At 34.1% G+C, this 57,671-nt stretch carries 48 protein-coding genes and 2 tRNA genes (1 of these 50 running past the window's edge); 31 read left to right on the forward strand and 19 right to left on the reverse strand.

Annotation, left to right across the window (positions count from 1 at the left end; all coding sequences use genetic code 11):
- Window positions 1-33 carry the 3' end of an HIT family protein gene (locus tag AC2DGP_RS09000; RefSeq protein ID WP_484489728.1) on the forward strand. Its footprint begins 366 nt before the window's first position, so only the last 33 of its 399 coding nucleotides appear in the window; its start codon lies beyond the left edge, outside the window; the stop codon is at window positions 31-33.
- Here the strand turns inward: AC2DGP_RS09000 and AC2DGP_RS09005 are convergent.
- On the reverse strand, window positions 30-1,163 hold the full coding sequence (locus AC2DGP_RS09005; protein ID WP_484489729.1) for a sensor histidine kinase: 1,134 nt from the start codon (window positions 1,161-1,163) through the stop codon (window positions 30-32). The genes AC2DGP_RS09000 and AC2DGP_RS09005 overlap by 4 nt on opposite strands.
- Before the next feature lie 217 nt (window positions 1,164-1,380).
- Here AC2DGP_RS09005 and AC2DGP_RS09010 point away from each other — a divergent pair, with 217 nt between their 5' ends.
- The 3 genes from AC2DGP_RS09010 (at window position 1,381) to frr (ending at window position 3,172) form a co-directional block, all read left to right on the forward strand.
- Entirely contained in the window at window positions 1,381-1,746 is a 366-nt protein-coding gene (locus tag AC2DGP_RS09010; RefSeq protein ID WP_484489730.1) for a DUF3127 domain-containing protein, read from the forward strand.
- A gap of 134 nt (window positions 1,747-1,880) precedes the next feature.
- Window positions 1,881-2,594, forward strand: a complete 714-nt coding sequence (gene pyrH, locus AC2DGP_RS09015) for a UMP kinase (RefSeq protein WP_484489731.1) — start codon at window positions 1,881-1,883, stop codon at window positions 2,592-2,594.
- 23 nt (window positions 2,595-2,617) lie between these two features.
- Window positions 2,618-3,172 (forward strand): ribosome recycling factor, encoded by a 555-nt coding sequence (frr, locus tag AC2DGP_RS09020; protein WP_484489732.1) that lies wholly within the window; start codon window positions 2,618-2,620, stop codon window positions 3,170-3,172.
- A 58-nt stretch (window positions 3,173-3,230) separates the two neighbouring features.
- Here the strand turns inward: frr and AC2DGP_RS09025 are convergent, their stop codons facing one another.
- The 6 genes from AC2DGP_RS09025 to AC2DGP_RS09050 form a co-directional block, all read right to left on the reverse strand.
- Window positions 3,231-3,986, reverse strand: a complete 756-nt coding sequence (locus tag AC2DGP_RS09025) for a LytR/AlgR family response regulator transcription factor (RefSeq protein ID WP_484489733.1) — start codon at window positions 3,984-3,986, stop codon at window positions 3,231-3,233.
- Window positions 3,987-3,998: 12 nt separating this feature from the next.
- Window positions 3,999-4,280, reverse strand: coding sequence for a 2TM domain-containing protein (locus AC2DGP_RS09030; RefSeq protein ID WP_484489734.1), 282 nt, complete (start codon window positions 4,278-4,280; stop codon window positions 3,999-4,001).
- 2 nt (window positions 4,281-4,282) lie between these two features.
- Complete coding sequence (locus AC2DGP_RS09035; protein WP_484489735.1) at window positions 4,283-5,596, reverse strand: histidine kinase; 1,314 nt, start codon at window positions 5,594-5,596, stop codon at window positions 4,283-4,285.
- A 2-nt stretch (window positions 5,597-5,598) separates the two neighbouring features.
- Complete coding sequence (locus AC2DGP_RS09040) at window positions 5,599-6,222, reverse strand: hypothetical protein (RefSeq protein WP_484489736.1); 624 nt, start codon at window positions 6,220-6,222, stop codon at window positions 5,599-5,601.
- A 100-nt stretch (window positions 6,223-6,322) separates the two neighbouring features.
- Window positions 6,323-8,479: a TonB-dependent receptor gene (locus AC2DGP_RS09045; protein WP_484489737.1), complete on the reverse strand. Its 2,157-nt coding sequence runs from the start codon at window positions 8,477-8,479 to the stop codon at window positions 6,323-6,325.
- Window positions 8,480-8,567: 88 nt separating this feature from the next.
- Window positions 8,568-9,275: a hypothetical protein gene (locus AC2DGP_RS09050; protein ID WP_484489738.1), complete on the reverse strand. Its 708-nt coding sequence runs from the start codon at window positions 9,273-9,275 to the stop codon at window positions 8,568-8,570.
- A 332-nt stretch (window positions 9,276-9,607) separates the two neighbouring features.
- Between AC2DGP_RS09050 and AC2DGP_RS09055 the strand changes: the two genes are divergently transcribed.
- Both AC2DGP_RS09055 and AC2DGP_RS09060 read left to right on the forward strand, forming a co-directional pair.
- Window positions 9,608-13,729 (forward strand): GEVED domain-containing protein, encoded by a 4,122-nt coding sequence (locus tag AC2DGP_RS09055; protein ID WP_484489739.1) that lies wholly within the window; start codon window positions 9,608-9,610, stop codon window positions 13,727-13,729.
- 12 nt (window positions 13,730-13,741) lie between these two features.
- A complete protein-coding gene (locus AC2DGP_RS09060; RefSeq protein ID WP_484489740.1) occupies window positions 13,742-14,242 on the forward strand; it encodes a cupin domain-containing protein in 501 nt (166 codons plus the stop codon).
- A 4-nt stretch (window positions 14,243-14,246) separates the two neighbouring features.
- Here AC2DGP_RS09060 and rsmG read toward each other — a convergent pair whose 3' ends face one another.
- The gene (gene rsmG, locus AC2DGP_RS09065) at window positions 14,247-14,876 is read right to left on the reverse strand and encodes a 16S rRNA (guanine(527)-N(7))-methyltransferase RsmG (protein WP_484489741.1); all 630 of its coding nucleotides are present in this window, start codon (window positions 14,874-14,876) and stop codon (window positions 14,247-14,249) included.
- A 120-nt stretch (window positions 14,877-14,996) separates the two neighbouring features.
- On the opposite strand from rsmG, the gene AC2DGP_RS09070 reads away from it, so the two are divergent.
- From AC2DGP_RS09070 to AC2DGP_RS09105, 8 genes are all read left to right on the forward strand, one after another.
- Window positions 14,997-16,088, forward strand: a complete 1,092-nt coding sequence (locus tag AC2DGP_RS09070) for a fatty acid desaturase family protein (RefSeq protein WP_484489742.1) — start codon at window positions 14,997-14,999, stop codon at window positions 16,086-16,088.
- Window positions 16,089-16,148: 60 nt separating this feature from the next.
- Window positions 16,149-17,333, forward strand: coding sequence for a pyridoxal phosphate-dependent aminotransferase (locus AC2DGP_RS09075; protein ID WP_484489743.1), 1,185 nt, complete (start codon window positions 16,149-16,151; stop codon window positions 17,331-17,333).
- A gap of 197 nt (window positions 17,334-17,530) precedes the next feature.
- Window positions 17,531-18,103: a phage tail protein gene (locus AC2DGP_RS09080; protein WP_484489744.1), complete on the forward strand. Its 573-nt coding sequence runs from the start codon at window positions 17,531-17,533 to the stop codon at window positions 18,101-18,103.
- Window positions 18,104-18,813: 710 nt separating this feature from the next.
- The gene (locus AC2DGP_RS09085) at window positions 18,814-19,161 is read left to right on the forward strand and encodes a hypothetical protein (protein WP_484489745.1); all 348 of its coding nucleotides are present in this window, start codon (window positions 18,814-18,816) and stop codon (window positions 19,159-19,161) included.
- Window positions 19,162-19,266: 105 nt separating this feature from the next.
- The gene (locus AC2DGP_RS09090; RefSeq protein ID WP_484489746.1) at window positions 19,267-19,623 is read left to right on the forward strand and encodes a T9SS type A sorting domain-containing protein; all 357 of its coding nucleotides are present in this window, start codon (window positions 19,267-19,269) and stop codon (window positions 19,621-19,623) included.
- Between the two features lie 101 nt (window positions 19,624-19,724).
- Window positions 19,725-20,141, forward strand: coding sequence for a tail fiber protein (locus AC2DGP_RS09095; protein ID WP_484489747.1), 417 nt, complete (start codon window positions 19,725-19,727; stop codon window positions 20,139-20,141).
- 77 nt (window positions 20,142-20,218) lie between these two features.
- Complete coding sequence (locus tag AC2DGP_RS09100; protein ID WP_484489748.1) at window positions 20,219-27,418, forward strand: MBG domain-containing protein; 7,200 nt, start codon at window positions 20,219-20,221, stop codon at window positions 27,416-27,418.
- A 38-nt stretch (window positions 27,419-27,456) separates the two neighbouring features.
- The gene (locus AC2DGP_RS09105) at window positions 27,457-28,341 is read left to right on the forward strand and encodes a PorP/SprF family type IX secretion system membrane protein (RefSeq protein ID WP_484489749.1); all 885 of its coding nucleotides are present in this window, start codon (window positions 27,457-27,459) and stop codon (window positions 28,339-28,341) included.
- 64 nt (window positions 28,342-28,405) lie between these two features.
- Here AC2DGP_RS09105 and AC2DGP_RS09110 read toward each other — a convergent pair whose 3' ends face one another.
- Window positions 28,406-31,009, reverse strand: a complete 2,604-nt coding sequence (locus AC2DGP_RS09110) for a DUF6923 family protein (protein ID WP_484489750.1) — start codon at window positions 31,007-31,009, stop codon at window positions 28,406-28,408.
- 166 nt (window positions 31,010-31,175) lie between these two features.
- Here AC2DGP_RS09110 and AC2DGP_RS09115 point away from each other — a divergent pair, with 166 nt between their 5' ends.
- The 3 genes from AC2DGP_RS09115 to AC2DGP_RS09125 are packed head-to-tail and all read left to right on the forward strand — an operon-like array spanning window position 31,176 to window position 34,499.
- Window positions 31,176-33,293: a thioredoxin domain-containing protein gene (locus tag AC2DGP_RS09115; protein ID WP_484489751.1), complete on the forward strand. Its 2,118-nt coding sequence runs from the start codon at window positions 31,176-31,178 to the stop codon at window positions 33,291-33,293.
- Window positions 33,293-33,652 (forward strand): DUF1304 domain-containing protein, encoded by a 360-nt coding sequence (locus AC2DGP_RS09120; protein ID WP_484489752.1) that lies wholly within the window; start codon window positions 33,293-33,295, stop codon window positions 33,650-33,652. Before AC2DGP_RS09115 ends, AC2DGP_RS09120 begins: the two co-directional genes overlap by 1 nt.
- A 10-nt stretch (window positions 33,653-33,662) precedes the next feature.
- A complete protein-coding gene (locus tag AC2DGP_RS09125; protein ID WP_484489753.1) occupies window positions 33,663-34,499 on the forward strand; it encodes a mechanosensitive ion channel family protein in 837 nt (278 codons plus the stop codon).
- Between the two features lie 47 nt (window positions 34,500-34,546).
- On the opposite strand, the gene der is transcribed toward AC2DGP_RS09125, so the two are convergent.
- On the reverse strand, window positions 34,547-35,863 hold the full coding sequence (der, locus tag AC2DGP_RS09130; RefSeq protein WP_484489754.1) for a ribosome biogenesis GTPase Der: 1,317 nt from the start codon (window positions 35,861-35,863) through the stop codon (window positions 34,547-34,549).
- Between the two features lie 184 nt (window positions 35,864-36,047).
- Entirely contained in the window at window positions 36,048-37,607 is a 1,560-nt protein-coding gene (locus AC2DGP_RS09135; protein WP_484489755.1) for a choice-of-anchor I family protein, read from the reverse strand.
- 187 nt (window positions 37,608-37,794) lie between these two features.
- Here AC2DGP_RS09135 and AC2DGP_RS09140 point away from each other — a divergent pair, with 187 nt between their 5' ends.
- Entirely contained in the window at window positions 37,795-38,298 is a 504-nt protein-coding gene (locus tag AC2DGP_RS09140) for a GTP-binding protein (RefSeq protein WP_484489756.1), read from the forward strand.
- Between the two features lie 5 nt (window positions 38,299-38,303).
- On the opposite strand, the gene era is transcribed toward AC2DGP_RS09140, so the two are convergent.
- The gene (gene era / locus AC2DGP_RS09145) at window positions 38,304-39,185 is read right to left on the reverse strand and encodes a GTPase Era (protein ID WP_484489757.1); all 882 of its coding nucleotides are present in this window, start codon (window positions 39,183-39,185) and stop codon (window positions 38,304-38,306) included.
- A gap of 184 nt (window positions 39,186-39,369) precedes the next feature.
- On the opposite strand from era, the gene AC2DGP_RS09150 reads away from it, so the two are divergent.
- Window positions 39,370-39,442 (forward strand) — tRNA-Met (locus AC2DGP_RS09150).
- Window positions 39,443-39,565: 123 nt separating this feature from the next.
- Window positions 39,566-40,213 (forward strand): SOS response-associated peptidase, encoded by a 648-nt coding sequence (locus AC2DGP_RS09155; protein WP_484489758.1) that lies wholly within the window; start codon window positions 39,566-39,568, stop codon window positions 40,211-40,213.
- Here the strand turns inward: AC2DGP_RS09155 and AC2DGP_RS09160 are convergent.
- On the reverse strand, window positions 40,210-41,292 hold the full coding sequence (locus tag AC2DGP_RS09160) for an SGNH/GDSL hydrolase family protein (RefSeq protein WP_484489759.1): 1,083 nt from the start codon (window positions 41,290-41,292) through the stop codon (window positions 40,210-40,212). The two genes, AC2DGP_RS09155 and AC2DGP_RS09160, sit on opposite strands and share 4 nt — an antisense overlap.
- A gap of 50 nt (window positions 41,293-41,342) precedes the next feature.
- Entirely contained in the window at window positions 41,343-41,717 is a 375-nt protein-coding gene (locus AC2DGP_RS09165) for a VOC family protein (protein ID WP_484492493.1), read from the reverse strand.
- Between the two features lie 157 nt (window positions 41,718-41,874).
- On the opposite strand from AC2DGP_RS09165, the gene AC2DGP_RS09170 reads away from it, so the two are divergent.
- Window positions 41,875-43,023 (forward strand): hypothetical protein, encoded by a 1,149-nt coding sequence (locus tag AC2DGP_RS09170; protein ID WP_484489760.1) that lies wholly within the window; start codon window positions 41,875-41,877, stop codon window positions 43,021-43,023.
- Between the two features lie 3 nt (window positions 43,024-43,026).
- On the opposite strand, the gene AC2DGP_RS09175 is transcribed toward AC2DGP_RS09170, so the two are convergent.
- Window positions 43,027-43,257, reverse strand: coding sequence for a DUF1059 domain-containing protein (locus AC2DGP_RS09175; protein WP_484489761.1), 231 nt, complete (start codon window positions 43,255-43,257; stop codon window positions 43,027-43,029).
- Between the two features lie 412 nt (window positions 43,258-43,669).
- Here AC2DGP_RS09175 and AC2DGP_RS09180 point away from each other — a divergent pair, with 412 nt between their 5' ends.
- The gene (locus AC2DGP_RS09180; protein ID WP_484489762.1) at window positions 43,670-44,569 is read left to right on the forward strand and encodes an SEL1-like repeat protein; all 900 of its coding nucleotides are present in this window, start codon (window positions 43,670-43,672) and stop codon (window positions 44,567-44,569) included.
- Window positions 44,570-44,814: 245 nt separating this feature from the next.
- On the opposite strand, the gene AC2DGP_RS09185 is transcribed toward AC2DGP_RS09180, so the two are convergent.
- From AC2DGP_RS09185 to AC2DGP_RS09195, 3 genes are all read right to left on the reverse strand, one after another.
- Window positions 44,815-44,985 carry a terminase gpP N-terminus-related DNA-binding protein gene (locus tag AC2DGP_RS09185; protein WP_484489763.1) on the reverse strand — a complete coding sequence of 57 codons (171 nt, stop codon included), beginning with the start codon at window positions 44,983-44,985 and terminating at the stop codon, window positions 44,815-44,817.
- 62 nt (window positions 44,986-45,047) lie between these two features.
- On the reverse strand, window positions 45,048-45,704 hold the full coding sequence (locus AC2DGP_RS09190) for a hypothetical protein (RefSeq protein WP_484489764.1): 657 nt from the start codon (window positions 45,702-45,704) through the stop codon (window positions 45,048-45,050).
- A 159-nt stretch (window positions 45,705-45,863) separates the two neighbouring features.
- Window positions 45,864-45,934: transfer RNA gene (locus AC2DGP_RS09195), tRNA-Gln, on the reverse strand.
- A gap of 221 nt (window positions 45,935-46,155) precedes the next feature.
- Between AC2DGP_RS09195 and AC2DGP_RS09200 the strand changes: the two genes are divergently transcribed.
- Window positions 46,156-49,230 carry a glycosyltransferase family 117 protein gene (locus tag AC2DGP_RS09200; RefSeq protein WP_484489765.1) on the forward strand — a complete coding sequence of 1,025 codons (3,075 nt, stop codon included), beginning with the start codon at window positions 46,156-46,158 and terminating at the stop codon, window positions 49,228-49,230.
- Window positions 49,231-49,246: 16 nt separating this feature from the next.
- Window positions 49,247-49,888, forward strand: coding sequence for a polysaccharide deacetylase family protein (locus AC2DGP_RS09205; RefSeq protein ID WP_484489766.1), 642 nt, complete (start codon window positions 49,247-49,249; stop codon window positions 49,886-49,888).
- Here the strand turns inward: AC2DGP_RS09205 and AC2DGP_RS09210 are convergent.
- Window positions 49,885-50,181 carry a thioredoxin family protein gene (locus AC2DGP_RS09210; RefSeq protein ID WP_300326175.1) on the reverse strand — a complete coding sequence of 99 codons (297 nt, stop codon included), beginning with the start codon at window positions 50,179-50,181 and terminating at the stop codon, window positions 49,885-49,887. The genes AC2DGP_RS09205 and AC2DGP_RS09210 overlap by 4 nt on opposite strands.
- A 204-nt stretch (window positions 50,182-50,385) precedes the next feature.
- On the opposite strand from AC2DGP_RS09210, the gene AC2DGP_RS09215 reads away from it, so the two are divergent.
- From AC2DGP_RS09215 to aat, 7 genes are all read left to right on the forward strand, one after another.
- Window positions 50,386-50,904, forward strand: coding sequence for a shikimate kinase (locus AC2DGP_RS09215; protein WP_484489767.1), 519 nt, complete (start codon window positions 50,386-50,388; stop codon window positions 50,902-50,904).
- Between the two features lie 135 nt (window positions 50,905-51,039).
- Window positions 51,040-53,853: a DNA polymerase I gene (polA, locus tag AC2DGP_RS09220; protein WP_484489768.1), complete on the forward strand. Its 2,814-nt coding sequence runs from the start codon at window positions 51,040-51,042 to the stop codon at window positions 53,851-53,853.
- A 208-nt stretch (window positions 53,854-54,061) separates the two neighbouring features.
- Window positions 54,062-54,517 (forward strand): 50S ribosomal protein L13, encoded by a 456-nt coding sequence (gene rplM, locus AC2DGP_RS09225; protein WP_484489769.1) that lies wholly within the window; start codon window positions 54,062-54,064, stop codon window positions 54,515-54,517.
- Between the two features lie 2 nt (window positions 54,518-54,519).
- A complete protein-coding gene (gene rpsI, locus AC2DGP_RS09230; protein WP_484489770.1) occupies window positions 54,520-54,906 on the forward strand; it encodes a 30S ribosomal protein S9 in 387 nt (128 codons plus the stop codon).
- A gap of 177 nt (window positions 54,907-55,083) precedes the next feature.
- A complete protein-coding gene (gene rpsB / locus AC2DGP_RS09235; protein WP_484489771.1) occupies window positions 55,084-55,857 on the forward strand; it encodes a 30S ribosomal protein S2 in 774 nt (257 codons plus the stop codon).
- Between the two features lie 48 nt (window positions 55,858-55,905).
- The gene (gene tsf / locus AC2DGP_RS09240) at window positions 55,906-56,874 is read left to right on the forward strand and encodes a translation elongation factor Ts (RefSeq protein WP_484489772.1); all 969 of its coding nucleotides are present in this window, start codon (window positions 55,906-55,908) and stop codon (window positions 56,872-56,874) included.
- Between the two features lie 81 nt (window positions 56,875-56,955).
- Complete coding sequence (gene aat, locus AC2DGP_RS09245) at window positions 56,956-57,609, forward strand: leucyl/phenylalanyl-tRNA--protein transferase (protein ID WP_484489773.1); 654 nt, start codon at window positions 56,956-56,958, stop codon at window positions 57,607-57,609.
- The last annotated feature ends 62 nt before the right edge of the window (window positions 57,610-57,671 follow it).

Below are 57,671 nucleotides of genomic sequence, written 5' to 3' on the forward strand. Positions count from 1 at the left end.
GCCAAAGAAATTGCAGCTCATATAAAAAACTAAAGAGGTATTTGAACTTCAAAAGTAGTTCCTACTTTTGGTTCAGATTTTTTTACAAATATTTTTCCTGAATGGTAATCTTCTACAATTCTTTTTGATAAAGAAAGACCAAGTCCCCATCCTCTTTTCTTAGTTGTAAAACCAGGTGTGAATATTTTTTTAAATTGATTTTTTGCAATTCCCTTTCCGGTATCTTGTACCGTGATCACCATTTTATTCGACACGCTTTTTAAATGTATCGACAAAGAACCTTTTCCAGCCATTGCATCGATAGCATTTTTAATTAGGTTTTCTAAGACCCATGTAAATAGTTGCTCACTGATATCAACAATTACTTGTGGCTCTTCCGTTTCAAAAGTGAAAGAAATATTTTTTGAACTTCTCGATTCAAAATACGAAAGTGTTTTTTTCAGAATTGGCAATACATCCAAAGCTTCTTTCTCTGGAATCGACCCAATCTTAGAAAAACGATCTGCAATAATACTTAATCTAAATACGTCTTTTTCGATTTCTGGTACGATTTGCGGAACAGAATTATCTAGCTTCATTAATTCTACCCACCCCATTAAGGACGACAATGGTGTTCCTATTTGATGGGCAGTCTCCTTAGCCATACCAGTCCATAATTTATTCTGTTCTGCAATTTTATTCGATTTAAAAACCAAATAAATAATCCCTGAAAACAATGTCAAAATCAAAACCAACATTAAAGGATAGTACTGCAATCTAGTCAACAAATCAGAATCTCTATAATAGATATGATATTTTTTATTTTCTAAATAATTAATGATAATAGGCGTATTCTCTACCTTCATAATCCTCAACTGATCATAGAGATATTCTTTATCAAGAGCTTTGATAGAATCTAAATTTCTATTCATTATGATAGAATCTAATTCATTAGTAACAATCATTGGAATATTGTGATTGCTCTCAATTATTTTTGCTTCTAAAGAAAAATCTTGATCCAAATCATCAGATCCGAATCGATCATAAGCTTTCGCTAAAATTTCCATTTTCGAACGCTCATTCGTTTTAAATTTTTTAGAAAAATCATACGTATTCCAAAGAATCGCACTTACGATACCAAAAGAAACAACGACAATAATATATTTGTAATATTTTTTAACCATATGAAAATCTCAATTTGAGAAGCCTACAACAAGAACGCAAAAAAAAACCAATATTGTACAAGAATTAAGCTTTGGTTTATATTTTAAGATTTATGTTGATAAGTTCTAACAATACAATGTTCAAAAAAAGCATTTAAAACGATAAAATATTATAAATTTGTATTGCTCCTTTTAAAAGGAACCTCATCGAAAAAAAACTAATTTAATTTATAAAGAAATGCAAGTAACAGGAAAGGTTAAATTGATCAATGCAGAGCAAACATTCGGAAGTAATGGATTCAGAAAACGTGAATTAGTTGTTACAACGGAAGAACAGTACCCTCAGTCTATTTTAATAGAATTTGTTCAAGACAAATGTGATTTATTAAATAATTACAGTACTGGACAAGATGTAACTGTATCAATCAACTTAAGAGGAAGAGAGTGGGTTAATCCACAAGGAGAGACAAAGTATTTCAACTCTATCCAAGGATGGAGAATTGAGGCAGCTCAATCAACTGGAGCACCTGCAGGAGGAAACTCTTTTGAAACTACAAGCGCACCTGCTGCAAGTAGTAACGAACCAGATGATTTACCATTCTAAATTTATCTCACAACATATATAGAGGTTATCGTTTTAGATAACCTCTTTTTTTTGACCTAAATACTAGAAGAATTAAAAAAATCTTTTAGCCAAGAAAACCAAAAAACTTATATTTGCCAAAAATTTAGCACATCATGCAATACAAAAGAATATTACTAAAACTGAGTGGAGAATCGTTAATGGGGGAAAACCAATATGGTATTGACCCAAAAAGATTATCGGAGTATGCTCAAGAAATTAAAGCCATTGTAGATAAAGGAATCGAAGTGGCTATTGTTATTGGTGGTGGAAATATTTTTAGAGGAGTTGCAGGTGCTAGTAACGGTATGGACCGTGTACAAGGAGATTATATGGGAATGTTAGCTACTTGTATCAACGGATTGGCATTACAAAGTGCTATTGAATCTGCTGGTGTTAGTACTCGTTTGCAAACTGCTATTAAAATGGAACAAGTTGCTGAGCCTTTTATCAAAAGAAAAGCAGTGCGTCACCTTGAGAAAGGTAGAGTTGTTATTTTTGGTGCTGGAACTGGAAACCCTTATTTCACAACAGATACTGCCGCAGTACTAAGAGCCATTGAAGTTTCTGCTGATGTTATTTTAAAAGGAACACGTGTGGATGGTATTTATTCTGCAGATCCTGAAAAAGACCCTAATGCAACAAAATTTGATACTATTACTTATCAAAATGTTCTTGACAAAGGTTTAAAAATTATGGACTTGACGGCATTTACATTGAGTCAAGAAAATAATTTGCCTATTATTGTATTTGATATGGATACTGAAGGAAATTTACAAAAATTACTTTCAGGTGATAAAATTGGAACTGTAGTTTCAGATAAAGAATAAGCTGAACAATATAAATACTCATTATGAACGAAGAAATTGAATTTATCATTGATAGTGCTAAAGAACAAATGAACAATGCTATTGATCATTTGCATAAAGAATTTAGCAACATTAGAGCAGGAAAAGCAACTCCTGGTATGCTAGGAAGTGTAATGGTGGACTACTATGGATCTCAAACAAAACTGAGTCAAGTTGCCAACGTTAACACTCCAGATGGTAGAACAATCACTGTTCAACCCTGGGAAAAACAATTAATTCCTGAAATTGAAAAAGGAATATTAGTGGCAAACTTAGGCTTTAATCCTATGAACAATGGAGAAAGCATTATCATTAATGTACCTGCCTTAACGGAAGAACGTAGACGTGAATTATCTAAAATTGCCAAAGCTGCTGCTGAGCACGCTAAAGTAAGTGTTAGAAATGCGCGTAAAGATGCTAATAACGATATTAAGAAAACGGATACTTCAGATGACGAAAAGAAAAACTCTGAAGCAGATGTACAAACTTTAACAGATTCTTACATCAAAAAAATTGATGAAGTTTACGCTGTTAAAGATGCTGAAATAATGAAAGTCTAATTTTTCATTTTAACTCATAAAAAAAGTCGCTATACAGCGACTTTTTTTTGATTATACCCTAACTAATCCAGTTTTTAAAATCTTTTACTTTTTCTCTACTTACAATTATTTCTGACTCAGAAAAAGAATGCAACACCAACTGTAATCTACTATTTGTATAAGATACAATATCTTTAATAGCACCGATATTGATATAAAATTTACGACTTACTCTAAAAAATTTTTCAGGATCAACATCACTTGCAACATCCTCTAAAGTTCCGTCCATTAAAAATATACGATTGCTTTTTGTAGCAATATAAGTCCCCTTATTTTCACTATAAAAACACTCAATATCTTCAACTGGAATCATCTTAATATGCTGCCCTAGCTTTACAGTAAATCTTTCCTTAAATTTTCTTTCAAGTGGATTGACTAATAATTTCCTGATTTCATTTAAATCTACTTGCAACGACTGTTTTTTAAGTTGATTATCCTCAAATTTTTCAATAGCATTTTCTAATTCTTCATAATCTATTGGCTTTAACAGATAATCTATGCTATTTAATTTAAAGGCTTTCAATGCATATTCATCATAAGCAGTGGTAAAAATAATTGCACTCTTTACAGTAACCTCTTCAAAAATCTCAAAACTCAAGCCATCAGACAATTGGATATCCAACAAAATTAAATCTGGATGCTCATTCTCTTGAAACCAGACAATAGACTCTTCTACAGAATGCAGCGTAGCTAATATACTTTTTCCTAATCTAGAAAGCATCCTCGTTAATCGTCTCGCAGAGGGTTTTTCATCTTCAATGATAATTATTTTCATAGCAATCTTCCCTTAAAAATTTTCGTCATTCATATATTCCTGAATTTTTCTTTCTTCCCATCTAGAGGTTTTTTTAAAAACGCGAATCGCATGCATCAACAAACCAAATCCCCAGCCCCCAATAGGAAACCAAAACCAGTAAAAACTAGGACTATTCAAAACGTTTAAATAAATCAATAACGGAATGACAACACAAAACGCAATGGCGTGTCCATAAAACTCTTTAATTTCTTTTACCTTGAGCATCGCTCTGGTATATTTCTCTTCTTCTGTTAAGTTTCCGTTCCTATCCATAATTAATAATTTTCTGAGTCCATAAATTCTTTCACTTTTCTTTGCTCCCATCCTTTATTGAATCCTATCAATCTAGCTCCTTGGATAGCCATGCCTAACCCCCAGCCTAACATTGGGTACCAAAACCATTTGTACCCCCAATAGGTCTGGTAATTGATAAAAATAAGAAATGGAATTACCACACAGTAAGAAACCAATCCGTAATAAAAATTCTTTAATTCATCAACACGTTTTTTAGCTCGTAAATATTTTTCACTCTGATTTATATAATCTGTTTGCATCACTTTAATTTCTTTGGTTAAAAGAGGTAATTTCACTTGAAATTTTTCTGTATCTGAAATTACCTCTACTATTTTTTTAGTAATCAAGCCATAACGTTGCTTGATATTCTTAAGTCCCACTTTGGTACTTTTTTCTAAAGATACTTTTGGCCTGTTATTGTTCTCTACAACCAAATACCCATCTTTTTCGTAAATATTTATTTGCAGTGGTCTGTCTGAGGTAATCATATTATGTTTAACCGCATTTTCTAGCAACAACTGCAAAGACAATGGGACAATTTTATAATTAGGATTACTCACATTTTCTGGAATATAATACTCCACCCCGTCTTCAAACCTCATTTTCAACAGCTGCATATAAGACTTCGCAAATTTCAACTCCTCTTCCAATGGAATCAGATTCTTATCCTTTTGTTCTAATACATATCGATATACTTTTGACAAACCTGTGGTAAATCTTTCTGCCTGTGCCGGATTCTCCTCAATCAAAGAAGTCAACACATTTAAACTATTGAATAAAAAATGTGGATCTAATTGATTTTTTAAAGACTCATATTTTGCCGTTTCTGTTTTTGCAACAATTTGCGACTCTGTTACTTTTCTCTCTTGGTTTCTTTTGTACCAGTATACGATGTGAAAAATAACTACTATGGTCAGCGAAATCCATAATCCAAAAGAATAATACCCCCATTTTTCTCTACTTAAAAATTCAGAAAAAGTAATTTCCTTTAAATACATTCCTGTAAACAGCCTCAGAAAAAATAACGCCAACAGAGTAACTCCTACTGCTCCAAAAATTCCGAGTGCCACTCTTAACGGCCATTGTTTCTCTTTCCATTTGATATTGTTTAAATAATAGAAAAAACCAACATTTGAAAAACTCAACACAAAGGAATACAATTGGTTTATTCCAAAATTTCGTAACAATTCTTCTGCAGAATTAAATTGGAAATCTCCATAAAAATAACTTCCCAAGAGAAAAGCCACTACCCCCATTACAAAGGCAAGCAATACGTTTTTCAAAAATCTATTCATTTCTATGATTTACAACTTTCAAGTAACACCTTTGCACGATCTTCACCCCAATTAGGGTAAAACGGAGAAGGCAATTCAAATGTAGCAAAAAGATCTAAAGATTTTTCTAAGTCATTTACAAATGGTTGAATATCATTACCAAAAAACTTTGCGGCTCCAATATTCCATTCCGCATGACAATACGCAGCTCTTGGATTTTCTGGCGCAATTTTCTCTGCTTTTTTGTACAATTTATCAATTTTTTTAGAATATTTTCTTCCATAGGTAGCTCCATCATAAGCAACCCAAGCAGTGTACAATAATGCTTGCAACACTAGTAATTCTGGATTGTCTTTCGAAATAATCATTGCTTTATCTAAATAAAGCTGCCCTTTTTTTAAATTTGCATCTAGTACGGCAAGATCATTAACTCCAAAGCTAGAAATAATTTCAATTTGGGCTGCATAATAATAAGGTACCCAATTGGTTTGCTCTGCATTGGCAATTCGTTCAAACATATGTACTGCTTCAGTATTTTTTTGTTCTCCCCACAAACCAAAAGCTTGTCGCATTCCTTCTTGATAATTAGATTGACTGCTCAATGTTAAGCTGATACTAAAAATTAAAACTGTAATCATTTTTTTCATAATAAATTGTTTTTAAGTTGCTACAAAGATGTTGAGATATTCAGGTTTTAAAAAAACTTAGAAACCGAATTGTAATTTTTCAATGATGAATTGTAATTCTCTACAAATTATCCAGTTGATTGTCTGTTCCTTTTTCACTTATCGTCCAGAAAAAACCAACAAAAAAGAAACTATCAGCTGCAGGTAATATTGGCCTGCTTTCAAAAACACCAGCCCCATTTGGAGTATTCGCATATTGATATCCATTGATATTTTGCCTTCCTAAAACATTATTCACAGATAGGTATAAGATTTTCTGTTGTGTTAATAAGTAAGCCCAGTTCATACTTAAACTGCCATAGGGAGTAGTTTTCTGATTCAAAAAACCAGTTTTATTAGAATCTGTATATGTTCTTCCCGAGGCATAAGTGTAGCTCAAGCCTATCTGACTTTTCCAGTCTTCTATCCAATGCTTTACAACGACTGAAAAATTATGCGTATTCACAAAATTTGGTTGCGCCTCACTTTCATAATTCTTGAAATCTCGTTTGCTATCTAAATAACTATAGCTCAACCAATAATCCGTATTTTTTATCGTTGTATTATCTCTCCAAAACACATCCAATCCGTTTGCAAAACCATAGCCTCCAGTAGAATAGTAACTACCATGATATGGAAGTTCAGTATCATACTTAATTAAATTATCATAAGTTTTGGCATACAGTTCTGTTCTAAATATTCTACCATTCTTATTGAACTGGTAATTGAATATATAATGCTGTGTTTTAGCAGAACTTAGGTTGTTATTAAATTTTAAATAGGTGTTGGATGCCGCTTGTAGAAAATCACCATAAGCAAAAGAAACCTGGCCAAATTTTGATACTTTATAAGCTAATGATGCTCTTGGAGAAAGGGAAGCTCTTTTTTCTAAATCTGAATATTCACCGCGAAGTCCAGCCTTTAATGCTAGATTCTTAGAGAAAAATAAATCAAATTCTGCGTATGAGGAAACAATATTTTTCTGAAATCCAACCGTATAAGAAGGAATATTTTCATCTAAAAAATCTTCTTCAAAATTTGTCGTAAAATATTCTGCCCCCAAACTAAATTGAAATCTATTGGAGAAAAATCTTTTAAACTTCACTTTCGCATGTAAAGAATTCTCTTTATCCCTAATATCACTTAGCTGGTAATCAACCTTGGTATCTGCGTAGGTATAACTAAGTCCGGTCATTATAGACCAATTTTCAGACAATAGTCCTTTGTAAGAACCATTAAAATAGAAATTATCATTTTGCAAACCATACCTCAATCCATCACTAAAGTTAATATCCTCTTGAACAACCTCTAATTTAGAAGCATCAAAAGCTGTATATAATTTCAACAAGCCATTTTTGAACACATGCCGATAAACAGTTTCTCCAGACAAAGCTTCATAAGGTTTTATCCATTCATTTCTATCGTAAAAAATAGAATTGTAAGGAGCTAAATTTAGATAAGAAACATTTACGCTTAAAGAATTTTTATTCCATATCTGTGTATTTCCAACCGTAGCACCCACACTCATGATTCCGACATCTGTCTTTTCCTGTTCTGGCTCATTAATCGTGTTTAATAATAGAACACCAGACAAGGCTTGTCCATACTCTGCTGAATAACCTCCGGTTGAAAAAGTCATTCCCTCAAATAAAAACGGTGAATAACGACCTCTTGTAGGGGTGTTATTTGCGGAGGCTAAATATGGAGTAAAAACTCTTATCCCATCAATAAATATCTGGGTTTCATCTGCCTGTCCACCTCTCACAAACAAACGTCCATCTTCAGCAACTGTTGAAGTACCCGGCATGGTTTGAAAAGCCGCGATTGGGTCGCCTAGAGCACTTGCCGTTGTTACGACATCTAAAGGCTTAAGTGTGGCAACTTTACTATGATCACCTGATGAAAATGTACCTGCAGCAATCACTACAGCATCCAAGGAGTTAACATCTTCCTTTAATTTTACTGTCATTGCTTTCATACACAACACATCGTAGGTTAGCTCCTTCGTTTCAAAAGAAACATAGGAAACCACAAGTGTTTGTTTGCCTTTAGTTTGGGTAGCGAATGCAAAATGACCTGTATCGTCTGTCATTCCACCTGAATAAGTTCCTTTTAAATACACATTGGCTCCAATGATCGGCTCCTTATTTTGATTCAAAACAAATCCGTCAATATGGGTTTGACTAGAGCCTGTAAACGACATCATTAACAAGCATGATATTACTATAAAACGTTTCATAAAAGTTGATTTTTTTTCAAAAATCTAACGAAACTGTCTTTCTAAGAAGTAATACATACCCAACTGTAGAAATAAAGAGATGAGCTGTTTATTTTCTGGCTTTTCTAGTGCGTTTTCTTAATTTGAATATCCTATCTGCATAGTACATTTTTAATTCTTCCAGAAAGTCCATAGGGTTATCATAAGTTGTCATCACAATATAGGTTTGTTTCTTTTTAAAAGCACGCAACTCTAAAGTGATTTTTTGATAATGAATTTCTAAATATTCATTCGGATCAATATCTGATTTTGATACAGGCACACTATCAAACTCTACTAAATTTCCACTCATTACATAGGCATGAAAAGCGATAAGCTCTTCCAAACTTCCGTTGTTATACAATTCGATTAATTGACTTGCCGCATCTGTAGCTAAATCTTTTTGATCGCTTTCCAAAGAAAATTTATCTGGGTGCACACAAATCATTGCTTCACGATACAGAGATTTTCTTTGTTTCTTTTCATAATCGGACTCTACTTCTTCATAAGACGGAATAGGAACCACAGCCTCTTGAGGAATATAATTCTTCCCTTTTTGCTTTTGTAAAAGACGTTTTTGCTTTTTCTCCTTTTGGATTTTTTTATAAAGAGCCGTTAATTCTTGAACCTCCACAATCTCTGACTCCAAGGATTTAATTAACTCATTTTCAAAAGGGCTTAGCATTTTTTCTAAACGTTCTAATTCCTTTTTTTTATCAGAAATTTTAGCTAATAATTCTTCCTTTTGAGTGTTATTTGAAGTAGGGGAATTTTCCATTTTAAATGAAATGCAATTTATAAAGTTCAAATCTCTAACTTTTTTTCAAAACAATCTAAGTTCTTTCTATCCATTTTTATTATTTACATAAGTTAATAGTACTCAACAATTAACAAATATTAAATATAATTGCATTGGCAAACTCCCTAATTTCAGTTAATTTTGCATTTAACTAACAACCATTCTTAAAATTTAAAAAAACCGAAAGGTTTCATGAAACTTAAACCTATCATAATAGGCTATTTATTTAGCATTAAAGTGGGGTAAAAACAGGTTTAACTGTTTAATAAACAAACCTAAGAATTATTTTAAAGGTTTTTAAAGAAGAAATAATGTTAGTAAAATATATTTTAAAGAAATACATTCCGATTGCACTGCTAATATTCGTGTTCGGATTTCAAGCAAAGGCACAAACTTTTATCACGGATGCTTCCCCTTATTGCAATCCAGCTAATATTAATAATTACGGTACTTTTTTTATCGAAAATATTAAGCTTGGTGACATTAATAATACAACAGGAAACAATACTGACAACTATACTTTTTACAACACTACATCAACTGAATTGATTATTGGAACCTCTAATGATGCTTCTTTACGTATCACAAGAGAATCTTGGCGATCAAAGGTTAGCGTTAGAGTATGGATAGATTTTGATGGTGACAATGATTTTGGAGGTGCAAACGAAACAGTATACAGTGCTGATTTCAGCTCAACAGCAGATGGTGTCTCAGTACAATATTTCACCATAGCAGTACCTGAAGATGCTACAACTGGCACAAGCAGAATGCGAGTTGCCGTAAGTGATAAAACATCACTTCAAGCTTGTCAATATAACTACGCCGCAGGAGAAGTAGAAGATTATGTAATAAACATCTCAGCAGAAAACCAAGCTCCCGTTGCCAGTTGTATTGGAAATTTAGACGTGAATTTAGATGTCTCTGGTAACATCACTATTACCCCTGAACAAATTAATAATGGATCTTCAGATGATAGTAACGAGTTTAACTTGAGCCTAGACAAATCATCTTTTACCTGTGATGATATAGGAATCAACGAAGTTACCCTAACAGTTACTGATCTTAAAGGGCTTTCTGACACCTGTACAGCAACTGTTACAGTAAGTAATTACTCTGGTTCGTTTGAAGCCCCAGCGATTGAACCGACCACCACCTATTGTGAATATACAGCTTCCGCACCCGTTATGGATTATCAATGTGGACAACAGATTATAGGAACCACATCGGATACTACTTATTTTAACACCGCAGGAACCTACACGATCGACTGGGATTTTGACAACGGAAGCACTGTAGTAACCAGTACAGAAACTATCACAATTGAAAACCCTGTAACACCAACAAACATCTCAATTACCTCTATTACCGAAAACACTGCTAATATCTCATGGGATGACACCGGAGTCTCGTATAAAATAAAATACAAACAAAGCAGCAATAGTACTTGGACTGAAACCACAAGCGAAACAAATTCAATTTCACTCAGTGGATTAAATTTTGGAACCGAATACGATATCGAAGTTGCAATTGATGCTTCTTGCGCTGTTTACACCGCAACACAAAGCTTTACTACTATTGATATCGCTTATTGTGACTCGGATGTAAATCTAGGAGGGAATTCATCATACTATATAAGTCAAGTAATCTTTGGTGATATTGACAACACTTCAACAAACACAGCTTCCAACTATACGTATTATAAAGATACCTCTACTGACTTAACGCCAGATAACGCCCTTAGCGGTACCATACATTTTGAACGAGGAAACACCTCTGTGGGAATTGTAGTTTGGATAGATTATAACAGTGACGGGGATTTCTTTGATGAAAACGAAGAAGTTTACAGTGTTGTTGTGCCAACTGGAGTAACAAGCATTGATCTTCCTAATAATATTTTAGTTCCATCCAATGCCGTTGAAGGTAAATCAAGAATGAGAATAGGAATCAAGCAATCTAGTGTCCCTTCTTCTTCTTGTAACTTTGATTATCAAGCTGGAGAAATTGAAGACTATGATATTTATATAAATCCACCTGATACAAGTGCTTTTGAGGGAGCTATATTTTCACAAGTTTATCATAATAATACTACAGACCGATGGATTGAAATAAGTAATTCCGGAAGTGAAACTATACCAGCAAACACTTTAATTTTGGCATTATTCCAGAATAGAAATGGAGACCAAACGGGTCAAACGCCAACAGCAACTTACACAATTCCAGTTAGCATAAGTGTAAATGCCTCTATTTTAATTAATAATTCTGCTGCAGTTTTAAATAATTATACAACAACTCCCTTAACAGACGATAACATTACAAGTTTTGATGGAGGCGATGATATTTTAATAATCTCTACAAAATCGGATAACACTGCATGGGCAAACCGTTTTGATATTATAGAAAACATAACAAACAATACTTCTTTTGTGAGAATTGACCAAGTTAATACGTATAGTAATAGTTATAACTATAATGAGTGGGTAGCTTTTGTTGATGACTCCCTAGATCCTTACAGAGATCTTGACAACGGTGGACCGGAAAGACATCCACATGCACCATTAATTTCAGAAGTTAATACTGCAGCAAGTGAAACTAGTATTTTATTGGGTACACATTATTTTGATGAAACTTCTAGAATCAGCAATGCGTGGTCTAACGGTAATCCAGACAGATCAAGAAGTCTAGTTATTGACGAGAACTTCGCAACCTCTGCTACTTTACAAGGCAGAACATTAGAATTAACTGCCTCTCAAAAGTTAACCATAACAGATAATTTACTTGTTATAAATGAGAATATCACTTTAAATACTGCTAGTGAACTTAGAATCGCAGGTACCTCTCAACTTATCCAGACTCATACTGATTCTGAAAAAATTGCGGGAACAGGAAATATGTTCATCGATCAAAAATCAAACACAGCCAGTATCTATAGATATAACTACTTGAGCTCTCCTGTAAACTCAACAGGAGGATCAAATTTCACGGTTGCCTCAGTCCTAAAGGACGGTACTGAAGCTACCAAGGCCGATTCAACACCCCTTGATATCAATTTTATTGCTGGTTATGACGGAAATACTGGAAACCCTATTTCCATAGCAGAATACTGGATTTACACCTACACGAACGGAGATGGAGGGAGATCTAGCTGGTCTAGAAAAAGCTCTGATGGTACCATTGGACAAGTCGATGGATTTACACTAAAAGGTCCTGGAGCAGCGCAGAATTACACCTTTGTAGGAACACCTAAAGATGGTAACCTTACTACAACAATTGGTGGTTATCAATCTTATTTAGTCGGAAACCCTTACGCCTCTGCTATAAGTGCAAAAAAATTCATTGAAGATAATAAAGACGCTATAGACGGTACCCTTTATTTTTGGGAACATGCCGGTATTGAAGATGAAGATAGTTCAGAAACGGCAGGTCATAATTATGGAGGATACATTGGCGGCTATGGTACTCGAAATGCTTCTATGGGATTAGCCGCAAACAAAGTAACCTCAAATGATAACGACAACCCAAACACTCCTTCTATAGGAAATGGAAGCTATTCAGAACCTAAGGAATATATTGCCGTAGGACAAGGATTCTTTGTCTCAAGTGATGTTGATGGAGGGACCATTAATTTCAACAATAGTCAAAGAGAATTTATCAAACTTGGTTCAGAGTCTATTTTCTTTAAAACAGGAAAACAGGAAAAAGAAACATCCGTAAATCCTACTCCAAGCTACTATAATAGGAACCTACCTATATTAAAACTTGGACTAGATTATAAAAATGATGAAAACACAAGTATGCATCGTCAAATAGGAATATCTTTTAATAAAAATAATTCGTTCGCCTTTGATAATGGCTATGATTCTTCGATGTTCGACCTAGCTGCAACGGATATGTATTGGCAATTCCCGAATGATGATAACAAATACATCATTGCCGGTGTTCAAGAGATATCTGATGATTTACAAGTACCACTAGTTATAAAAATGGGATATACCGGAGAAATCTCAATTTCAATAGATGAATGGCAAGCCATTGATAGAACGGTTTATATTGAAGACTCTTACAATAACATTTTATACCCATTAAACAACGGAAAAACAAGTTTGTATGTTGAAGAGGGACTCTATGAGGACCGATTCGTTTTAAGTTTTTCTGCAAAAGATATTTTAGACGTAGCGGACAACAATCATCTAGAAAATTTACTGGTATACTTCAATAGCAACAATAATTCTATTGTAATTGACAATCATAACAACAAGATTTCAGAGGTGATTTTATTTGACGTACTAGGTAATGAGATTCAAAGTTGGAGTGACCTATCTCAAGAGAATCATGAAATTTTAAATACTCCATATTTAAAAACAGGCGTATACGTTGTTCAACTAAAAATTGACGGAAAAATCATCTCTAAAAAAATAATCGCTTCAAATAATTGATATCTTTAACTCATGAAAAGAGAAGACATCATAATTAGAGAACTAAATCTATTAGCGCACCCCGAAGGAGGATATTACAAAGAAACTTATAGAAGTGAGGGACTAATTTTTGAAAGCAACCTCCCTGAACAATTTAAAGGTGATAGAAATTATTCTACTTCTATTTATTTCCTTTTGAAATCTGATTCGTTTTCTGCTTTTCATAAAATTAATCAAGATGAAAATTGGTTTTTCCATGAAGGATCAAACCTAACAATTCATCAAATTTCACCTGAGGGTGTGTATACCAAAACCCAACTAGGTTCCAATATTTTAAAAGGAGAAGCTTATCAACATACGGTTCCAAAAAACTATTGGTTTGGAGCTACTGTTAACAGCCTTAACTCATACAGTCTTGTTGGTTGCACAGTTGCACCTGGATTTGATTTTAGAGATTTTATACTTGCCGACAAAAACGAATTACAAAAAAAATTCCCCAATCATAAAACTATCATCGAGGAACTTACACGTTAAACCGTTAAGGTTTATATTTTAATGGCAAATGCACGACTTTCTTTGTCTCAAAAAAATCTTCTTCAAAAAAATCAGATAAATTATAAAGCGTGGTCGTTTGAAAAACCGACAATTCTTCGGTAAGATCCCCTCCTTTTAGATATAAAATTCCATTTCGCAATTCGTGGTTTTGCTTTTTTGCCACTTTTTTACGAACCCACTTTACAAAATCTGGCATTGTGGTAACAGCTCTACTAACAATAAAGTCAAATTCACCTTTCACTTTTTCAGCCCTCATGTGATCTGCTTTTAAGTTTTTCAAACCTAAAGCTTCTGCAACTCCTTGAACCACTTTTATTTTCTTACCAATAGAATCCACTAGTTGAAATTCGGTTTCAGGAAACAAAATAGCCAATGGAATCCCAGGAAAACCACCACCAGTTCCTACATCCAAAACTCTTGCTCCCGCTTTGAACTCTTGCACCTTGGCAATCCCCAATGAATGAAGTACATGTCGCAAATATAACTCGTCAATATCTTTACGAGATATAACGTTTATTTTTGCATTCCAATCTTTATATAACTCTTCTAATTTTTCAAATTGACTGAACTGTAAGTCAGAAAGATTTGGAAAATATCTTTTTATTATTTCCATAATTCCCTTAATTATGCCCCAAAAGTAACATCTTTTAACTATTTAATGGGTTATTATTATGAAATAATGAATTCTTTTGAGCTAAAAAAAGTTTATTTTTGCAAACTGATCTGTATACATATGAAAAAAATAAACTTCTCTAGAATAGACAAAGCAAAGTTTTTCAGAACTTTAAACAAGCGCGTAAATGGCTATTTTAAGGAGAACGGAATTGCAAAAACAGGAAATTGGAAATTATACTCCAAAGCGGTTCTGATGTTTGTTTTACTTTTTGTTCCATTCATTCTTATTCTTACTGTTTCCCTTCCTCAATGGGCCATGTTATTACTTATGATAGTCTCTGGTATTGGAATGGCTGGTGTTGGTATGAATGTAATGCATGATAGTAACCATGGATCATTTTCTAGTAAAAAATGGGTAAACACCTTAATGGGAAGCAGCATGTATGTACTTGCTGGAAATGTTTACAATTGGAAAGTTCAGCATAATGTATTGCACCATACCTTTACTAATATCAAAGGTCATGATGAAGATATAGACGCCGGTAGAATCATTCGTTTTTCAAAACACTCTAAATGGCTAAAAATACACCACTTACAAAGATATTATTCAATTTTCGTTTACGGACTTTTAACAATTAACTGGGCCATAACTACAGATTTTAAACAAACAAGTAGGTATTTAAAAAGAGGCTTGTCTTATGGTGATTTTCCAAATCCAACAAAACAATGGATCACGCTGATTATTACAAAAGTTTTGTATTATGCCTTTTGGGTTGCATTACCAATGCTCGTTTTAGACATTGCTTGGTGGAAAGTATTAATTGGTTTTATCACCATGCATTATACTGCTGGTCTAATTTTAAGTTTAGTTTTTCAATTGGCACATGTGGTCCCAAACACAGAAATGCCATTACCTGATAAAGAAGGTAACTTAGAACACACCTGGGCTATTCACCAGTTGTATACAACTTCTAATTTTGCACCAAACAATAAATTTGTATCCTTCTGTACGGGTGGGTTAAATCATCAAGTAGAACATCATATTTTTCCGAATATTTCCCATATTCATTATGGAAAACTAGCTAAAATTGTAAAAGAAACAGCAAAAGAATTTAATTTACCTTATCATGAATACAAAACCATGACCAAAGCCTTAAAAGAACATTTTCACCAATTAAAAACTTTAGGGGTAAATCCTGCATATCATTAATAAACAAAACACAAAAAGTTTTATAAGACTTCAATATCAAATAATCAACATTTATCAAAAATGAAACAATTATCAAACAGAATTAACAGCTTACCAACTTCTGCAACTTTAGCAATGGCTGCTAAAGCAAGAGAATTGAAAGAACAAGGAAAAGACATTATCAGTTTAAGTTTAGGGGAACCAGACTTCAACACGCCTGAGTTTATCAAAGACGCTGCTATCCAAGCTGTAAATGACAATTATAACTCTTACAGTCCTGTTAACGGATACCTAGATTTACGTGAGTCTATTTGTAAAAAATTCAAAAGAGACAATAACCTATCTTACAACCCTAATCAAATTGTTGTTTCAACAGGAGCAAAACAATCTATTGCCAATGTTGCACAAGTTTTATTAAACCCAGGTGACGAGGTTTTATTACCTGCACCTTACTGGGTTAGTTATTCAGCTATTTCAACATTAGCTGAAGCTAGTTTTGTTGAGATTCCTTCTTCAATTGATACAGATTTTAAAATCACACCTGAACAATTAGAGGCTGCTATCACTCCAAAATCAAAATTAATTTTCTTTAACTCTCCTAACAACCCAAGTGGAACTATATACTCTGAAGATGAATATAGAGCATTAGCGAAAGTATTAGAAAAACACCCAAATATATATGTAGTATCTGACGAAATCTATGAACATATCAACTATGGAGCTGGAAACTTCAGTTTTGCTGCGATAGAGAGTATGTATGACAGAACTATCACCGTAAATGGTGTAGCGAAAGCTTTTGCTATGACTGGTTGGAGAATTGGTTATATTGGTGCTCCTGAATGGATTGCTAAAGCCTGTAACAAGCTACAAGGACAAGTAACCTCTGGTGCTAATTGTATTGCTCAGCGTGCTACGATCACTGCCTTAGATGCACCAGTAACGAAAATTGGTTACATGGTGGATGAGTTTCACAAAAGAAGAGATATTGTTTTAGATTTATTAGGAAAAATCAAAGGATTTAAACTTAATATTCCTGAAGGTGCATTTTACGTATTCCCTGATATTTCTTATTTCTTTGGAAAGACAATCAAGGGAAATAAAATTGAAAACGCTTCTGATTTTTCTATGTTTTTATTAGAAAATGCCAATGTCGCTACCGTAACAGGTGAAGCTTTTGGAGCTCCAGATTGTATACGTATGTCTTACGCTGCTTCTGAAGAACAATTAAGAGAAGCTATTGAAAGGATCAAAAAAGCTTTGGCTTAAAAAAGTGCTAAATTTCTAAAAGCCTCAATCATTAATTTGATTGAGGCTTTTTAATTTCCAAAATAATTTTTTCTCATACCATTTTTCACAACTCTTAATTTAAGTTTTTTAACGCTCAAGGAATTTTTAGTTTTTTCAAAACAGATAATACAAATCTTTGTATAGTAAAATCTAATATAAATAAAAACTTAAAAAAAATGGCTTTAGACAATCCAACAATCGGAGAAATAGTAATGTTCGCAGGAAACTTCCCCCCAAGAGGCTGGGCTTTTTGTGACGGACAATTATTACCAATTAACCAAAATCAAGCATTATACTCTGTCATAGGAACTATTTACGGTGGTGATGGAAGAACAACTGTAGGTCTACCGGATTTAAGAGGAAGAACCGCAGTACACCCCGGTACGGGCCCTGGTTTAACTACAAGGAGACTCGGTCAAAGATCAGGTACGGAATATAATGTTCTTACCACTGCGCAGATTCCTTCACATAGTCATGTTGCAACAGGAAAAATAGAAGCCTCAACGAATGAAGGAACAACAAGTGACCCAAAAGGCATGTATCCTGCAAGCCCAATTTATCAAATAGATAGAAATGCCAAAGCTGAGATTAATGCATATAACCCCACAGCCAATGCCTTAATGGGTGATCGAAGTGTTTCAATAACAATTGGGAACACTGGTGGTGGACAGCAGGTGAACAATATGCAGCCATTTGGATGCGTAAATTACATCATTGCTTTGACCGGAACTTACCCTTCAAGAAGCTAAAACTCGATAAACCTAAGCAAAAAGCCAGAATTAAATCTGGCTTTTTTTATTTAGTAATTCATACCAACAAACTTCTTTTTTGTAAAAGACGAACTGCTCCGATAATGATAACAACAAGATAGCACCTTTATTTAGGACTTTGATATACCTTTGGTAATAAACAAGAATTTATGATTATAGCTTATAAATTGCACCTGCTTCTTATAATTTAGTCACAAATTTAGAAGTTTTAAAGGGTTCAATATTGAAGAAAATTACCGAATAGAAGAGAATATTGCTGTGTTTAGTTTGACTGACCTAAATAAGTAATTAGCTATAGGTGATGATTTTACAGTCTCTAAAACAGTAAACTCTATCGATTTTTCTTCGACTGAGTTCTTGGTGAAGTGAACGTTTTTAATATGACACATTAAAATAATCTTATTAGAAAACACAATAATGCAACGGTTACGGATCAAATTTTGGAGCTCTAGATTGTGTACGTATGACTTAAGCTGCTTCTGAAGAACAAATAAGAGAAGCTATCGATAAAATCAAGAAAGCATTCAAATAAGACAGCCAAAAAATATTTTTTTGAAAACACATTATTGATAATAGCGAGGTTGTTTGTAAACAATTGTTTACAATTACATCACAAATTTTCATTTAACAATTTCTTTTTCTAATTTTAACTTGCCCCTAATAGTTGCCAATTTTATAAATCAACGACAATGAAAAAGTTACAAAACATCATTGAATTTGAAAATGCGATTAACAGGAACAAAAGGTCAATTGCAAAGAAAAAGAAATCTGCACCATTCATTATAGTCTGTATGACTGTATGCTATGCGCTCATGTTTAACTTTAGCGGACATAAATTGAATTATTTATTTGATAATCAGTTGGATTTTGTAAAAACAATTTCATACAGTTTTCTTGTACTCATAGGTCTATACGGTATCGTTATTTACTTTAGCATTTATAAACTTTCAACTCAATCAAAAAAATGGAATAAAGCTTTATACAATCTATCCAAATTAGACGAGGATATTGTTCAAAGACACCAGCACTCCCTATAATTAGTGAGTTGTATTATTCCTCTTCCATAGGGATTGACACCTTTCATACGGGATTGTATATTTGTCATTATTCAAACAGCCGAAACGCGAAAGGAAATGATAAATATGAAACAATTCTACCCCCTAGTATTGATTGCATTAATTTTTTGTTTGGTATCCATGAAACCAAGTGGTAACCAAGAAAAGACGGCACTTGAAAAATCTGATGTTTTTATATACTCTAATAACAACACTCCTGACATCAGTATCTCCCCAAACCCTGTTCATAGAGAACTTATTTTAAAATCTACAAGTCTATTAGAAATCAAAACCCTTGGAATTCACAATATTTCAGGAAGACTTATAAAGAACTGCTCTATAAAGAATTCGACAATAAATGTCCAAAACCTCCCCACCGGGATTTATTATCTAAAAGTCACTACTGACAAGAATATTATCACCAGTCGATTTATAAAAAGATAACGCTTACACCTTTTAAACCTCGTTTAAACATTATTTTCATACGTTAAAGGAATCTTCAGTATTTTTTTTAATCGTCTTAGATATTTTTGTCTAAAAAAATCATGAAACCATATATCCAACAAATAATTATGTTTGGTGGGAATTTTACTCCAATAGGCTGGACATATTGTGACGGTGAATTATCTGAATCTGAGACAAACCAATTACCTTCTCATATACATGTAGCTACAGGAACTAATACAGAAGCAACACTTGCTAGCTTAGATACTGCAAAAACAAATGAGCCTACAATAGATGTACTTACTAAATCTAATTATATTATTGATAGAAGTAATACTGCTCCCATAAACACATATAGAGCACCAAACAACTTGGTTCAAGTCACTCCAAATACAGATAATAACCTGTATATCAATGTTATTGTTACAAACCTAGGGGCTGGAGTAAACAATGTTCAACCCTCTATAGCTATCAATTACATCACACCCTTGAACAAAATAAACCCTTCAAAAAAATAACTCCTCAAACACACTCCTTGGATTCTTCTAAAGAGTGTGTTTTTCTTTAATCATTGATCTACTAGTTCTTATACGTCATGAAAAAAACTACTCTGCTAACATACTATTTACTTTTCATTTTTTCATTTTTATTCTCAACTCTTGGGAATTCCCAAACTACAATTAATTTTAGCCTCGGTCTATCAGACAATGCTCAACTTGGAACTTCTACCGACATAGGTGGGTTCACTTTTAGCATTAACTCTAGTTCACCGGACGACATTACCTTTGATGATGGATCTCATAGTACCTCTGGTAGTCCTGCTCTTTATGACGATAATTTAGACATTGGTGGAATCACGCAATGGATAATAAAAAAAACAGATGGATCAGAATTTCAACTAATTAGTTTATATTTAAAAGATGCAGGTTTCGCAGTTGCAAATGGTACTATATCTGCTTACAAAGACAACTCAAAGGTAGGATCATCCGTTGCTATAAATTTTGACGGTGTAAAGATTCTTTCTGGAAACTCTGATTTTTCAAACATAGATGAAATTAGAATTCAAGGTACAGACATTAATTTCTATCTTGATGACTTTAAATACGATACAGCAGTTGTCTCAGACACAACAGCTCCAATTTTTGAAAACGGTACACCAAATGGATCTTCAGTAACAACTACTGGTTTTACATTAGCTACTGATATAGATGAAGCGGGTACAATATACTACGTAATTGTTGCTGATGGTGCTAGTGCACCAACTTCTTCAGAAGTTAAAAATGGAACTGGTAGCGGAGGAGCATCTGCCGCAACAAGTGGAAATGCTATTGTAAATTCAGGCGTATTCAATACTAATTTTAACGTTTTAAATCTATCGCCAGGTACATCTTACGATGTGTACACCACTGCTCAAGATGATGAAGGCTCACCAAACCTACAGGTAAGCCCTAGCAAAATAGACATTACCACTTTAGCTAACCTGGCAACAATTTCCACAACAGCAGCTAGCAGCATTACAACTACCTCTGCTACGCTAGCCGGAAATGCAACAGCAAATGGTGGAGCATCAATTACCGAAAGAGGAATCGTTTACTCAATTACGAGTACCAATAGTAATCCAATGATTGATGGGACTGGTGTTACAAAAAACACCAATGGCACAGGAACTGGAGTTTTTTCTGAATCCATTGGTAGTTTGAGTTCAAGTACACAATACTCATATAAATCTTATGCTATAAATTCTGCTGGAACTTCTTACGGAGCAGTTCAAACATTTACCACAGCAACTCCAGCTGTATTGGCAACCATCACTACTGCAACTCAGGCCAATATTACTACAACATCTGCAGATTTAGGGGGAAATATTACTAGTAACGGTGGAGCTTCTGTTTCTGAAAGAGGAATCGTTTGGGCTACAACTTCTAACCCGACAATAGCAAACAATAAAGTTTCTATTGGCAGTTCTACTGGATCTTTTTCAAAAATGGTCGGGTCACTACCTTCAAATACTACGATTTATGTAAGAGCTTATGCGACCAATTCAGCAGGAACGGCATATGGAAGTGATATTAGTTTTTCTACACATCAATTAGGAACAAGTAATTTTACTAGCTTGGGATCAAATGATTCTGGTGGTACTGGTTTTAAAACGAATTCAAGCAATAGCAATTATGTAATCAGTAACATAATGTTAAATGATGGTGCTGGTATGTATATCAATGATTCTGAACTTGGAGCAACAAAAACATATAGTATAAAAGCTGATGGGGTAAATGCCGAGTCCTTTACGGTAGATGTCTTAAATGTAAGTTCTTACTCGGGTGCCGCCACTCCAGTTGGTAGGACATATGATCAATCAACAAATGTTGTTTTTAAAGACAAAACAGGTGCTACAATTAGAACCATGACATTAAATTCTGATAAATATTTAGCTCCAAACATAGGTTCCTCTATATTTTCATTTTTTGACAACAATAATTCATCTCCTGTTCATTCAGTAGCAGAAATTATATTTACAATTGTTCCAGGTCGTCCAGACGACGCAGCAGAAAACTGGACCTCTTCAGATATTACAATTTCAAATGTAGTGGCACCCTCTGTTACACCACTAATCACATTTTCTGATATCAGCAAAACCTATAAGGAAGCCAATTTTAACTTAGCAGCTACATCTAACTCAGCAGGTACTATTAGTTATTCAATTGTAGCAGGTGGTTCAGGTACAGCAACTTTGTCTGGAAATAACAATGAAACTGTGACATTAGGAGAAACCGGAACCGTTACTATACGAGCTTCTCAAGCAGCAAATGGAATATATAGTTCGAGTTCAAAAGACATTACATTAACTATCGGAAAAAAACCTTTGACGGTAACTGCAGAGGCTACATCTAAAGTATATGGTGATGCGGATCCAACGCTTACCTACACAGCAACGCTAGAAGGTGCCGATGTATTAACAGGAAGCTTATCAAGAGCAGCAGGTACAGATGTCGGAACTTATGCTATTAGCTCAACACTAGACAATAGTAATTATGATATTACTTTTGTGCCAGCAAACCTAACCATTACTCAAAAACCTTTGACCATAACTGCAGAGGCGACATCTAAAGTATATGGTGATGCGGATCCAACGCTTACCTACACAGCAACGCTAGAAGGTGCCGATGTATTAACAGGAAGCTTATCAAGAGCAGCAGGTACCGATGTCGGAACTTATGCTATTAGCTCAACTCTGGACAATAGTAATTATGATATTACTTTTGTGACAGCAAACTTAACCATTACTAAAAAACCTTTGACCATAACTGCAGAGGCGACATCTAAAGTATACGGTGCAGCTGATCCAACACTTACTTATACTGCAACGCTAGAAGGTGCTGATGTATTAACAGGAAGCTTATCAAGAACAGCAGGTACGGATGTCGGAACTTATGCTATTAGCTCAACTCTGGACAATAGTAATTATGATATTACTTTTGTGACAGCAAACCTAACCATTACTAAAAAACCTTTGACCATAACTGCAGAGGCGACATCTAAAGTATATGGTGATGCGGATCCAACCCTTACCTACACAGCAACGCTAGAAGGTGCCGATGTATTAACAGGAAGCTTATCAAGAGCAGCAGGTACAGATGTCGGAACTTATGCTATTAGCTCAACTCTGGACAATAGTAATTATGATATTACTTTTGTGACAGCAAACCTAACCATTACTCAAAAATCTTTGACCATAACTGCAGAGGCTACATCTAAAGTATATGGTGATGCCGATCCTACACTTACTTATACTGCAACACTAGAAGGTGCTGATGTATTAACAGGAAGCTTATCAAGAGCAGCAGGTACAGATGTCGGAACTTATGCTATTAGCTCAACTCTGGACAATAGTAATTATGATATTACTTTTGTGACAGCAAACCTAACCATTACTAAAAAACCTTTGACCATAACTGCAGAGGCGACATCTAAAGTATATGGTGATGCGGATCCAACCCTTACCTACACAGCAACGCTAGAAGGTGCCGATGTATTAACAGGAAGCTTATCAAGAGCAGCAGGTACAGATGTCGGAACTTATGCTATTAGCTCAACACTAGACAATAGTAATTATGATATTACTTTTGTGCCAGCAAACCTAACCATTACTCAAAAACCTTTGACCATAACTGCAGAGGCTACATCTAAAGTATATGGTGCAACTGATCCAACCCTTACCTACACAGCAACGCTAGAAGGAGCTGATGTATTAACAGGAAGCTTATCAAGAGCAGCAGGTACCGATGTCGGAACTTATGCTATTAGCTCAACACTAGACAATAGTAATTATGATATTACTTTTGTACCAGCAAACTTAACCATCACCAAAAAACCTTTGACGGTAACTGCAGAGGCTTTATCTAAAGTATATGGTGATGCCGATCCTACACTTACTTATACTGCAACGCTAGAAGGTGCTGATGTATTAACAGGAAGCTTATCAAGAGCAGCAGGTACGGATGTCGGAACTTATGCGATTAGCTCAACACTAGACAATAGTAATTATGATATTACTTTTGTACCAGCAAACTTAACCATTACCAAAAAACCTTTGACCATAACTGCAGAGGCCACATCTAAAGCATATGGTGATGCCGATCCTACACTTACTTATACTGCAACGCTAGAAGGTGCTGATGTATTAACAGGAAGCTTATCAAGAGCAGCAGGTACGGATGTCGGAACTTATGCTATTAGTTCAACACTGGACAATAGTAATTATGATATTACTTTTGTACCAGCAAACTTAACCATTACCAAAAAACCTTTGACCATAACTGCAGAGGCCACATCTAAAGCATATGGTGATGCCGATCCTACACTTACTTATACTGCAACGCTAGAAGGTGCTGATGTATTAACAGGAAGCTTATCAAGAGCAGCAGGTACGGATGTCGGAACTTATGCGATTAGTTCAACACTGGACAATAGTAATTATGATATTACTTTTGTACCAGCAAACCTAACCATCACCAAAAAACCTTTGACCATAACTGCAGAGGCGACATCTAAAGTATATGGTGATGCCGATCCTACACTTACTTATACTGCAACGCTAGAAGGTGCTGATGTATTAACAGGAAGCTTATCAAGAGCAGCAGGTACGGATGTCGGAACTTATGCTATTAGCTCAAATCTGGACAATAGTAATTATGATATTACTTTTGTGACAGCAAACCTAACCATTACTCAAAAACCTTTGACCATAACTGCAGAGGCGACATCTAAAGTATATGGTGATGCGGATCCAACGCTTACCTACACAGCAACGCTAGAAGGTGCCGATGTATTAACAGGAAGCTTATCAAGAGCAGCAGGTACAGATGTCGGAACTTATGCTATTAGCTCAACTCTGGACAATAGTAATTATGATATTACTTTTGTGACAGCAAACCTAACCATTACTCAAAAATCTTTGACCATAACTGCAGAGGCTACATCTAAAGTATATGGTGATGCCGATCCTACACTTACTTATACTGCAACACTAGAAGGTGCTGATGTATTAACAGGAAGCTTATCAAGAGCAGCAGGTACGGATGTGGGAACTTATGCGATTAGCTCAACACTAGACAATAGTAATTATGATATTACTTTTGTACCAGCAAACTTAACCATCACCAAAAAACCTTTGACCATAACTGCAGAGGCGACATCTAAAGTATATGGTGATGCCGATCCTACACTTACTTATACTGCAACGCTAGAAGGAGCGGATGTATTAACAGGAAGCTTATCAAGAGCTGCGGGAACAAATGTGGGAACTTATGCTATTAGTTCAACTCTGGACAATAGTAATTATGATATTACTTTTGTACCGGAAAACTTAACTATTACTAAAAAACCTTTGACCATAACTGCCGATGAATTATCTAAAATATCAGGAGAAAACGACCCTGAATTCACATACCAAATCACTTCAGGAAGTTTGGTCAGTGGAGATACATTTTCTGGAGATTTAACGAGAAACACTGGAGAATCTGCAGGTATTTACGATATCCTCATCGGAGATTTAACCTTAGGTGAGAATTATGACCTTTCCTTTATAAGCAATAGGTTTAACATCTCATTGATTTTAACAACAGGTGCTTTGGGTCGTTCTTCAAAAGCAATAATAATAGAAGGTCAGATTTCAAGTGAAGCGAATGTAACCGAAAGAGGTATTGTATATTCATCTTCAAACACAGACCCTCAAATTGGAGGTTCCGATGTAACTCAACTAGCAGACTCTTCTGTTAGCGGCCCTTTTCAAATGACCATCACTGGTCTTGACCCTTATACCACGTACTATTTTCAAACCTACATTATTGTTGAAACTCCTTCAGGAAAGATTAGAATATTTACATCTAATAAATCATTAGCCTCTTCAGAATTATATGGAGGTGCAAAAGAATTCACTACTTTATTAGAGGAACCAACATTGGCACTTACTGAAAACACGAATCCAACAACAGGAACCGAAAGAGTAGATCCTGACATAAATTTAGAGATTGTCTTTAATAGTGATATTAAAAAAGGTACTGGAGACATTTTACTTATTAATGCCAATGATGATTCATTACTTGAAACAATAGCAGTGTCAAGCACAAATGTTACTGTATCAGGGAAAAAAATAACAATCACACCAACGCTCGAGTTACCGCAAACAACACAAGTTTATGTTATAGTACCCGTTGGAGCTGTTGAAGATCTATCAGGAAATGGATGGACTGGTTTTAATAACAAAACAGATTGGAACTTTACCAGCGACGATACAGTACTTCCAACAATAGTAACGATATCACCAAATCATACATCCACTGATATTGCACCGGGTAGCAATTTGGAAATTTCATTTTCAGAGGAAATTGTTAAAGGAACAGGAAACATACTAGTAAAGAACCATCTTAATAATAGCACTATAGCTACCATAGATGTAACTTCCGACCAAGTAAATATAACTTCAAACGTTGTAAATATAAACCCTACGGACGATCTACCAAGTGAAACATTATTTTATATAGAAATCGAAGGAACTGCCTTTAAAGATAGCTATGACAATAATTTCAGTGGAGTAAACACCAAAGATATTTGGAGTTTTGCAACAGCGGATATTACCGCTCCTAGTAGTCCAATAATTGTGGAAGTTGCTGACTACACTTGTTCCGAAACAACTCTTGCTACAGCTGACAACACATTTGTAATTACGGGAACAGCAGAAAATGAAAGCACGGTAAATGTATTTATTAACGATGCAAATGTTGGAACTACGAACACAGACAGCAATGGTACCTGGACTTTAGACTTAAGTTCTACTGTTCAAATAGATGGTGAATATAACATTACCGCAACAGCAACAGATAGTTCTAACAATACAAGTAATTCTTCTGATGAATTTGAAATTATCGTTTCTACTACGAATAGTGATTTGGACAACATACCTGACTTTTGTGATGCTGATGCTGAAAATGATGGTTATGCCGACACAACTCAGATTACAGAAAAAACCAAATATGGTTTCTCACCTAATGGGGACGGAATAAATGATACCTGGACTATTCGAGATATTGAAAACTTTGCTAACAACTCTGTAAAAGTCTTTAACAGATCTGGAAGGCTAGTATATGCCAAAGACAATTATGATAATACTTGGGACGGAACTTCGTCTGCTGGATTAGGAAATGGAAAACTACCCGTTGGCGCTTACTACTTCACAATCGATCTTAATGTTGATGGAGTCAAGATGGTTTCAGGATGGATTTACATCAATTATTAATTCATATATCATTCCAATAAAAATAAAAAATAAAAAAAATGAAATATTTTAAAATTTTAAGTCTGATATTCACTGTTTTATACCTCTCAAAAACAGAAGCTCAACAAGACCCAAACTTTACCTTGTATAATTTTAATATGAATATTATAAACCCTGCTTACGCAGGATCCGAAGAATTCACTGAAATTAGTTTAGCTTACAGAAGTCAATGGATAGGAGTTGCAAATGCTCCCGAAACTCAAACATTAACCTACTCTCAACCCCTTAAAAATAATATGGGAATTGGAGTATCAATAATTAACGATAAAGTTTTTGTTTTAGCTGAAACAGATGTAGCGATAGATTTTTCTTACAAAGTTCAATTGACAAAGAATGAGTCTTTGACCTTTGGTATTAAAGCAGGTGGAGCTTTCACGAATATAGACTTGACCAATACTGGTGCTCCTGAATTAGACCCTTTATTTGGCTCTAACGAAAGTGCGTTTAATCCGCAGATAGGAGCCGGTTTACATTTAAAAAGTCAAAACTATTATATCACCATATCTACTCCTAATTTCCTGAACGGGAAACGATATGAAAAAGACGGGAATGTACCCATTGCTGCATTAAATGCCTTCCACGCTTACCTTGGTGGAGGATATATATTTACCTTGAACAAATCAACAACCTTAACTCCCGGTATTATGGCTAGAGTAGTCGAAGGGGCTCCTACTTCTTATGATATATTCTCAACATTTGATTTTCATGATAAGGCTACGGCAGGAGTTAACTACAGAGTTGATGAATCTGTTTCATTATACGCTTTAATGAGTACTAAAAACAACTTTAGATTTGGACTAGGCTATGATATCAGTACATCAAAACTATATGATACGAACAACGCATCATCCGTAGAATTAATTCTAAAGTACAAATGGAATTAAAATAGTTCAACACAAAAAAGCTCGTAAACTAAAGTTTACGAGCTTTTTCATTTGAATTAGTTTGTTAGTTGATTATCAATTGTACTGCATCAAAGTTTTTCGTATCCGTAGATACTTTTAAATAATAAATACCTGAGCTTAGACCTTCTTTAGATATATTTAATTGATTGTAACCTAAAGAAGTTTGAGGTTCTAATGCTTTCACTAATGAACCTGTTAGGTTAAATATCTCAATTTTACATTCTGATAAACTTTCAGTATAAAAACTAACTTGTGCATCTGTTACTATCGGATTTGGAAAAACAACTGCTTTATCCTTGGTAAAAGAGTAATCCTCCACGTCTTTAGTTTCAAAAGAAATATTTTTCATGTTTATTTCTTTTTCTACTTCAGTTACACCATCAGAAGCCATTGTTATCACGATTGACACTGCATCATCGATCATCAAACCTTTCGATGCTTTAGATCTAAAATATGACAAAGGCAATTGGTAATGCTTAAATGTACCGTCCAATGGTATTGTTGTTCTATATTGATCTGCCCAATCCTCAATACTTTCTTTTACGATCGTAATTTCAATTTCACCAGTTCCGCTAGCATCAAACTCCAACACATTATAATCGGAAAGATTAACAGATTTAAAACGAGGTGTAAACGCTCTGTAAGCAGAAACATAAGAAGTAATATTTGCTTTAAAACTTAAATCTCTTTCAATTCGTAACCCACTACCCTCATAATTCGTTTCATTTTCCGTAATCTCAAAGGAACCAACTTCTGTACCTTCTTGAGAACTATCTAATCCCCATGGACCATCTGACATAAATAAATCATCAGAAGTTTCCCCTGTATCATTCTGAATTCTGAAACCTATATCAAATAACGCTCCTGTATTTAAAGTCATGTGTGTTAAATATCCCTCTTGCAAGTTTATTTCTTCACTAATATTTTCGGTTTCACTAGTTTCTGTTCTTTTAAAACCAGCATCAAACTGAATCTTTTTACTAGAATTCGTATTAACCAATTCTAATTCAATCATTCCATTCACATATTTTCCTTTTTTAACAAATACAGGTGGTGGTGCTGAATTATCATATAAACTAATTGGCTTTTGCGCTTCGAATAAATTTAACACTTCCTCTCCTAACAACACCAAATCATCAATTTTATTGGTCCATATTTGGAAATTATAATATTTAGCATCGGCTGTATATTTATCAATATTCCAATGACTATCAATCTCAAAACCAGATTCATCGTCATTTAACTTACCTGAAAAACTCAAAACAAATTCAATAGACCCATCTACATTCTTTATAATTGATTTGATAAATGTTACCTCATTTAGTTCGATGGTTGAAACAGAAAGCAATTCACTTCCTAGCAATCGATCGCATATATATTTGGTATGCTCGTAAACTCCATTCTCTGTAACACTAGCTAAAACTACAGCGACAGTTTCGTTATTCTTCACATAATCAACAGAAAATAATTCACTAGCATTAGTCATTTGAATTAAATCACTTGGAGAAGATTCAATTGCTGTTGTTTCCGGCAAAATTTCTAATGGAATTAAATCAATCAACCCAAAATTATCGGCTGATTTTGCCATTTTATAACCATTCCCTTTTGTTACTTTTTTCGCAGATTTTTTAGAAAACCGGTAACTATTCTTACTTCTCATATAGTTTCTTTGATTGATTTGTTGAGAAAGCCTATCGTTACTTTCTAAACCTCCATCATTACCACTAGAAACTACAGGAACTAAAACTGGACAACTAGAAACACCCGAACAAGATGGATCATCACAATCCACTAAACCATCTCCATCATCATCAATTCCATTGATACAATCTTCTTGTGGTACTGGCGCAGTTGGACATCTAGCCCCATCATTACTTGCACTAGAAGGACCATAAGCGAAAAGATTGGAATTCATCGCACCTCCTGCTTCTATGTCCTGGACATCATAAATAATGTAAATAGTACCTGTCTGATTTGCTGAAACATAAAAACGTCCAGACGCATCAAAATAAACTGCTCCGTATGTATAATTCAATCCTGCCAAAATTGGAATTTCACCTAAATCCTCCACATTCCCTGTATCTCCATTTATTCGATACAAATGGTTGGTATTCTTTTCAACGGTATATAACATTCCATCCACAGCATTAAACGCCCAATCATGAATGCTAATATTTGCAGATAAGGTATTTGTGCTTTCGTATTTTATATAATTTTCTGATTCAGGATCAAGATTTACTTTGTAGTAAGTAGTACCACCTCCTTTGAAATGATAAATTCCAGAAGCACTTACATCTCCTACGTATCTTCCTCCCGTTGGTAATTCCGGTATCTCAAAAATTGAGACATTAAAATTTTTACCGATCCTAACTATTGAACTAGCAGGTTCAGACACATACCCCCATATGTACCCATCAGCAGGATTATAACCAGCAGCATTAATTTTTCCTGGTGTGATGTCCGTAGCAACTTCATAAGCACTTCCTGAAGCTAAATCTATTGCATATACATCATTATACTGAAAAAGATAAGCATTGTAGTCGCAATTAAAAGGCTCTTCCTGAGCGTTAAGCGTAAAAGTTAAACAAATACAAAAAATAATACTTATTTTCCAACGCATTTGATTGATTAGTAATTGTGTTTTCATCTCGATAGATTTTAAATTCAAGTAAAAATAGTTTCAAAATATCCCAAAAATTAGGTTTTTAGCTTAAGCAACGATTAACTTCGACGAACACGGTCTTTAGATCGATAAACGTTTTTAAAAAAATAGAACTACCTTTTATTATATTTGTTAAAACCAAAAAAATTAAATGTATAGAGTCTTTAATTTACTAATCGTCATAGCAATTTTTATTAGTTGTAATCAAAAACATAAAAAAGATACGAAAAATTATAAACATACCAATGCACTTATTAAGGAAACTAGCCCTTATTTACTGCAACACGCCCACAACCCAGTAAACTGGCATGCTTGGAATGAAGAAACTTTAGAATTGGCTAAAAAAGAAAACAAACTAATTTTAATTTCAGTTGGATATGCAGCTTGCCATTGGTGCCATGTTATGGAGCATGAAAGTTTTGAGAATGATTCTGTCGCAAAAATCATGAATGAAAACTTTATCAATATAAAAATTGACAGAGAAGAAAGACCTGATATCGATCAGATATATATGACCGCTGTTCAGTTATTAACACAAAGTGGAGGTTGGCCATTAAACTGCGTGGCGCTTCCCGATGGGAGACCTTTTTGGGGCGGCACCTATTTCCCTAGAGATGAATGGATCAGTAACTTAACACAAATAGCAGCCTTCTACAAAAAAGACCCTGAAAAAATTATTGAGTATGCAGACAACCTTACCAAGGGGATCCAAGACACTGAAACAATTTCTTTAAACACTGCAAAACCAACTTATCTAAAAGACACACTTCAGTTGGCAGTAGAAAAATGGTCACAACAGTTTGATCAAAACTTGGGAGGCATAAATAGAGCTCCAAAATTCCCGATGCCAAACAACTATCATTTTCTATTAAGGTTCGCTACTCAAACTAAAAATAACGCCCTTTTAAAATACACTTACACAACTTTAGATAAAATGGCTCTTGGTGGAATTTTTGACCAAGTAGGCGGTGGATTTGCGAGATATTCTACAGATAAAAATTGGCATATACCCCACTTTGAAAAAATGTTATATGACAATGCACAACTTGTAAGTCTGTATGCGGATGCCTATTTGAATTCAAAAAATAAAATTTACAAAGAAACAGTTTACAGAACTTTGGACTTTGTAGAGAGAGAACTTACTAACAACGAAGGAGCTTTCTACTCTTCTTTAGATGCTGACAGTAAAAATGAGAACGCTGAATTGGAAGAGGGAGCATTTTATGTATGGACTAAAAAAGAATTACAACATATCATTGGAAAGGAATTCTCATTATTCGCTGACTATTACAACATCAACGATTATGGCTTGTGGGAAAACCATAAGTACAATTTAATTAGAACCTCAACAGATTCTGAATTTTGCGCCAAACATAAAATCGGAATTAATGATTTAGAGCAACAAGTTGCTAAATGGCAACAAAAACTGCTAAAAGAAAGAAATAAAAGAGAAAAACCCAGACTAGATGACAAGTCACTTACGTCATGGAATGGGCTAATGTTAAAAGGATATGTAGATGCTTATCGCGTATTTAATGAACCTAAATTTTTAAAAACAGCATTGAAAAATGCTCATTTTATTAAAACCAAACAACTCAGAAAAGACGGAGGTTTAAATCACAACTACAAAAACGGGATAAGTAATATCAATGGGTATTTAGAAGATTATGCCACAGTAATTGAAGCCTATATGTCTTTATATGAAGTAACCTTAGACGAAGAATGGTTACATATATCTAAAAACTTAACCGATTACTGTTTCAAACATTTCTATAACCCAAAGACAAAAATGTTTTATTTTACCTCTGATGAAGATAAAAACCTGATCACTAGAAAAATGGAGCTTACTGATAATGTAATACCAGCTTCAAATTCTATTCTTGCCAATTCACTCTACAAATTGGGACTTTATTTTGAAAGCAATGAGTTCAAAAATGTTAGCAAACAAATGCTTCATAATGTAGTCAATGATATGACGGCATACCCTTCTGGATATTCCAATTGGATGGAACTCTACAGCAACTTGTCCACCGATTTTTATGAAATTGCGGTGGTTGGAAAAGATGCCCATAACAAAATAAAAGAGCTCAATCAGATCTATATTCCAAATAAAATTATTGCAGGAAGTCTTGTTGATAGTCAAGCCCCCCTATTAAAAAATAGATTTTCTGAAACAGAAACATTACTTTATATTTGTGTTGAAGGGACCTGTAAACTTCCGGTTTCTTCAGTAAAAAAAGCTAGTAATCAAATAAATATTACTTATTAATGGAAATATTGGCCACAACCTTCACGCTTTTAGTATCCTTAATTCATTTCTACTTTTTATATCTAGAGATGGTTTTATGGACAAAACCGAAAGGAATGAAAACTTTTAATCTTGAAAAAGACTTTGCCGAAAAGACGAAAGTTCTTGCTGCGAATCAAGGTCTTTATAATGGTTTTCTAGCCTCAGGAATTCTTTGGTCGTGGATTGTTGGAAATAATTCTGCTGTTTTATTCTTTCTAGTTTGTGTTGTAATTGCGGGAATCTATGGGAGTTACAGTCTAAATAAAAGAGCAATTTTTTACATCCAATCCACTCCAGCAATTTTAGCAATTATATTTATTTCACTCAATACACTTTAGATCAAAAAAAATGGACGAATTAGAAGATTTCTCAGAAGACATCAGTCAGATTGACTATGCAAAATACACAGAATTAGCTATTGAATTTGGCGTAAGACTAGCCATTGGTTTATTAATTTTAGTAGTGGGACTTTGGATTATCAAAAAACTGGTAAAAATAAGTGACACTTTAATGGAGAAAGCCGAATTAGAAACCAGTCTTTTACGTTTTTTGTCTCATCTAATTACCTGGACACTTAAGATATTATTATTCATAAGTGTTTTGAATCAAATTGGAGTAGCCACCACTTCGTTTATGGCAATGCTAGGAGCAGCTGGTCTTGCTATCGGTTTAGCACTCCAAGGTTCTTTTAGTAACTTTGCCGGTGGTATACTTATACTTTTATTCAAACCTTTTAAAGTAGGAGATTTTATCGAAGCTCAGGGAGAAAAAGGAGACGTAAAAGAAATTCAAATTTTTGTAACGAAAATAATAACTCCAAAAAATAGAGTTGCCATCATTCCAAATGGAATTTTATCAAACGGAACGATTAAAAATTATACCGACGAAGGGAAGTTAAGAGTTGACATCGCTATTGGTATTAGTTATGATTCTAACATTAAAGAAGCAAGAGGTATTCTTATGGATGTATTAGAAAAACATCCTTTGACTTTGAAAGATCCTGCACCCTCTATCTCTGTAACTGATTTAGGAGACAGCTCTGTAAACCTTGGAGTTAGACCATGGGCCAAACCAGAGGATTATTGGACCGTTTACTTTGAATGTATAGAACAATGTAAGGAAGCATTAGACGAAGCAAATATCAGCATCCCTTTCCCTCAAAGAGATGTTCATATGATATCTTAACAAATAGAATTATTAACAAAAAAACCGCTTATAACAAGCGGTTTTTTTTATTTCTGTCTAAAATATATTGTAATAGGCACTCCTTTGAAATCATATATTTCACGTAGCTTATTCTCTAAATATCGTCTGTAAGGCTCCCTCACATACTGTGGTAAATTTGCAAAAAAGGCAAATTGTGGTGTGTGCGTTGGAAGTTGCATACAGTATTTAATTTTCACGAATTTCCCCTTCACTGCAGGTGGTGTATACTGTGCAATAATTTCCAACATAGTTTCATTTAACTTACTCGTTGGAATTCTTCGTTTTTTATTTTCAAAAACTTCAACAGCCGTTTCAATAGCTTTTAACAAACGTTGTTTTGTAACCGTAGAAGTAAAAATGATAGGAACATCTGTAAAGGGAGCTATTTCTCTTCTTACATAAGCTTCAAATTCTTTCATGGTATTGGTTTCTTTATCCACCAAATCCCATTTATTGACAAGAATTACAATCCCTTTTCTATTTTTTTCAGCCAACCAAAATATATTTTGATCTTGGGCTTCAAATCCACGAGTGGCATCAATCATTAACACGGCTACATCACAATGTTCAATTGCTCTAACTGCACGCATTACTGAATAAAACTCAAGATCCTCAGACACTTTAGATTTTTTTCTAATTCCTGCGGTATCAACTAAATTAAACTTAAATCCGAATCTTGTATACTCTGTATCGATGGCATCACGAGTAGTTCCTGCAACATTGGTAACAATATTTCTATCTTTCCCAATAAGAGCATTGATAAAAGAAGATTTACCAGCATTCGGTCTACCAACTACAGCAAAACGAGGTAATTCTTCCTTTTCTTCATCTTCTACAAATTCTTCTGGCTCTGGCATATCTTTAACCAAAGCATCCAATAAATCTCCAGTTCCCGATCCATTAATTGCAGAAAACGTATACAAATCTCCTAATCCCAGGTTATAGAATTCAAAAGCGTCGTTTTCACGCATTGAATTATCCACTTTATTTACCGCTAAAAAAACTGGTTTTTTAGATTTACGTAACAATTTGGCTACCGCTTCATCAGAAGGTGTAATTCCTTCCGTTACATCAACAACGAAAATTGTAATATCACATTCTTCTAATGCTAATTGTACTTGCTTACGAATTTCCCCTTCAAACACATCATCAGAACCTACTATATAACCTCCTGTATCAATTAAAGAAAACTCTTTCCCATTCCAATCGCTTTTACCGTAATGTCTATCACGAGTAACCCCGCTCACAGAATCAACAATCGCTTCTCTACGTTGTACAAGTCTATTAAATAATGTCGATTTCCCTACATTAGGTCTACCAACGATGGCTACAATAGTATTCATGTGTGTTTTTAATTTTTTGCAAAATTACGCTTTTTATTTTGGAATCCACAGTAATTCTCTTCTACTATACCCAGAAGATAACATGTTAGTAATATTCTCATTTTATTCAAGTTACAAAAAAGCAAAAGGGTCTGAAAGGCAAATTGCCAATCAGACCCTAATTATTTGTATTGAATATTTTAGCTTACTTGTTTTCGTAGATACTCACAGTACCACTCACTTCGTTAGAAACCACTAATAAATCTTTTCCTGAAGGACTATCGAGTGCAGGAATTACAAGTAATCCTTCTGGACCAACATCTCCCTCATGAGAAAGAATATCTAAAAATCCAGGGGCAATTGGATTTGAAATATCATACATCATAACTTGATTATTTCTTTCCAAACCAACAAACAATATATGACGATTCCCTAAACTTAAGGTAGTCACACTTTCTGGCTCAGCTCCTTTATCATCACTTCTTTTATCTCCACCGTTAAACACAGCAGGTGTTTCAATCAAAGTTTCTTTTGCAATATCATTTCCACTATCATATACCAAAGATCCATTAGCAGACCAAATTGAAAATGAACGCGCACCATAAGAATAAATTTGCTCCACCTTGTTATCATTATTAGCATCTCCTAAAGTTGTAGTCGTTTTCAATCTACCTAGGTTGATTTCATTTAAATAATCTCCTGCCAAAGGATAAACTGATTCATCTAACTGCAAATCATCCAATCTTACTTCTTCGCTATACCCATCATAATCTCTAGCATCCCCTTCGTTTGCAGAAATCACATATTCCGTTCCTCCGATATTAATTGCTGTAATAGCATCTGGCTGATAGATTCCTTTTACATTCCAGTTTTTCAATTGCTTTATGCCATCCTTATCACTTGCATCAATAGAATTACCTGTCAGGTTATAATCTTTAAATCCTAATGGATAAATTGCCTCAATAGACTTAGATTCAATATTAACTTTCGCAATTCCGTTGTTCTCTTGCAGTGAAACCCATGCCGTTTTAGAATCCTCAGAAACCGCAATATACTCTGGCTCTACATCTTTGGCTAAATCAGCATTTGGACCAAATACTCTAAACCCTTCAGCTTCTAAAGCTGCTTCAGATGTGTTGAAAGCCGTAAAATCCAATGTTGTCACTACATCTGAGTCTACCTCAATAATACTTATTGTTCCTTGTGGATCATTATCATAAGCATCATTAGGCTCTCCTTCATTTGCTGATAATATATATTTACCATCCTTAGTATAGGTTACCATATCTGGTAAAGCACCTACCGTATACTCCTTTTCTTTTGTTTCTGTAACAGCATCAAAAACAACAATTTTACCATTGTTTTGTTTTACATCCGACTCTAATGCAATGGCAACCTTACCTCCATAAACAGCAACACTGTTAGGTGCTCCCATACCATTTAAATCTATTGCTCCTGACTTTACTGGCTGACTTGGATTGCTAAGGTCTACTACCGAAATTTCATTCACCTCAACATTTACTACAAATAACTTTTTTGACACAGGTTCAAATGCTGCTATTTCAGAAGCTCCTTCAGAATCATCTTCACCCTCTGGACCATTTCTAAGTGTAATGGTACTTTTATAAGCAAAGTCTACAGTTGTATCTACAATCTCTTCTTCTACTTCTTTAATAACCTCTGTTAGGTTTTCTTTTACATCATCGTTACACGAGAACAAGGCAACAGAAAATGCAGCCAAAAATAATTTACTTGTAATTTTCATAATTCATATTGTTAAATTCCCTGCAATATTAGTCTTGAAGCATAAACAAATGTTTACCCACAAAAAAAACAAACGTTATGAATTTAGCTCTCCAAGTAAAAAAACAGTAAGGTTTATGTTAGGAATGTAAAGTTGAAGTAAATAATAATTCTAAAAATGAGTATCTTTCTACTCTAAGCACCTCACTATGAAAGAAGAAAAAAATAGTCCGGTATTTTTACGACCAAGATTTAGAATTGAGCTTCAAAAAAGTAAAACACAACTATTAAATCGTTTTAAAGAAGAGTTTACTAAGGAACATTGTACTCTTAAAGGAAAAATAGTTGATGCACATATAGTAATTGATGTAGCCGATACAGAAAATCATTTTTGGTCGCCGCAGTTGCATTTAGAAATTGAAGCAACGGATCCGAATAACTCTATTGCAAAAGGATTGTTTGGACCAAAACCACAAGTATGGACCTTATTTATTTTTTTACACTCTACTGTTGCGTTTACTTTTATTAGCGTTCTAATCTACGCATACACCAAATGGACTTTAAAAGAAGATATTACTATAAGTGTTTGGATCCTTATTTTGTTACCTATTTTTTGGTTTGTGATGTACTTTTTAGGACAACTAGGAAAAAAAACAGGTCACTCTCAAATGGAGGACCTGCATGATTTTATGATAAAAATTTTAGAAGAATAGCGTTCCTATTCCTTATATCCAAAACGTTTTAATTGACGAGAATCATTTCTCCAATTCTTGTTCACTTTAACATATAAATCTAAAAATATTTTTTTATCGAAAAACTTTTCTAAATCCTTTCTTGCCTCAGATCCAACTCTTTTTAAAGCCGCTCCTTTATGTCCAATAATTATACCTTTTTGGGTTTCACGCTCCACCATTATGATTGCGCGAATTTTAATTATTTTTTCATCCTCAATAAACTCCTCTGTCTCAATTTCTACAGCATAAGGAATTTCTTTTTTGTAATGCATTAATATTTTTTCTCGAATACATTCATTTACAAAAAATCTTTCTGGCTTATCTGTCAACTGATCTTTTGGATAAAACGCAGGTGATTCCGGAAGAATCTCTACAATTTTATTTAAAACACCTTCAATTCCAAAATTCTCCAACGCAGAAATTAAATACACATTAGCGTTCGGTACTTTCTCTTGCCAGTATGCTAACTTAGCTTCAACTTCTGCTTGATCTGATTTATCGATTTTATTAATCAGTAGCATCACAGGGATTTTAGCATTTTTAATTTTACTAAAAAACACTTCATCTTTCAACTCTAACTCTCCTACTTCAACCATATAGATTAAAATATCAGCATCTTCAAAAGCCGACTTTACAAAATCCATCATTGAAGACTGTAAATCATAGGCAGGTTTGATGATTCCTGGTGTATCAGAAAATAATATTTGAAAATCATCACCATTTACGATTCCCAAAATTCTATGACGAGTTGTTTGTGCCTTAGAAGTAATAATAGACAAACGCTCTCCTACCAAGGCATTCATTAAGGTAGATTTTCCTACATTAGGATTCCCTATAATATTTACAAAACCTGCTTTGTGCTTCATGTTATTTATTTAGAGTGCAAAGATACTCTCTTTTCGTTTAGTTAAAAATATAAATCCTCTAAGATTTTAATTAACGAAACAACTACAAATCAAAGCTTTAAAAATCATTTTTAAAATACTTTAAAAAAAGTCCGTTTTTATTTGGAAAAAACATTTTAAATGATGTATCTTTGCCGAACGAAATCGCGGGATAGAGCAGTAGGTAGCTCGTCGGGCTCATAACCCGAAGGTCACTGGTTCGAGTCCAGTTCCCGCTACAAAGAAAGCTTCAGTTTTTACTGAAGCTTTTTCTTTTTACAAAAGTTTTTTCGCTCAAAAAAAAGAAACATACCTGTCCTATAAAATTATTTGTATTTTTAATACAAATAGTTTTCTAAGTTATGTGCTACCAAACTCGAATAGCGAAAAAGAAAAACGAAATTAAAACTCATTTCAAATTAAATATTTCTGAACTTGAACTTTTCCAAAGTGCAGAAACAATAAAAGCTTTTGATTTCCCTAAAACACCAATCATCACCAATACAAACCCTGACAAAGCCGTGCTTTACAACTGGGGATTGATTCCATCATGGACTGAAGATACATCCATTAGAAATTATACATTAAACGCTAGGATAGAAACCCTTCACGAAAAAAAATCATTTAAACACAACTTAGAAAACCGTTGTCTTGTTATTGCTGATGGATTTTATGAATGGAAATGGCTTAATAAAACGGGCAACATCAAAGAAAAACACCTGATTACACTCCCAAATAATGAATTATTTGTCTTTGCAGGAATTTACGACTCTTGGCAAAGCACCCAAGGTGAAATCATCAAAAGTTACAGCATCATTACAACTGAAGCGAACGCACTAATGAGCACGATTCACAACACAAAAAAAAGAATGCCTGTGATCTTAAAACCTGAAGACGAGTCAAACTGGTTGCAAGGAAAAGACCCTAATTATTTTAAGACTCCATACAACAGAGATCTTATCGCAGTGAATTTAGACCGAAACCAAAATCAAATGACCTTTTTTGACTAGTGCGTTTTTATAAAAGTAGTCAACCTATCTGCTATAATAGCCTGTTCTTTTACACTAGGATGCCCTTTGGTTTCTTTATAAGGGACAAAAAGTTTAAAAATTTTACGATCTTTCATTTTTGAAACCGCCTCCCATACATAACCCGGCCACTGTGATCCTTTTTCTGTAACGTTCATATTCCCAAGAACACAAATTATTTTTGCATCTTTATATTCTTTTCTAATTGATTTTAAAAAGGACACATAGCTTTCAATAATAAAATCATGATCTGGTGCCTTTTGGCCAAATCTCCTTACAAACTCTGGATGCTCTTTTCTTTTTACCAACCAAGAATCATTTTGAAACAAATTCACCACCACTAGATTGGGTTGCTTTTTTGAAGTAAAGTCCCATTTACTCGTTTCATCAAAAGGATTCCATCGATCATATTCTTCAGGCATGATCAAATTATGCCAACTTACCATAATTCCAATACCACTATGCGCTATACAAGAATATTCAGCATTTAAGTTACGCGCTGTTATAGCCCCATAAGCTAAATAATTATTTGTTACATCACCTGTAGATCTATCCTGTCCAGTTGTATCCTCATTTCCATACCCCACTGTAACAGAGTCACCATAAAACTCAATAAACATTTTTTTAGCATCTATTTCCAATGTTTTTTTTCCTAAAACTTTATAGGAATAAAATAAGGTTTTCCCGAACCCCCAATCATTTCTTTTATGAATCTCAACTTGATGCACCCCGAAAGGTAAATTGTTGGCTAATAAATATTCATTTTTACCTTTTTTCAAGTCCAAAACCTTCGTTTGCTTGCCATCTACGACTACCGTAAAAAAGTTCTCACCTTTTTCATCGTCTAAAACTGCAGAAATAGAAGTCCCTTCAAATTTCAACGACACTGAAGTTCCCGGCCAATACAATTCGGTTGCACCAAGATTACTGTTCTGCTGAACTCTACCTTCATAATACACATCTTTTGCATCAAAATCAACAGCAATCGAGGTAACCTCATCTGTAGCAACACTACCACAACAGATTAAAAAAAGGAATAAAGGAGTAAATAAATATTTCATAATGTCTTTTTCTTTATTTTAATTTTAATATCAACAACCTCAAGATACTTTTATATATGTTGATCTATTAATATTGGATTCCCATCAGGGTCAATAATAATTACATTAGCAGGTCCTTCTTTATTCTCTTCTGAAATTTTATTTTCAATATGGATTCCCGACTCCAATAATTTACTCTGAATTTCTCTTACATCATCAAATTCTTCTAAAATTTTAGCATCACTATCCCAACCCGGATTGAATGTCAAAATATTATGTTCAAACATCCCCTGAAATAAACCAATCAATGTTTCCTCATTTTTCATGATCAGATAATTACTCTCGATATCTCCACCAAAAACAGAAAATCCCAATTTCTCATAAAACTTTTTTGAAACCATCAAATCACTCACATTCAAACTAACCGAAAACGCTCCTAACTTCATTCTTTTTATTTTAAAATACGGAACTAAACTACTAAAAATCCACAAGACTAAAATCTTCATGCAAGGATAATTTCAGATAACTAAATAAATTTTTCATCATTAAGTTCTCTTATTATTGTATTTTGCATTCATTGTAACAACTCAGTTTTATTTCGCTATGAAAAAAATATTTACTGTATTCATTTGCACGATAATTTACTCTTCTTTCTCCTACGCACAGCATCATGATAGAAGAATTATTGATAGTCTCTCAACAAATGCCTTAAAAGCAAAATACTACAAACAATTCAAATCAACTGATACGGTTAGAAAACCTACTTTCAACACTTATCCTTTTATCTCATATACACCAGAAACAGATGTAACTTTTGGAGCTGGTGGAATTCTAATTTATTACACTGGAAAAGAAAAAGAACTCAACCCATCTAAACTTGGTTTCGGTGGTTTCTATTCGCTAAATAATCAATACAGAGTGAGTATGGACAACGATTTATACTTGTTTAAAAACAGACTAAACATCAAATTACCCATGAATTATGGGTTTTATGTAAATAAATTTTGGGGAATTGGCGATGATGCTCCAGATTATGGGAACGCAGCCTACACAGCCACAACCTTTGCCACCACTCTAACAGTACAAATTCCTACAACATGGTTTTCTGCTGATAGAGCAGGAATGATCTTTGACTATAACCATACTGACATTGAAGACAAAAAAGGCAATGAATTGATCGACGATCCTTTGGTAATAGGTTCAAACGGTGGACAAATGATAGGTTTTGGAGGAGATTTAGTTTGGGATAGCAGAGAGCATTTATTCACTCCAAAATCGGGAAGTTTTCAATATTTCAAAGCAGTAATCTACCCAAGCTTGAGTGATTTTAATTTTGCTTTTTTTGAATTCGATGTTCGAAACTTTGTTTCTTTTAAAAACGGAGGTGTTTTTGCGAGTAATATTTTTATTCAATCTGCCACGGGCGACACACCATTCTACAAACTACCAGCACTTGGAGGAAAACAAATGAGAGGATACTTTTTTGGTAGATATCGAGACAACTTTTATGCAATGGGACAATTAGAATACAGAAAAAGCTTCTCAAAAAGATGGGGATATGTACTTTTTGGAACCGTCGGTAACGTATCTGAAAATATTATTGAATACAATTTTAAATCTATGAAGTACAGTTTTGGCTCTGGATTGCGCTACATGTTCAATAAAAAAGAACGTGTAAACCTAAGGGCTGATATTGGTATAGGAGCTGACGGGAATAGTGGTGTCTATTTCGGAATCGAAGAAGCCTTTTAACAACTAAGAAAGATTTTCAAATTCCTTTCTTTTTTCCTGCATCCAATCTTGCAAAGCTTCAGGACTTCCCATAAGCGCTTGCATTTTTTCCATAGCCTGCAAATGAGCAATATCTTTTTTCTGAAACATCTCCATTCCATGTTGCTTACTTAAAGCAGCAATTTCTTCAAAGGTAGCAGCGGTAAATTTTTCATCACAAGCTCCCCCTAATTGAGCACAAGTCATCGTTTTCATAATACTAAATTTAGAGTTACCCTTAAAGATACAATTAAAAGTTATTTTTTTCTTTAGATCAGCTCGTAAAAGAATACTTCTTTCAGAAAAAAATCATTTTAATAAACTCAAAAAAATAAAAGAATCAATAGGATTTAATATTCAAAAACAGAATATTAGAGTTACAAGGTTAGATATTATATCACAAATCAAACCTTTAATTATAGATACAATCCGTTACCCTATTTCTTCTAACCCCCCCCAATTAACCTATTAACATTGGTTAGTACTACAAACTTAAAAACGAAACACAAAACAACTTCAACACCCTGTAGAGGCATTTCACAGTCCTCAACAACCACTCAAGAGAGAAATAAATTTCTCATTCATTAAAAACTAATAATTTTATGGGAGCTAATAAAAAACAACAAACATGAAAAATATTTTTATAACCACAATTCTCTTGTTTACTCAAATGTTTTTTGGACAAAACTTCGAGGACAACAAAAAAAATGCTGAACTAGGAGAACCAGAAGCACAATACATCTTAGCCATAATGTACAAAGACGGCTACGAAACCACAAAAGATGAGGCAAAAGCATTTTATTGGCTCACTAAATCTGCCGAGAAAGGACACCTTAATGCTCAAAGCACCTTAGCATTTATGTATCTTAATGGTAAAGGAACAATAAAAGATATAAAAAAAGCTTTCTATTGGTTCACTAAATCTGCTGAACAAGGAGAATTGACCTCACAACTCTACCTAGCTATTTCGTATAATACCGGTACTGAAATAAAAAAGGATCTAAACAAAGCTTTCTACTGGTTCACTAAATCCGCAGAACAAGGAGACGCGAGAGCTCAATACTTCTTAGCCATAATGTATAGTAATGGTAATGGCACGAAACAGAATGAAAACAAAGCATTCTATTGGTTTAACAAATCTGCTGAGCAAGGATACGCCGATGCTCAAAGATCCTTGTCTGACATGCATAGAGATGGCAAGGGGACTTTAAAAGACCTAAAGAAAGCTTTTTATTGGATTAACAAATCTGCTGAACAAGGGGATTCACTCGCACAACTTAGTCTGGGGATAATGTATTATGATGGCAACGGGACTTTAAAAGACAAGAAGAAAGCTTTCTATTGGATTAACAAATCTGTTGAAGAAGGACTTTCAATCGGACAACTACTCTTAGCTAATATGCATTATTACGGAGAAGGGACTTTAAAAGATTTTAAAAAATCAGCATACTGGACAAGATTATCTTATGAAAACGGCACAGAAGGTGCTAAAGAATTCTGGGAGAAACACGAGCTTTGGAAATACTAAGAATGAATTTTAACACAATAAAAACAGAAGTACAACAATTAAGTCATACCCCTTTACAAAAGGGGTATCTATAAATACATTATCCTATTTTACGTTAATAAATGTTTTTTAGATTCTATCTTTTTCTTACTACAAAAAAAAAGAACACATTAGATAAATTGGACGCCATAAAAAAGATAACTAACTAATAATCTAACCAATACGAATAGAATTCACGAAAACCACAAAGTAAAACACTCAAATTTTCACCTCAAATACTCATATATTCTGCTAGAACTTAATCCTAATTTTTCAGCAATCTCTTTGACCGAATAACCTTGACTTTTCATTTTTTTAGACTGCTCTGCATTCGATATTATGTTCTGTCCCACCACATCAGAGTATTCTCCAGTTTTTGAATTCCAATTTTTCCCCATAATTACAATGTTTTATGATTACATCACTAATAACGTATTTCAAAAAATAATATTACAACCACCTAAGAATTTATCATTATTACAACAAGGATAATAACAATAAGGATTATTAAAAAGATTTGAAATTTAGACTTCTTGGGCTCTACAAAGACATCTACATTAGCATCATCTAACTCAATCAAATCACCTTTAGAGTCACGTTTTGCTCGAAGAACACTACTCCACATAGGGCTAAACCCCTCTTTAAGACATTTTGAGGTATCAACAACAGAATTTGTTTGTGCATAATCATAGTCGAATTCCATTTTACTTACAGAATCACAGTAATCACAACAATCCTTATTTGGCAAAACAACCAATTGCATAACAAATGAATTAACAAGATTCTCATGACTTTTAACGTCATAGTCCAAGTTCAATTGATGAAGTCTTTTGTCTACAATTTTTTCATACTTCCATCTAAACTTATACATAACACCATAAACCTGCGAAAACCTCCTGTTAATCCTGTATAGATTTTCTTTTTTAGAAGGCAAAAGAGTTAATACATAATTGAAGTACGCCCATAACACGTCTTTTTCCAAAGCGTTAGGATGATTTTCTATAAACTTCTTATGAAAATCAATTAAAATTTTATCATCAAGTTCAGCATATTTATTTATTCCTAAATTATAATAAGGGTGCAATAGCCATTCTATACCAGTTTTTTTCTTTTTCATTGAACAACATTAAAAATGAAACACTAAGGTAGTTAAATAACGATGTAAACAGAACTAATTCAAGACTACGTTTTACAGAACAATTGTACAATAGTTGTACATTTCAAACACAAAAAAAACGTAACCCCTTACCTATAAAGTGATTACGTTTTACAATTGTTGACCCACAAGGACTCGAACCTTGACTGACGATACCAAAAACCGGAGTGCTACCATTACACCATGGGTCAATTGCTTATTGCGGGTGCAAATTTAAAGTAAACTTTCAATTCTACAAACAAAATCTAAACTTTTTTTAATATTTTTTTTCGACCAAAATTCAACTCTCAAATAATCAGTGAATTGTTAAAAAAATTAGAAAAATTAAATTCAAAACAGGATGCACCAAGCTTTTGTATTACTATTCACTTTAAATTATTAAATTCGCACACACATATCACTAATCAGCACTATGTTTTTAACAAACTACAAGAAACTAAATATCATCTTAGGTTGGACAACCTTTGCAATAGCCCTCATAACCTACACTTTAACACTAGAACCTACAGTTAGCTATTGGGATTGTGGAGAATACATAGCGACTTCTGTGAAGCTAGAGGTAGGACACCCACCTGGAGCTCCTTTATTCCAAATGCTTGGTGCCTTTTTTGCTATGTTTACTTCTGATGTAACAGAAATAGCTAAAATGGTAAATTTCATGTCTGGATTAGCAAGTGCTTTTACCATACTTTTCATGTTTTGGACCATCACAAACTTATCAAAAAAACTAGCTCTAAAGTCGGGTTCGTTTTCAGAAGGAAAAGCAATTGCGGTACTTGGAAGCGGATTAGTTGGCGCCTTGGCTTATACCTTTTCAGATAGTTTTTGGTTTAGTGCTGTAGAAGCAGAAGTATATGCCATGTCGTCATTTTTAATGGCGCTTTTATTCTGGCTTGCCCTAAAATGGGAAAATGAAATGCATACCCCAAGAGGTCATAAATGGTTATTGTTAATATCCTTCGTGGTGGGATTGTCTTTTGGAGTACATATCCTATCGCTACTTGTAATACCAGCCATTGTATTTATCTATTTTTATAAAAACTATGAAAACATAGATCTAAAAAAATTCTTAATCGCAAACGTAATTTCTGTTTTGGTTCTTGCTTTTGTATTTAAACTCCTTTTCCCTTTTACTTTAAAGTTTTTTAGTATTTCTGAAATATTTTTTGTGAATACCGTTGGGCTACCTTTTAACTCAGGAAGTATCATCGCAGGAATCGCATTAACAGTAGGCTTCTTTTACGCACTGAAATACACAAAATCTAAAAAGATGGTTTTGGCAAACACACTAACTCTTTCTGTTTTGTTTATCATGATAGGATTTTCTTGTTGGCTTATGCTACCGATTCGCTCTAATGCTAGCACAACCATTAATGAAAATAATCCAGCCAGTGCACGTGAACTACTTGCTTACTACAACCGTGAACAATATGGAGATGCCAATGTTTTTTATGACACCTACTACTCTATTACCTACAATAGAGAACAGAAAAAAGACGACCAAGGAAACTCTATATACAAAGACGATAAACCAAAATACGAACAAGACGAAAAAACAGGAAAATATGTTATTGTAAACAATTACAAAAATTCAACCCCTGTTTATACTGATGAGCACAAAGGATTTATACCTAGAATGCCAAATCCAGCCGTCATTGACAATTACAAATCCATTGCTGGAATAGACCCTAAAAGTAAAGAAAGACCCACTTTCTACCAGAATATTAAATTCATGATTAGCTACCAATTCGGCTATATGTATGGTAGGTATTTAATGTGGAATTTTGTTGGTAAACAAAATGATGAACAAGGAAACTTGGATATTTTCAATGGAAATTGGCTTAGCGGAATTAACTTTTTCGACGAAATGCGTCTCGGTCCACAAACAGACCTACCAAGTGATGTTCAAAACAACAAAGGAAGAAACAAATACTATTTCTTTCCTTTAATCTTAGGACTTATTGGACTTATATTTCAATTAAACAAAGACCAAAATAATTTTTACACCTTATTTTTATTCTTTGCTTTTACTGGACTTGCCATTATTTTTTACACAAATCCAAAACCTTTTGAGCCAAGAGAAAGGGACTATGCAGTTGTAGGATCCTTTTATGTTTTTGCTATCTGGATCGGATTTGGTGTATATGCTTTGTATGATGCACTCAAAAAATTCACAAGTCCGAAAACCGTTGCATTTGCAGTTTCAATAGTTTCATTACTAGCGGTGCCCACCCTTATGGCTTCTGAAAACTGGGACGATCATGATAGATCTGGCAAGTACACAGCGCACTTTAATGCCAAGGCTTATTTAGATTCATGTGACCCAAATGCAATTATGTTCACCATTGGAGATAATGATACTTTTCCTCTTTGGTACATGCAAGAAGTTGAAGATTACAGAACGGACATAAAGTTGATCAATACAAGTCTTTTTGCTACAGATTGGTACATCGATCAAATGAAAAGGAAAACTTATAAAGCAGACCCTATTCCATCACAACTAACACACGACCAATACAAACACGGAACTTTAGATGTTGCCTACCACTATCCTCAAACAGAAAATAGATGGGACATTAAAGATTTTATGAAATGGATTGCTTCGAACGACGAAAGAACGTATTTCGAAACAGAAAACGGGCATAAAGAAAAGTTTTACCCAACCAACAAACTACGCTTAAAGGTAGACAAAGAAAAAGTACTAAAAAGCGGACTTGTTCCGGTTAAAGATTCTGCCTTAATCGTTTCTTATATTGATCTTGATATAGACAAGCAAGGACTAACAAAAAACAGAATATTGATGTTAGACCTTCTTGCAAACAACAACTGGAAGCACCCTATTTATTTTACGGGAGGAGCCAATGCCGACGAAGAATATATTTGGCTGAAAGACTATTTGCAGTTAGACGGATTGTGCTATAAATTCATCCCTGTAAAAACAAAAAATACAGGTAGCATGTTTGACATGGGTAAAATCTATTCTGAAAACATGTACGAAAAGGTACTACGATGGGATTGGTCTGAAATCAATTCTAAAAACATATACTTGGATGTAGAGTCTAGAAAAAACTCAATTTCGTTTAGAAATAACTTATTAAGACTTACGGAATCTTTAATCGCTGAAAACAAATTTGACAAAGCGGAGGAAATTCTTGATTTAAGCTTAGCGGAAATGCCGATTGAAGATTATGGCCATTACGGTATATGCTTAGGTTATCCTGAATATTACTACCAAATAGGAAAACCAGAAAAAGCGAGAGCTGTTTGCGACACATTAATTACTATTTTCCAAGAAAAACTAGTTTATTACAGTCGTTTTGATGAAGCTTGGCTAAACTTAACCTTTGACGAAATTGAACGCAATTTAAACATGTATCGTAGTGTAATGAGAGATATTGACTCGAACGATCCTGACGAAACTTACAAGAAAAACTCAGAGCAAGATTTCATCAATCATGTTAAGCTTTTTCAAAGCCTAATGGAATAATTCTAAAGACACCCAAATGAATTCTCTGTTTGTAAAAATTCCATCTTGGGTACAACGATTTTTCCACAAACAGTTGTGGTCAATTCCAACAGTTAAAAAAGAAATATATCTAACTTTTGACGATGGACCTACTCCCGAAATAACGGAGTGGGTTCTAAGTCTATTAAAACAATACAATGCAAAAGCTACCTTTTTTTGCATTGGTAAAAACATTGAAGAGCACCCGCTAATACTTGAAAAAATAATTTCTCAAAAACACAGTATAGGAAACCACACACACAACCATCTACAAGGATGGAAAACTAAAACGGTTGACTATATGAACAATGTTTTTAAAACGGAAAAACTATTAAAAGAACAACAACAATCAAAGTCCTTAAAACTTTTCAGACCTCCCTACGGGAAAATTAAACCCAGTCAATTGCATCAAATAATTTCCAAAGGATACAAAGTAGTAATGTGGGAAGTATTAAGTGCTGATTTTGATCAAAACATCAGCAAAGAGCAGTGCCTTCAAAATGTATTAAAAAACACTAAACCTGGCTCTATCATTGTTTTTCACGACAGCATCAAAGCCTCAAAAAACTTGAGATATATACTCCCTAAAGTGATGGAGCATTTTAACAAAAAAGGATTTCAATTTAAAGCGATTGATTAAGCATGTTGCTTCACCAACCCTATAAGAGTATTCGCATCTAGATCACCTGACTGTCTCCATTTCATTTGACCTCCTTTGTAGATAATAAAAGTAGGATTCGCCTTTACCTTCAAGGCATCTGCTAATATCTCATTCTTTTCTATATCTATCTTAATCACTTTCGCCTTGTCACCAAGAGCTGCTACAACATCACGTAAAACCTCATTCGGGTTTTCACCTGTTTTATCCCATTCAAAATAAAAATCAATTAATACAGGGATATCTAAATTTATTAGTTCTCCAAATTTTGTCATAATCTGATTGAAAGCTTTTAATTTATTCTGTGTTTTTTTGTCTTAAAATTATTAAAACAACAAAAAGCATCCTGCAATATACTGTATTTATGTCATTTATAAAAATAATTTTTCAGAGCCTCCCGATTCATTCATTTCATATATTTTTTTGTTCTTTTGTACTTCTTAAATAAGTTTGTTTCACAAAATTAAATAACGAAAAAAATGATAATTGTTTTAATTGGGTATATGGGGTCTGGAAAATCTTCAATTGGTAGAAAATTATCAAAAAAAACGGGCTATAAATTAGTAGATCTTGATGATTTTATCGTTGAGAAGGAAGCGGCTACCGTAAAGGAAATATTTGAAACTAAAGGTGAAATTTACTTCAGACAAAAAGAAGAAGAGTATTTAAAAGAACTTCTTAAAACAAAAGAAAATATCATTTTATCATTGGGAGGAGGAACGCCTTGCTTTGGCAAAAACATGGATCTTGTTTTAGAATCTGAGGACACAAAAAGTATTTACCTAAGAGGATCTGTACCTAAACTAACAGACAAACTTTTTCTAAAAAAAGCAAAACGTCCGTTAATTGCAAATATCGAAACCAAAGAAGCCTTAGCAGAATTCATAGGAAAACATTTATTTGAAAGAGCTCCTTTTTACAGCAGAGCAGAATTTCAAATCACAACCGACAACAAAACAAAAAAAGAAGTAGCACAAGAAGTACTTGAACTACTTTAATTTTCATATCGTTTTTTCAGTGAACAACGTTCTGCATTTCAGAAGGTCTATCACTCTTTTTCCATCATTTAAAGAGCTAAGTTTAACTTTCAAACTTATTTCTGTACATTTACATTCGTATTAAAATTCTATTCCATGTCGAATCAAAAAAAGGTATTTTTATTAGATGCATTTGCACTAATTTTTAGAGGATATTACGCACTAATTAAAAATCCAAGAATCAACTCCAAAGGGATGGATACCTCTGCCATTTTAGGTTTCACAAACTCCCTTATTGATGTCATCAGAAGAGAAAAACCAGATCTTTTAGCAGTTGCATTTGACAAAGGAGGTTCTGATGTTAGAAACGAGGCTTTTCCGGAATACAAATCGAATCGACAAGAAACCCCTGAAGCTATCAAAATAGCAGTTCCATACATTCAAGAAATCTTGAAAGCCATGAACATTCCTATTGTAGAACACAAAGGAATTGAAGCTGATGATTTAATTGGTACTTTATCGAAGCAGGCGGAAAAACAAGGCTACCAAGTTTACATGGTTACCCCAGATAAAGATTACGCTCAGTTGGTTTCAGAAAATATTTTTATGTATCGACCAGCTAGAATGGGGAATGGTATTGAAATATGGGATATCGAAAAAGTGAAAGAAAAATTCGAAATCGAAAACCCACTTCAAGTTATTGATTACTTAGGAATGATGGGAGATGCGGTTGATAACATCCCTGGACTACCAGGTGTAGGGGACAAAACAGCTAAGAAATTCTTGAAACTTTACGGAAGTATGGAAGGCCTTTTAGAAAACACACATGAGCTAAAAGGAAAAATGAAAGAAAAAGTTGAAGCCAACAAAGAACTTGGTTTACTTTCTAAACAACTAGCAACAATCATGTTAGATTGTCCTGTTGAATTCAATGAAAAAGACTACCTATTAACAACACCTGATTTCCAAAAGGTAAATGATATTTTTCAAGAACTTGAATTCAGAAGAACTCTTGAAACCATAAACAAGCTATTCAAACAACCAGACGAAACAACTTCTATTGAAGTAAAAGCGGAAGTTACGAAAGAAGCTCCACAACCAAATAATGAAACTGCTCAGTTGGATTTATTTGCTTCACCACATAAAGAAGAAGAAGTTCAAACAGGATATACTACAATTGAAACGAGCGATCATGTGTATCAATTTGTAAACACCAACTTAGGAAGACAAAAATTACTTTCAAACCTATTGTTACAAAAAGAAGTATGTTTTGAGGTAAAAACTGATTCTACTGAATTGACTATCGTTGGAATTTCTTTTAGCTACCAAAAAGGAAAAGGCTATTTTTTAGCGTTGCCAAAAGACGAAAAAATCTCAAAACAGATTTTAGAAAACTTTGGTGCATTTTTCTCAAACGAAAACATTTTAAAAATTGGTCAAAATTTAAAACGTGACATAAAAATACTTGGACAATTTAACATTCCAGTAAAAGGGGACCTTTTTGACACCATGTTGGCACATTATCTTTTAAACCCTGACATGCGTCATCAGATCAACGTATTAGCTGAAAATCATTTAAACTACAAAACCATTCTTGAAGAGAGCGTTGTAGGAAAAGGGAAAAAAGCTATTGAATTTGGAGATGCAGACTTAAAAAAACAGGCAGATTTTGCCATTGAAAACACTGATATCGCATTTCAATTAAAATCCATTTTTGAAAAAGAATTAAACGAAAACAAGCTTACACAACTATACCAAGAAATCGAAATTCCTTTGCTGAAAGTTTTAGCAAAAATGGAAATAGAAGGTATCAACCTAAACACAGCATACTTATCTGAATTATCCACGGTTATCACAAAAGATATAGAAGTTCTAGAAAAAAGTATCTACGAACAGGCCGGTGAAGATTTCAACTTAGCATCCCCAAAACAACTTGGAATTGTTTTATTCGAAAAAATGAAACTAGTTGAAAAGCCTAAAAAAACTAAAACCGGGCAATACGCAACCAATGAAGATGTCCTATCTAAACTTGCCGCAGATCATAAAATCATTCAAGAAATTATAGAATGGAGAGGTTTGGTAAAATTAAAGAGCACTTATATTGACGCGCTTCCTAATGAAGTCAATCCAAACACCAAAAGAATACACACAACTTACGGTCAAACCGTAGCTGCAACCGGAAGATTAAGTTCAAACAACCCGAACCTTCAAAATATTCCAATTAGAACACCTCGAGGAAAACAAGTGAGAGAATCCTTTGTTCCTAAAAACAAAGAATACGTATTGTTTGCCGCGGATTACTCTCAAATAGAATTAAGAATCATCGCCGCACTTAGTAAGGAGGAAAACATGATTCAAGCATTTAAAGACGGACAAGATATTCATGCCACAACCGCTTCAAAAGTATTTGGAGTGCCACTAGAGGAAGTTACTAGAGAACAAAGAGGCAACGCAAAAGCTGTTAATTTTGGGATTTTATACGGACAAGGTGCTTTTACTTTAGCAGATCAAACCGGAATGACCAGAAAAGAAGCCAAAGCTTTGATAGAAGCCTATTACGAAACCTATCCTACATTAAAATCTTACATGGCAAAACAAGTGGACTTTGCAAGAGATAATGGGTATGTAGAAACTATTTCAGGAAGACGTAGATACCTTAAGAACATCAACTCCCAAAACGGTATGGTCAGATCGGGAGATGAAAGAAATGCAGTAAACGCTCCCATACAAGGAAGCGCAGCAGACATCATAAAAATAGCGATGATCAATATACAACGTCATTTTGATGCACATAATTACAAGTCTAAAATGTTATTGCAAGTGCATGATGAACTTGTATTTGATATGCATAAAAAAGAGCTTGAAACCCTAAAACCTATCATTAAAAAAGAAATGGAAAATGCTTTTGAGCTTTCTGTGCCTTTAGATGTTGAAGTAGGAACCGGTGAAAACTGGCTAGAAGCTCACTAGAAATAAAAAAATCAAACAATCTTTCACAATGCTGCCTCTGTTAATTCTACTATAATTAACAGAGGCATTTTTATTTGTGTAAGTACGCTATAAATCAGTCAATAAAATATTTCAAATCACTATTGTTCCATAAGAATATTGTTACTATATTTGCAGCCCTTTTAAAAGGGAAAAATATTTTATTAATCTATACAAAAACTAATAGTGTATGAACACATTAAGTTACAAAACAGTATCAGCAAACAAAGACACTGCTAACAAAGAGTGGTTAGTTGTTGATGCGGACGGACAAACATTGGGTCGTTTTGCTTCTAAAGTAGCAATGCTAATTAGAGGTAAGTACAAAACAAACTTTACTCCTCACGTTGATTGTGGAGATAATGTAGTTGTTATCAATGCAGACAAAATTATTTTAACTGGAAAAAAATGGACTGATAAGTCTTACATCCGTCACACAGGATATCCAGGAGGTCAAAGATCTTTATCAGCAACAGAAATGTTCGAAAAAGATCCTACTCGTTTAGTCGAGAAGGCTGTAAAAGGAATGTTGCCTAAGAACAAATTAGGTGCTGCACTTTTCAGAAACTTATATGTATATGCTGGAGCTGAGCACCAACAATCTGCTCAAGAGCCTAAACCATTTAACGTAAACGACCTTAGATAATTATGGAAACAGTTCACAAAATAGGAAGAAGAAAGACGGCTGTAGCCCGTGTTTACTTGTCAGAAGGATCAGGAAAAATTACAGTTAACAAGAGAGAACTTGATAACTATTTCACAACTTCTACGTTAAGATATAAAGTACAACAACCTTTGGCATTAACAGAAAACATCGAAACTTTCGATATTACTGTAAATGTATTTGGAGGTGGAGTTACAGGACAAGCTGAAGCAATTCGTTTGGCTATCTCTAGAGCTTTATGTGAGATTGATGCTGATAACAGAGCAATCTTGAAACCAGAAGGATTACTTACTAGAGACCCAAGAATGGTTGAACGTAAGAAATTCGGACAAAAGAAAGCAAGAAAAAAATTCCAATTCTCGAAACGTTAATCCGTTTTATTGGATTTTTTATTCAAAGTCCTATATGGACTTTACAAAATACAATTATAATCAAGTTATCGAAACCCTGTTTAGACAGGGTTTGTTTAGCATCTAAATAAGTAAGACCGTAAAATAAAAGCGCTACTTACTTATTGCTATTCATAGAGAACGTAAACAAATAACAAAATGGCAAACATCGAAATTAAAGAATTATTGGATGCTGGTGTGCATTTCGGACACCTTACAAGAAAGTGGAATCCAAACATGGCTCCTTATATTTATACTGAGCGTAACGGAGTTCACATTATTGACCTTTACAAAACAGCGGCTAAGATTGAAGAATCTGCTACAGCTTTAGAAAAAATTGCAGCATCAGGAAGAAAAATCCTTTTCGTAGCAACTAAGAAACAAGCTAAAGATATTATCGCTGATAAGGCTGCATCTGTAAACATGCCTTACATTACTGAAAGATGGCCTGGTGGAATGTTAACTAACTTCGTAACTATCAGAAAAGCTGTTAAGAAAATGGCTCAAATTGATAGAATGAAAGTTGACGGTTCTTTCGCTGCTTTATCTAAAAGAGAACAATTACAAATCGAGCGTCAAAGAGCTAAATTAGAAAAGAACTTAGGTTCTATCTCTGATATGACTCGTTTGCCAGCTGCTTTATTCGTAGTTGATGTTAAGAAAGAGCACATTGCTGTTTCTGAAGCTCAAAAATTAAACATTCCTGTATTCGCTTTAGTTGATACTAACTCTGACCCTAAAGCTGTGGATTTCGTAATCCCTGCTAATGATGATGCTTCTAAATCTATTGAAAAAGTAATAGGTTTCTTGATCGATTCTATCGCTAGTGGTTTGAGCAACAGAAAATCTGCTAAAGATAAAGCTGAAGCTACTCCAGCACCTGCAAAAGCAGAAGCAGAGGCAGCAGCACCTGAAGTAAAGGAAGAAAAATAATTGAGTTTTAATTAACTCGTTTTATAAACAACATTAAATTATAATATCATGGCAGAAATTAAAGCTGCAGACGTTATGAAGTTGCGTAAAGCAACTGGGTCTGGAATGATGGATTGTAAAAAAGCTTTAGTAGAAGCTGAAGGTAATTTTGACGGTGCAATTGAAATCCTTAGAAAAAAAGGACAAAAAATCGCTGCTAAAAGAGCTGACAGAGATTCTTCTGAGGGTGCTGCAATCGCAAAAGTAAATGCTGACAATACCGTTGGTGTATCTATCGTATTAGGATGTGAAACTGATTTCGTAGGAAAGAACGAAAGTTTTGTAGACATGGCTACTAAGTTAGCTGAGCAAGCTTTGAACTACACTACAAAAGAAGACTTCTTAGCATCTGACTTTGGAGGAATTACTGTTGCTGAAAAATTAATCGAGCAAACTGGTGTTATCGGTGAAAAAATCGACTTAAACGACTTCACAAGAGTAGAAGCTCCTTATGTTGGTTCTTACATCCACGTTGGAAACAAAATCGCTTCTTTAGTAGGTTTATCTGCTAAGATTGATGGTATTGAAGCACTTGGTAAAGATTTAGCTATGCAAGCTGCTTCTATGGGAGCAACTTCTTTGTCTTACAAAGATTTTGATCCTGCTTATGTTGCTGCTGAAACTGAAGCTAGAATCGCTGTTATCGAAAAAGACAATATTGAATTAGGAAGATTAGGAAAAACATTGAAAAATGTTCCTCAATTTATTTCTATGTCTCAATTGACTGAAGATGTATTAGCTAAAGCTGAAGAAGCTGCTAAGGCTGAATTAGCTGCTGAAGGGAAACCAGAAAAAATCTGGGATAGAATTTTACCAGGAAAAATGGAAAGATTCATTTCTGACAACACAACTTTAGATCAAGAGCAATGTCTTTTAGATCAAAAATTCATCAAAGATGAAAAGAAAACTGTTGCTGAGTACGTAAGTTCTTTAGGTGACGTTTCTGTAGTAAATTTCACTAGAGTTTCTTTAGGATAATTTACCAATTATATTTTAAAAAGGCTGTTTGATATCAAACAGCCTTTTTTGTTTTTAAAGTATTTTTTTAACAACGATTACATGTGGCTTTCTGAAACTGACATCAATTTTCCGAGTATTACAGAAGTTACTGAGGAAGGAATTTTAGCCTTAGGTGGTGATTTAAAACCACAACGTCTCATACACGCTTATAAGAACGGTATTTTCCCTTGGTACAGCGATAATGAACCCATTATTTGGTACTGCCCTGACCCTAGAATGGTTTTATTCTTTGATCAATTAAAAGTATCAAAAAGCATGAAAAGTATTTTGAAAAAAAATATTTTTAAAATTACATTCAACCAACAGTTTGAACAAGTAATTGCTAATTGCAAAACTATAGATAGGAATGATGGTTTAGGAACTTGGATTACACATGACATGCAAAACGCTTATAACAAGTTGCATAAAATGGGAAGAGCAAAATCGGTCGAAGTTTGGCAAAACAATGAACTGGTAGGAGGACTTTATGGTGTTGATCTTGGACATGTATTTTGTGGAGAAAGCATGTTTAGCAAAGTAAGCAATGCATCAAAAGCGGCTTTCATTTACCTGGTAGAAAAACTACAGGAAGAGGGGTATCACTTTTTAGACTGTCAAGTTTACAATGATCATTTAGCCAGTTTGGGGGCAGAAGAAATATCTCGAGACACCTTCTTAAACCTCCTTAAAAACCCAACCACGCAAGAGGGATAGTTTAAGATTTCTTTGTCATATTAGGGTGCCTCAATCTTAAAAGACTTATGTATATTTGTCCT

This window comes from Flavicella sp. IMCC45537 (genome assembly GCF_057197705.1).

What these genes read in the sequence shown, in the direction of transcription:
- AC2DGP_RS09005 (WP_484489729.1), bottom strand. Translation starts at nt 1,163, where the DNA reads ATGGTTAAAAAATATTACAAATATATTATTGTCGTTGTTTCTTTTGGT.
- AC2DGP_RS09010 (WP_484489730.1), top strand. Translation starts at nt 1,381, where the DNA reads ATGCAAGTAACAGGAAAGGTTAAATTGATCAATGCAGAGCAAACATTC.
- pyrH (WP_484489731.1), top strand. Translation starts at nt 1,881, where the DNA reads ATGCAATACAAAAGAATATTACTAAAACTGAGTGGAGAATCGTTAATG.
- frr (WP_484489732.1), top strand. Translation starts at nt 2,618, where the DNA reads ATGAACGAAGAAATTGAATTTATCATTGATAGTGCTAAAGAACAAATG.
- AC2DGP_RS09025 (WP_484489733.1), bottom strand. Translation starts at nt 3,986, where the DNA reads ATGAAAATAATTATCATTGAAGATGAAAAACCCTCTGCGAGACGATTA.
- AC2DGP_RS09030 (WP_484489734.1), bottom strand. Translation starts at nt 4,280, where the DNA reads ATGGATAGGAACGGAAACTTAACAGAAGAAGAGAAATATACCAGAGCG.
- AC2DGP_RS09035 (WP_484489735.1), bottom strand. Translation starts at nt 5,596, where the DNA reads ATGAATAGATTTTTGAAAAACGTATTGCTTGCCTTTGTAATGGGGGTA.
- AC2DGP_RS09040 (WP_484489736.1), bottom strand. Translation starts at nt 6,222, where the DNA reads ATGAAAAAAATGATTACAGTTTTAATTTTTAGTATCAGCTTAACATTG.
- AC2DGP_RS09045 (WP_484489737.1), bottom strand. Translation starts at nt 8,479, where the DNA reads ATGAAACGTTTTATAGTAATATCATGCTTGTTAATGATGTCGTTTACA.
- AC2DGP_RS09050 (WP_484489738.1), bottom strand. Translation starts at nt 9,275, where the DNA reads ATGGAAAATTCCCCTACTTCAAATAACACTCAAAAGGAAGAATTATTA.
- AC2DGP_RS09055 (WP_484489739.1), top strand. Translation starts at nt 9,608, where the DNA reads ATGTTAGTAAAATATATTTTAAAGAAATACATTCCGATTGCACTGCTA.
- AC2DGP_RS09060 (WP_484489740.1), top strand. Translation starts at nt 13,742, where the DNA reads ATGAAAAGAGAAGACATCATAATTAGAGAACTAAATCTATTAGCGCAC.
- rsmG (WP_484489741.1), bottom strand. Translation starts at nt 14,876, where the DNA reads ATGGAAATAATAAAAAGATATTTTCCAAATCTTTCTGACTTACAGTTC.
- AC2DGP_RS09070 (WP_484489742.1), top strand. Translation starts at nt 14,997, where the DNA reads ATGAAAAAAATAAACTTCTCTAGAATAGACAAAGCAAAGTTTTTCAGA.
- AC2DGP_RS09075 (WP_484489743.1), top strand. Translation starts at nt 16,149, where the DNA reads ATGAAACAATTATCAAACAGAATTAACAGCTTACCAACTTCTGCAACT.
- AC2DGP_RS09080 (WP_484489744.1), top strand. Translation starts at nt 17,531, where the DNA reads ATGGCTTTAGACAATCCAACAATCGGAGAAATAGTAATGTTCGCAGGA.
- AC2DGP_RS09085 (WP_484489745.1), top strand. Translation starts at nt 18,814, where the DNA reads ATGAAAAAGTTACAAAACATCATTGAATTTGAAAATGCGATTAACAGG.
- AC2DGP_RS09090 (WP_484489746.1), top strand. Translation starts at nt 19,267, where the DNA reads ATGAAACAATTCTACCCCCTAGTATTGATTGCATTAATTTTTTGTTTG.
- AC2DGP_RS09095 (WP_484489747.1), top strand. Translation starts at nt 19,725, where the DNA reads ATGAAACCATATATCCAACAAATAATTATGTTTGGTGGGAATTTTACT.
- AC2DGP_RS09100 (WP_484489748.1), top strand. Translation starts at nt 20,219, where the DNA reads ATGAAAAAAACTACTCTGCTAACATACTATTTACTTTTCATTTTTTCA.
- AC2DGP_RS09105 (WP_484489749.1), top strand. Translation starts at nt 27,457, where the DNA reads ATGAAATATTTTAAAATTTTAAGTCTGATATTCACTGTTTTATACCTC.
- AC2DGP_RS09110 (WP_484489750.1), bottom strand. Translation starts at nt 31,009, where the DNA reads ATGAAAACACAATTACTAATCAATCAAATGCGTTGGAAAATAAGTATT.
- AC2DGP_RS09115 (WP_484489751.1), top strand. Translation starts at nt 31,176, where the DNA reads ATGTATAGAGTCTTTAATTTACTAATCGTCATAGCAATTTTTATTAGT.
- AC2DGP_RS09120 (WP_484489752.1), top strand. Translation starts at nt 33,293, where the DNA reads ATGGAAATATTGGCCACAACCTTCACGCTTTTAGTATCCTTAATTCAT.
- AC2DGP_RS09125 (WP_484489753.1), top strand. Translation starts at nt 33,663, where the DNA reads ATGGACGAATTAGAAGATTTCTCAGAAGACATCAGTCAGATTGACTAT.
- der (WP_484489754.1), bottom strand. Translation starts at nt 35,863, where the DNA reads ATGAATACTATTGTAGCCATCGTTGGTAGACCTAATGTAGGGAAATCG.
- AC2DGP_RS09135 (WP_484489755.1), bottom strand. Translation starts at nt 37,607, where the DNA reads ATGAAAATTACAAGTAAATTATTTTTGGCTGCATTTTCTGTTGCCTTG.
- AC2DGP_RS09140 (WP_484489756.1), top strand. Translation starts at nt 37,795, where the DNA reads ATGAAAGAAGAAAAAAATAGTCCGGTATTTTTACGACCAAGATTTAGA.
- era (WP_484489757.1), bottom strand. Translation starts at nt 39,185, where the DNA reads ATGAAGCACAAAGCAGGTTTTGTAAATATTATAGGGAATCCTAATGTA.
- AC2DGP_RS09155 (WP_484489758.1), top strand. Translation starts at nt 39,566, where the DNA reads ATGTGCTACCAAACTCGAATAGCGAAAAAGAAAAACGAAATTAAAACT.
- AC2DGP_RS09160 (WP_484489759.1), bottom strand. Translation starts at nt 41,292, where the DNA reads ATGAAATATTTATTTACTCCTTTATTCCTTTTTTTAATCTGTTGTGGT.
- AC2DGP_RS09165 (WP_484492493.1), bottom strand. Translation starts at nt 41,717, where the DNA reads ATGAAGTTAGGAGCGTTTTCGGTTAGTTTGAATGTGAGTGATTTGATG.
- AC2DGP_RS09170 (WP_484489760.1), top strand. Translation starts at nt 41,875, where the DNA reads ATGAAAAAAATATTTACTGTATTCATTTGCACGATAATTTACTCTTCT.
- AC2DGP_RS09175 (WP_484489761.1), bottom strand. Translation starts at nt 43,257, where the DNA reads ATGAAAACGATGACTTGTGCTCAATTAGGGGGAGCTTGTGATGAAAAA.
- AC2DGP_RS09180 (WP_484489762.1), top strand. Translation starts at nt 43,670, where the DNA reads ATGAAAAATATTTTTATAACCACAATTCTCTTGTTTACTCAAATGTTT.
- AC2DGP_RS09185 (WP_484489763.1), bottom strand. Translation starts at nt 44,985, where the DNA reads ATGGGGAAAAATTGGAATTCAAAAACTGGAGAATACTCTGATGTGGTG.
- AC2DGP_RS09190 (WP_484489764.1), bottom strand. Translation starts at nt 45,704, where the DNA reads ATGAAAAAGAAAAAAACTGGTATAGAATGGCTATTGCACCCTTATTAT.
- AC2DGP_RS09200 (WP_484489765.1), top strand. Translation starts at nt 46,156, where the DNA reads ATGTTTTTAACAAACTACAAGAAACTAAATATCATCTTAGGTTGGACA.
- AC2DGP_RS09205 (WP_484489766.1), top strand. Translation starts at nt 49,247, where the DNA reads ATGAATTCTCTGTTTGTAAAAATTCCATCTTGGGTACAACGATTTTTC.
- AC2DGP_RS09210 (WP_300326175.1), bottom strand. Translation starts at nt 50,181, where the DNA reads ATGACAAAATTTGGAGAACTAATAAATTTAGATATCCCTGTATTAATT.
- AC2DGP_RS09215 (WP_484489767.1), top strand. Translation starts at nt 50,386, where the DNA reads ATGATAATTGTTTTAATTGGGTATATGGGGTCTGGAAAATCTTCAATT.
- polA (WP_484489768.1), top strand. Translation starts at nt 51,040, where the DNA reads ATGTCGAATCAAAAAAAGGTATTTTTATTAGATGCATTTGCACTAATT.
- rplM (WP_484489769.1), top strand. Translation starts at nt 54,062, where the DNA reads ATGAACACATTAAGTTACAAAACAGTATCAGCAAACAAAGACACTGCT.
- rpsI (WP_484489770.1), top strand. Translation starts at nt 54,520, where the DNA reads ATGGAAACAGTTCACAAAATAGGAAGAAGAAAGACGGCTGTAGCCCGT.
- rpsB (WP_484489771.1), top strand. Translation starts at nt 55,084, where the DNA reads ATGGCAAACATCGAAATTAAAGAATTATTGGATGCTGGTGTGCATTTC.
- tsf (WP_484489772.1), top strand. Translation starts at nt 55,906, where the DNA reads ATGGCAGAAATTAAAGCTGCAGACGTTATGAAGTTGCGTAAAGCAACT.
- aat (WP_484489773.1), top strand. Translation starts at nt 56,956, where the DNA reads ATGTGGCTTTCTGAAACTGACATCAATTTTCCGAGTATTACAGAAGTT.